We start from the raw sequence: 57,432 nt of genomic DNA, 5'->3' as shown, positions 1-57,432 counted from the left end.
ATAAAAAAAACCACCCTTTAAGGGTGGCTTTGTATTCTTTGATCCATTTCTTACTGGTTTTCGGCCTTGACCACCAAACGGAAACCTTCCCCGTGGATGTTCAAGATCTCGACCATGTCGTCACGTTTGAGATATTTTCTCAACTTGGCAATGTAAACGTCCATGCTCCTCGAGGTGAAGTAGTTGTCGTCCCTCCAGATTTTGGTCAGTGCCAATTCACGGGGCATCAGGTCGTTTTCATGGAGCGCCAACAAACGCAAAAGCTCGTTTTCCTTAGGCGATAATTTGATGGGCTCCTCTTCTTTGTATTTCAGGAAGCGTAGTTTTGAGTTCAGGTGGAAATTCCCAATCTGGAACTCAAATTGCTTACTATCTGCCAAGGTGCTGGATGCTTTTCTTTGAAGTATCGCTTTGAGTTTCATCAACAACACTTCGGAATCAAAGGGCTTGTTCAAATAATCGTCGGCACCTGCCTTATAACCTTTCAGCACATCTTCTTTCATGGTCTTGGCGGTGAGGAAAATGATGGGAACGTTCTCGTTCTTCTCACGGATTTCCCTTGCCAGGGTAAAGCCATCCTTGTAAGGCATCATCACGTCCAAGATACAGACGTCATAATTGTCCTTTTTGAACTTTTCAAAACCTTCCATCCCGTTCTTGGCCAGAACCACATCAAAGTCGTTCATGTTCAAATAATCCTTTAGGACAATTCCAAAATTCGGATCGTCCTCCACCAATAGTATCTTCTTTTTTTCTGTTTCCATAGTTTGTTTTTAGATCAAGGGGAGTTTTATAAAGAACGTGCTTCCTTTGCCTTTTTCGCTCTCCGCATAAACTTCGCCTTGATGATCTTCAATAATTCGTTTTACATAGGCCAATCCCAATCCATGGCCTTTTACATTATGTATGTCACCGGTATGTTCCCGATAGAATTTTTCGAACACTTTTTTCAGTACGGCCTTGCTCATGCCTGCTCCTTGGTCCTGTACTTTTATAATGATGTTGTTCTTCACCACTTCTGTGAACACATCGATTTTTGGGGTCTCGGGTGAGTATTTCACCGCATTGTCCAAAATGTTCACGATCACATTCGTCATGTGCATATCGTTTGCCAACACATCTGACCTTTCAGCATCGAGATGGGCGTTCACGTAGCCTCCTCTATCCTGTACTATCAACTCCACATGGGCAATGGCGTCACCAATGATGTCGTGCATGTCCACCCTATCCTTGTTGATGTCCAATTGGTTCTTCTCCAATTTCGAGATCCTCAATACGTTTTCCACTTGGGCATGCATCCGTTTATTCTCGTCCCTGATCATCCCCAAATACCTCAATACTTTTTCCTTGTCCTCGATGGACTTGGGGTTTCTTATGGCCTCCACGGCCAAATTGATGGTGGCAATGGGAGTCTTGAACTCATGGGTCATATTGTTGATGAAATCCGACTTGATTTCCGATATCCTTTTTTGCTTTATCAATTGATAGATGGCACTGGTATAGGCAATCATGATCACCAAGGTGAAAACCAAGGACAATAGGGCCATTTTCATGATAGAACTGAAAATGAATTTTTTCATGGTGGGAAAGGTCAACAACAAAGAGAAGTTGGTATATCCCTCACTATCCTCAAAAATGGGAGCTTTATATATTTTCGCTCCTGAAAATTTGAACTTTCTGGACCTTATCTTCGTGGGATAACCCTGACTGTACACCCCATATTCGTAATCAATATTGATGTTCCGGTTGTTCAGCTCCTGGCTGAGCAGCAGTTCCAGTTCTGGCTTGGACACCCTCTTGTGAATGGGTCTTGTCTTGGCATACTCCATGAAAACATCTTCCCATGCAGCTCTTTCTATACTGGTGAGACCTCCTATCTTCTCCATTCGTTGGATGGGCGTCAACCGATTGAAGCTTTTGCCATCCAGCCCATATTCTTCCTTGAATACGGCCTTGGTACGCTTGCTCGTATAGTTTTTGAGGGTGGTCGTGTCTTCACCCGTTGTGTTATCAAAGAACGTAGATGATACGTTATAATCTTCTTCCAGAATTCCGTGGGAATAAAAAAGAATCTCATCGGAGTTCAAGTCGCGATCCACAAACAAAAAGTTTCTGTATTGTGTGCTCTTTGGTTCACCAATACTATCCACCATGGAAGCTAGACGATCTGAATATTCTTTCATCTCCATCATCTCTACCCTGTCCGCCACTTTACCCAGTATGTCCGTGACCGTCCTTGAGAACTGTTCTTCTTTGTCGTTAATCGATGTCCGTATCCAATAAACCTGAACAAAAATTATCCCCAAAAGGGATAGGCTCATTAGAATGACCAGAAGAACGAATAGCTTCTTGTTCATTGTGCCAAAATTAAAAATTTAACATTTAGGCCTTTGGCCGTTTAACCTAACCTTAACAAAAATGTTAAAATTACGTCGCCAATGCCATGAGTTTGGTGTGAAGTTCCTCTACTCGCTTCCTTGTGGTTTCCAAATCCATGTTCTCGATACAGAAATGGGCCAAATCCACTTTGTCTCCATCGTCCATTTGATTTTTCATCCGTTCCAATACGGTTTTTGGGCCCACCCCGTCCCTTTCCATCACTCGTTTTAGGCGCACGTCAAGAGGTGCGGTCACCAAAATGATGCGGTCGTAGTGGTCCTGGGCGCCATTTTCGAAGATCAAAGCGGTCTCTTGTACCACATACGGGGCATTCTGATCCTTGGCCCATTCCTTGAAATGCTCCCTCACTGCAGGATGCACAATGGCATTCAGTTTTTGGAGCAATCTTGGATCTTTGAACACCTTTTCTGCCACAAAGGGCCTGTTCAACTCCTTTTTCTGGTATGCCGCTTCGCCCAAAAGATTTATTATGGCATTCCTGACCTTGGAGGACGAAGCCATCAATTGTTTGGCCTCGGAATCGGAATCGTACACTGGCACCCCTAGTTCCCTGAACATTTTGGCCACGGTGCTCTTTCCGCTACCTATTCCTCCCGTTAGTCCGACAATTTTCATAACTGTTTCAATACAAAATTGACCGTATTGTATTCCTGCAACCTTACATCATACACATTTTCGGGGTGCTGGGTTATTTTCAGGAACAGGGTGCTTCCTTCAGAACCGTTCAATTGGGTATAATCCGCCACCACTTCGAAGTCCGCTTTGGAAATTTCCTTCAACCGATCTATCGTTGCCTTGCAGACCACAGTTACCCTGTCCGGAAAAGTCTGCACTTGGTATCCATCGGGAATGTTCAACACCTTCACGGGAACCTCGAATACCTTTTCCGAGAACTTTGCCACCTTTCCTGAAACTATGGCCTTGCCTGAAGAAAATACACTGTTATCCAACCCCTTGGGCAATACCAAGGATACTTCCCTCGAAAAATCACTGGAAACATTGTTCAGCTGTAGCATGGATGTCGAGATCTCATCAATGGTGTCGATTTCCCTGTTGGGCCCTTTGACAACAATATGGTCGGGAGAAATTTGAATTCCTCCTTCCAATAGATAATTTTGTTGGAGCTGAAGTTGGAGGTTCGCTTTGATCGGCACCTCTTTTGAAGCCACCCGGTACATATCCACAATAAGCTCCCTCCTATCCAGATCCATCAACGAGATGCCTTGGGACAATTGTAGGTCCATTTGCTTCCGAAGCTCTTCACCGGCCAATACATATTTGCCGTTTTGGAATGTCGTTTGGGACACATCCACATCAATGCGTTCCTTGAAAAAGTTATGGTATAGAAACTGGAACCCACTCGCCCTGATCTTAGCCTGGATCACATCCTCCGAATCCTTGCCCAACAAAAGCGTGTCCGGCAAGTTCTTGTAGTTGAGGACGAAATCGGTCCGTGATTCGTACGATTCGGACAGGTTGCTGATAAACCAAGACAAAAAAGAGCATAGCAGGAAAAGTGAAAACACTTTCACCTTCTTTTGATTGAGCCCGCTCAGCAACTTCTTGAACACTTTCTACTTTTTCTTGAAAAACAATTTTGGAAATAGTTCCTCTGGTTCCCTGTTACTAAAAGTAAGCAAGATTGTGGACTTGAGAAAACCGACTCCGTACCCATAAAATTGCGTCAATGCTGCATAAAGGGCCAAAAAGGCCACTTTGATATCCCTGTTTTTGATCCATGCATCGAGAAACAAGGTCAAAAAATAAAAAAGATAGAGCATCAAGGGGAGCCACATCCCCAAAAAGGCTAAGATCAAGGACAGACAAAGGCCGGCCATAAACAGCGTGGGGAACCAGTAGGTAGGCCTTGCGGTGCCCGGATGCCACTTATTGAGAACGGGGCGTACCATGCCAAATTTGTTCACTTGGATGTAAAATTTGTCCCAATCGATACGTCTCTTGTGGTAGACAAAAGCATTGGAGAACAATCGCGAATCGAAACCTGCCTTCCAAATGCGAAAAGTGAGGTCGGGGTCCTCTCCGGGATGTATACGCCCAAAACCGCCCACTTTGGCAAAGGCGTCACCGGAAATTCCCATGTTAAAGCTACGGGGCTGGAATTTTCCCACCGATTTTTTCCCTCCACGGATTCCCCCAGTGGTGAAAAACGAGGTCATCACATAGTTGATTGCCTTTTGCACGGTGGTAAACGATTGGTCCGCGGCGTCCGGACCGCCAAAACAGTGCACAAACTCCCTTTTCAGCTCCTTGTCCACTTCGGTGAGGTATTGTTGGGGAAGGATACAGTCCGAATCCAGAATGATGAAATAATTCCCCTTGGCCTTTTGCATGCCGAAGTTCCTGGAATCGCCGGGGCCTGAATTGGGTTTATAGTAGTAGGAAATATGGAGCTTCTCCTGAAAGCCCTCCACCACCCTTTCCGAGCTTTCTGAAGAGCCATCCTCAACGATGACCACTTCAAAATCTTCCTTAAAATCCTGTTTCCGAAGGCTTTCCAACAGCTCCCGGATTTCTTCAGGCCTGTTGTATACAGGCACCACTATGGAGAAAAAGGTGTTCATGTTAAATAGAAAAGCCATCCCTAAAAGGATGGCTCACTGTATTATTTATGTTGTTTATTTGCTAAACTCATCGATTACCTCTTGGCTTACCCCGGTGTTGGAGAACCCACCGTCGTGGAAGAGGTTCTGCATGGTCACTTTCTTGGTGAGGTCCGAGAACAGGCTCACGGTATAGTTGGCGCAGTCATCGGCCGTGGCATTGCCCAAGGGGGACATTTTCTCGGCATAGTTGATGAACCCACCGAAACCTTTCACACCTTGCCCGGCCGTGGTCGGGGTCGGAGATTGGGAAATGGTGTTCACACGCACTTTCTTTTCCTTTCCGAAGAAATAACCAAAACTTCTGGCCACGGATTCCAAATAGGCCTTGTTGTCAGCCATATCGTTGTAATCCGGAAAGGTCCGTTGTGCCGCCATATAGGTCAGGGCCACAATGCTGCCCCACTCGCTCATGGCATCAGCCTTGTATAATGTCTGCAATACCTTGTGGAAGGATAGTGCGGACACATCCCAGCCCTTTGCGGTAAAATCGTAGTTCTCGTCCGTGTAGGCCCTCCCCTTTCTTACGTTGACGGACATTCCTATGGAATGAAGGACAAAATCGAGTTTGCCGCCCAAAACGTCCATGGATTGCTCCACGAGGTTCTTCAGGTCTTCTTCATTGGTGGCATCAGCAGGAATGATCTCTGAATTGGTCTTTGCGGCCAGTTCCTTTATCTGCCCCATACGCATGGCAATGGGTGCGTTGGTGAGTACAAACGTGCCGCCTTCTTCATGGACCCGTTCCGCTGTTTTCCATGCAATGGAATTTTCATCCAATGCTCCAAAAATGATTCCTTTCTTACCTTTTAAAAGATTGTATGCCATATGTTCTTTCAATTGTTGATTGTGGGACAAAGATATTTATTCTGATCCACTATTGCCCAATAAAAGAGCAAAAGACCGCTGCGCTGTTAGAGAATAGAAAAAAGAATGGAGCGAAACGACTCATAACTCTGAACCCATAACCCATAACTATTGCAACAGTTCCCTTGCGTGGGCCAATGCGGACTCGGATATGCTCTTGCCGCCCAACATTTCCGCAAGTTCCCTCACCCGTTCTTCCACGCTCAACTGCTTTATGTGGGTACTTGTCCCCTGTTCGCTCTCTTCCTTATACACCTTGAACTGGTACTGTCCCTTGGAGGCCACTTGGGGCAAATGGGTAATGGAAAACACCTGCATGTTCTGGCTCATTTGCTGCATGATCTCGCCCATTCGGTTGGAGATTTCCCCGGAAACCCCAGTATCGATCTCATCGAACATCAAGGTGGGCAAGTGCTCGTAGGTGGCCAGAATGGATTTAATGGTCAGCATAATGCGGGAAAGTTCCCCACCCGATGCCACTTTCTTCAGCTCTCCGTAACTGGAACCTTTATTGGCTGAAAACAAGAATTCGAGATCATCTTTTCCATTGAATTTGAAGATGTTAGAAGGGTTTATCTCGATCTTAAAAGTAGCTGATGGCATTCCCAAGGAAGCTAGATTTTCCTGAAGTACCTGCTTCAGTTTGGGAACGATGCCCTTTCTGGCTTTGTGTATGTTTTGGGCCCATGCTTCCACTTGTTGGGTGATTCGGTCCACTTCACCTCTCTTATCCGCTATTTTTGATTCGATATTGGCAACGGCTTCCACTTTTTGTGCCAACTCATCACGTATAGCGATCAACTCCGCAACTGTGGCCACATGATGTTTTTTCTGAAGGTCGTACAGTAGCTGCAACTGACCGTTCACGACTTCCAATCGTGCCGGATCGGCTTCTACGGTATCTTTCAGCTGTTCTATTTCCGAGGCAATGTCGTCGGTTTCTATCAAAACGGATTCAATTCGTTCGCCAAGCGATTTGTAAGCAGGGCCAAACTCGGTCAAGGCTTGAAAAGCACGTCTCAAATCGGCCAATCGGCCCAAAATACCCAATTGTTCATCGTTCAGCAATTGATGTCCCGTGGAAAGCTGCTCCATGATCTGCTCCACATTGCTCAATTGCTCATACTCCGTTTCCAACTCCTCCTGCATGCCCTCTTTCAACTTGGCATCTTCCAGTTCCTTCAGCAAAAAACTGTTGTATTCATGCTCCTTATCCGCATTGGACTGGAACGTTTCCAGTTCTTTCAGCTCTTTGGCGGCCTTCTTCAACAGTTGCAAGTGCGCTCCATATTCCTTTAGGTTATCAGCATTTCCGGCCAGGGCATCCACCACTTTCATCTGGAAGTCATTCTCCGTGAGCCTCATGGTCTGGTGCTGGGAATGCACATCCACCAATTGGTCGCCCAAAGCCTTCAACACGTCCAAAGTGACTGGGGTATCATTCACAAAGGCCCTGGATTTTCCACTGGGCAGGATTTCCCTGCGGAGAATGGTCACATCTTCATAATCAAGGTCATTTTCCTTGAAAAACTGTTGGAGTTGGTATTTTGAAAGATCAAACTCAGCCTCAATGACACATTTTTGCTCCTCGTTCTTGAGCGAAGTGAGGTCGGCACGCTTGCCCAGCACCAAGGAAAGGCCTCCCAACAAGATGGACTTTCCTGCCCCGGTTTCCCCTGTAATGGTCGTGAAGCCTTTGGGGAACGCAACGTTCACATCGTCGATCAACGCATAATTTTGGATGGAAAGATTTGTCAGCAATTCTGAAGATTTTATCCGTAAATATAAATCTCTTTATAGAACTGCACTAGTATTTTATCTCATTCCAAGTGTTGGAATAGAATGGCGCCACTTTGTTCAGGGTTTCTTTTAGTTTGACGACATCCACCGTAGGTCCATCGGAAAAGATGTTCTGGATCTCCTCGGACTTGGCATCAAAAAAGGTCTGAATCAAAAAGGCATTGGGTCTGCGTTGCACCAAGGTCTCAAAAAGCCGAAGGCTTCCCGCGACAATCTGCTTGCCGGTGCTGTTGTTGTCCGCCAAAATGTCCAATCCCTTCCTGTGGTAGTTGTACATGGCTATACGGTATTCCCTGAAAGAGTTACTGAGTAGATTGTCCACCAATTCAAACCGGGTACGCTGCCCTGTTTCTTGGCTCCACCCACTATAATTGGAGCTCTGGGCCTGGGTAACGATATTCTGTGCCCTTCGGTAAAAATCATTTCCGCCTTCCAATGAAAAGGTATCGGCATCCAATCCCAAAACCACATAAACGTAGTAGGAAATCACGGCCACTAGGTTGGAATCGAATGAATTGGGATTGTAGACCAAAGGCTGAAACTCCTGATACTGAAAGTTAAAGGCATCGTCCTTATAATTGAACACAGGACTTTCGTAGGAAGTGTTGAACACCGGTCTTGACGATTGTATCTGTATGTTGGCCTCAAAACGGTCCGATTCGTATTGGGTCACCGTGATGAACATGCGTGCATTCACCCGTTCGTTCTCCCGATACACTCTGTTTGTCCATTTGCTTTTATTGACAAAATCGTTCAGAGATCGCTCCAAGGTCTTGAAAATCTGCTGGTTGGTCTGACCCACCTGATCGGAATTGACTGTGACCACGCAATTGAGCTCTTGAGCGGAGATCGACAAAGAAATGAAAAGTAAAAAAATGGACAACAGTGTCTTATGCATGGATCCTGGAGATGATTTCTTTCCAAATGTCCGAGGCCACTTCGGGCTTCGTCTTCAATCCAAACGTTTTTATGTCCAAATTCTTATCAATGAAAGTAATTTTATTGGTCCCTGCACCAAAACCCGCACCATCTTCCTTAAGTGAGTTCAGGACAATACCGTCCAGGTTCTTGCGTTTCAACTTGCCCTTCGCGTTCTCCAGTTCATTTTCAGTCTCCAAGGCGAAACCTACCAAAAACTGATGTGTTTTTTGTTCTCCTAGGGACAGGAGGATGTCTGGATTCCGTTCCAGCTCGATCTGCATGTCACCATCCTTCTTCTTGATCTTCTCCGTTGCCACATGCTTGGGTCGATAATCGGCTACCGCTGCTGCACAGATAGCTACGTCCACCGTCTGGTAGTGCTGGTGGCAGGCATCGTACATTTCCCGTGCCGATGTGACCCTGATCAATTCGACAGAGCCATGATCAATGTTCAAGTAGGTAGGTCCGGAGACCAAAATCACCTTTGCACCAAGGTCTGCGGCCTTTTTGGCCAGTTCAAAGCCCATGGTACCCGATGAGTGGTTGCCCAAAAAACGAACAGGGTCTATGGCCTCATAGGTCGGACCAGCAGTGATCAATACCTTTTTGCCACTCAAAGGCAATCCTTTTGCCAAATCTGCTTCGATAAAGCTGATGATGTTTTCCGGTTCTGCCATGCGTCCCTCTCCGTGCAATCCACTTGCCAATTCCCCTGACTCAGCAGGAATCAGGACATTGCCAAAGGATTCCAACTTTTCAATGGAGGTTTTGGTGGATGGATGTTTGTACATGTCCAAATCCATTGCGGGTGCAAAATACACAGGGCATTTTGCGGAAAGGTAGGTGGCCAAAAGAAGATTGTCGCAAGTGCCGTTGGCCATTTTGGAAAGTGTGTTGGCCGTCGCTGGGGCAATGAGCATGATATCCGCCCAAAGGCCCAACTCCACATGATTGTTCCAAGAAATGCTCCCCTCCTCTTCATGGACAAAATCCAACAATACGGGATTCTTGGACAAAGTGGACAAGGTGAGGGGGGAAACAAAAGAGCTGGCACTCTCGGTCATCACTATTTTGACCTGGGCACCAGCTTTGATGAGTAACCTAACCAGAAATGTGGTCTTGTATGCGGCAATTCCCCCGGAAATACCCAAAAGGATGTTCTTACCGCCAAGCATTTCTTAGGCGTCTTTCTCTGTGTTCCTGTAATAGATTTTGTCTTCCAACCACTCCTGAACGGCCAAAGCATGGGGTTTTGGCAGTTTTTCGTAGAACTTGGAAACCTCGATCTGCTCCTTGTTCTCAAAAACTTCCTCCAAACTATCGCTGTAGGTGGCAAACTCCTCCAGTTTTTCCAACAACTCTTTTTTGATGTCGGAGTTGATCTGGACAGCACGCTTTGAAGCTATGGAAATGGCTTCGTAAATGTTCCCGGTCTTGGAATCGAACTCATTCCTGTTGAGGGTAGCTGTGGAAACTGGAGCTTTGGTATTCTTCAAATCTTGCATAATGTTGCAGCTTTAAACTTTTTATTTTGAAACGGTAGCGGTATAGACGCTCAATTCCTTCTGGATGGCCTTGGCTAGGTCATCTGCCTTGTCCTTGAACTTGGTTTCCGGAAAATAGCGCATTAAATTGTTGTATGATCCAAGAGCATCTTCCAAACGCTCTTTCTTTTTATCCTCGGTACTGTTCATCGCCAAGTTGGTGGTTGCCTCAATACGATAGTAGAGCGCTTCTTCCCTATAGATGGAACCTGGATTGTCCGAGATAAAATTGTCAAGTGCGGTGATGGCTGAGATCAAAATGGGATAGTTGAACTTGCCCAATTTATTGAACTGCTTGGCTATCTCAATCTCTTTTTTCTCCTTTTTGGTGGTCAGCTCCACTGCCATCGCATTGGCCTCTTCAAAAAATTCCGACTCTGGGTATGTGTTGATGAAAATCTGCAACTTGGAGAGTGCCTTGTCCGTATCCGTTTGATCCAGCGAATATCGTGGAGAAAGCTCATAATAGCTCTTGGCCCCATAAAAGCTGGCCTCCTGTATCTTTTCACTCCTGGGATAAGACTTCACAAAACGCTCAAACTGATAGCCGGCCAAGTAATAGTCCTCATTTTTGAAATAACAGTCGGCAAAGAAAAACATCACCCGCTCTCCTTGTGGTTTGCCAACATATTGCGGAGCTATCTGCTCGAAGAGCCTTACCGCTCTCTTGTAATCGCCTTCATTGTACAATTTTTCGGCCATATCATATTTGGCCTTGGCATCCGTGTTCTTGAGTACTTTTTGGTACTCGCTACAGGATGTTAGGAAAGCTATTGCAGAGCAAAGAAGAAGAATTGACCTTATTTTCAAAAACATTTTGCAAAATTAGTGATAATGAACGGATTTAAAAAAAGATTTTACCGCTCAAAAATAAGGGTATAGAGGTCACTCCCCAATAATAGGCACAATATTTAACGAATTTTAAACACGGGCCGCGTCCATCGACTTCAAAAATGTTTGGATCTTGCCCTTCAATGAGGGACTTGCCTCCACCAGTGGCAACTTGACCACCGCATTGGAAAGGCCCAAGTTTTCCAATATGCTTTTGATTCCAGCGGGATTTCCCTCCTCAAAGATAAGTGACATCAATGGCAAAAGTTTGTGGTGAATCCGATAAGCTTCCGTGGCATTCCCCTGAATGCCCAAATTCATCATTTTGGAGAATTGGGAAGGCAATCCTTGTCCCAAGACCGATATCACTCCTGCCCCACCCGCCAAAACGGTCGGAAGTGCCGTGAAATCATCTCCGGAGATGACCAAGAAATCCTTGGGTTTACCTGCAATGATCTTATCGATCTGCACCATATCGCCACAGGCTTCCTTGATGCCAATGATGTTGGAAAAATCGTTTGCGAGGCGCAATGTGGTCTCGGGCAACATATTACTTCCGGTCCTTGAGGGTACGTTGTACAGGATCACTGGCTTAGGGGAAGCTCCGGCAATGGCCTTGAAATGCTGATAGATGCCCTCTTGAGTGGGCTTGTTGTAGTAAGGGGAAACGGAAAGAATGGCGTCGAATTCTGTCAAATCCAACGTATTCAATTCCTCTACAAGAGCTTCTGTATGGTTTCCGCCTACACCCAATACCAAAGGTAATCTTCCGGCATTGGTGCGCACCACCACATCCATGACCAATTGCTTGTCGGCCTTGGAAAGCGTGGCAGATTCGCCAGTAGTGCCCAACACCACCAGATAATCAACACCCCCTTGGATGTTGTGCTCCACAATCTGTTGCAGCGCATTGGCATCCACGGATAAATCTTCCCTGAACGGGGTGACCAAAGCGACTCCTGTTCCGATCAATTGTTCCATCTATATTTCGTTTAAAACCTTTAAATATTTTTTCAGCTCCGTCTTGAACAATTTAAAGTCCTTCAAGGGCGTGTTCAAAATCAGATCATTGATTTTCTGGTCCTGGGGTCCCAACCCGACCTTCAAACGTGCCTGGGTCTTCACGGACAACAGTTTCATCATCAGGTTGTCCTCTTCATAATAATTGATGAGCATGTCATACTCCCTACCCAAAAACTCCAGCACATATCCATTCTCTATCTGGCCCTTCCATCCCAAATCCTTATCCGAAAACATTTGGATGGAATATGGTGAATTTTTATCGTATTCCCTTTTGTACCCAACTATCTTTATGGCGTTGGGGCGCAGCGAAAATTCCTCGATCAATTCATAAAAGAGCTCGGCCTTCTGGAAATTGTCCACATCCACTATGCAGCCAACACTGGTAATTCCCTTTTCCCGGTCTATGGGCAACGAAGGCTTTTCCATTTCCTCCTTCAAATATCTGAGCCCAGATTTAACCTTAAATTTGTCTTGGAGTCCCCTTATGAACATATTTTTGTGCATTTTTACAAAGGTAAATAATCTACCAAGACGACTTAACAAAGATACACACGTGATTGATTTAAAATTTAAACAAATTGTTGCAATTGTAACTTTTTGTTTTTTATTCTCCTGTAAAAATACCACTGGTGAGCTCTCCGAAATTCAAGGAAAACAGATTCCCATTGATGCATCCATTAAAGAGAATGATTCCATTTCCGAATTTATCTCCCCATACAGAAACCGGATAAACGAAGTGCTGGACAGCACACTGGCCTATGCCCCAAAACCATTTTTGCTGGACGATGGCAAACGGAACACCTCCATGGGAAATCTGATGGCGGACATTGTTTTTGAGGAAACGGCTCCTATATTTAAAGGCAGGACAGGAAAAGAACTTGATTTTGTGGTGCTCAATTACGGGGGTGTACGCTCTATCATTTCTGCGGGGAATGTAAGCGCCCGGAATGCCTATGAGGTGATGCCCTTTGAGAATTACATTGTAGTGGTGGAACTCAATGGTTCCGCCGTGAGAAAGCTTATCGATTTTTTGACCAAAGCCACCCGAAAACATCCCATTTCTGGAATTCAGATCGTGGTGGACAAGAGCAGTGGCCTGGAATCTGTGGATATCCAGGGAAGACCATTTGACGAGACCCGCAACTACTATGTCGCCACTTCCGATTATCTGGTACAAGGTGGGCCTAGCATCGGCTTTTTCAACGAAATGATTTCTGTAACCGATACCGATTATCTATTGCGCAATGCCATCATTGACCATTTTAGGAAAGTGGACACCTTGAAGGCCGTGGTGGATGATCGTTTTATACAACTGGACCAATGAAAAGAAGGGATTTTTTAACCAACACCGCCGCAGCCTCTACCCTCATAGGTCTTGGAGGATTGGGCATGAACTCTTGTTCCCATTTGGGCCAAAAGCATATCACCATTTTGCACACCAACGATGTGCACAGCCACATAGACCCATTTCCTGCTTCGCATTCCGAGTTTGCCAATTTGGGCGGAATTGCCAAAAGGGCCACTTTGGTGGAGCGGATACGAAACGAGAATCCGAACACCCTGCTCTTTGATGCCGGGGACATTTTCCAAGGAACCCCTTATTTCAATTTTTATGGCGGTGAACTGGAGTTCAAGTTGATGAGCAAATTAAAGTATGACGCATCGGCCATCGGCAACCATGATTTTGACAATGGAATCGACGGGCTATTGGCCCAGATGCCCCATGCCTCCTTTGAACTCATCTGCGCCAACTACGATTTCACCAATACGGTAATGAACGGGTATGTGAAGCCCTACAAGACCTACCTCGTAGACGGGGTCAAAATCGGGGTATACGGACTTGGCATTGCACTGGATGGCCTAGTGACCAAAAAGTTGTACAAAGAAACCGTATATCTGAATCCATATGAGATCGCTTTGGATATGGAACAAAAATTAAAGGAGGAGGAAAACTGCGATCTGGTCATCTGTCTTTCACATTTGGGATACGACTATGACAATCCTGAAAGGCCTATGGACACCCAATTGGCCCAACGCACCCATTATACCGATCTGATCATTGGTGGACACACCCATACCTTTCTTGAAAAACCGGATGTGCGGACCAACCAAAAAGGGAATAACGTTTTAGTGAACCAAGTGGGCTGTTATGGCATCAATTTGGGACGCATCGATTTCTATTTTGACACCGATAAAAATGCCTCTGCCGAAGGAGTGAGTATTGTGGTTTAATGTACTATGGGAAGTTCCAGGTTCCAGGTTTCAGGTTTCAGGTTTCAGGTTTCAGGTCAAAGTTCAAATTCAAGAGCAAAAGAACCAATAACCAAGCACCAAATCACAAATTACAGTGTGCAGGAAGCAGTTGGCAGTAGCAGAACAACAAAAGTCTATTTTCTATCGTCTATGGTCTTTGGTCTTTTTGACACTAATTTCATAAATGGCACGAAATACTCCCGACGTTTCGACTGCGCTCAACGTGACACTTCTGACCTCAAACACATACTCCTTCCATTTTCCCAAAGAAACAATTGAACTTGAACCTGAAACTTCACGCTTGAACTTCTTAAAAATGGGCCTCAACCAAAACCTTGAGTTCTTCTTCCAGGCCATACTCTGGAAAAGGCCGTCCGGCCTGTCGGTACCAATATCCCGCATTCCACTTGTCACCTTCCCATCGATGTAGATAAGCGTGTATCCAACTGCCCATGGATGTGTGGATATCCTGTGCAATGTCGTGCGAGGCCACCCAATCCTCCTTGGCAGCAAACCAGAGAGCCCGCAAGGAATCTGGCCAATCCTTGGGCGGAGTGGTCAAATCCAGGCTTTCCTGAAAAGCTTCGTAGGTTTTGGGTGTCATGCTTGCAGCTTTTGTAAAAATTCCTGTTCGGATATGATGGGTACCCCCAGACTTTCTGCCTTGGTCTTTTTGCTTGGCCCCATATTGTCCCCTGCTACCACAAAACTGGTTTTGGAAGATATGGAAGAGGCTACTTTACCCCCATTGTCCTCGATCATCTTTTTCAATTCGTCCCTACTGACGGTCTCAAAAACCCCTGACACCACAAAGATCTGTCCTTTCAACTTGTCCGTTTGGTTCTCCAGTTGTTCTTCCGATAAGGAGAATTGCAATCCGTAGGATTTCAAGCGGTCAATGATCACCAAATTGGCAGGTTCGGAGAAAAAGTTGACCACACTTTCCGCAATTCGCTCCCCAATTTCATCGACGGCCACCAATTCTTCTTGGGATGCAGCCATCAAGGCATCGATATTTTTATAGGCCTTGGCCAGTTTTTTGGCCACGGTTTCCCCCACATATCGAATACCTAGGGCAAAAAGTACCCGTTCAAAAGGTATGGCCTTGGAAGCAGCCACCCCGTTCACCAAATTTTCTGCGGATTTATCCGCCATACGTTCCAAGGGTACCACCTGTTCCTTCGTCAAGGTGTACAGGTCTGCGTAGTTGGCAATCAACCCTTGCTTGAAGAGCAGTTCCACCGTTTCGCTCCCCATACCCTCTATATCCATGGCCTTTCGGGAAATAAAATGCTGGATGCGCCCCGTGATCTGGGTTGGACACCCTGTGTCATTCGGACAAAAATGTTGGGCCTCCCCTTCTTTTCTGATCAATTCGGTAGCACATTCAGGACAATGCGTAATATATTCGGTCGGTTTGGAATCAGCAGATCGCTTGCTGAAATCCACCGCAATGATCTTAGGGATGATCTCGCCCCCTTTTTCCACAAAAACGGTATCTCCTACCCGAACATCCAGTTTGGCGATCTGATCGGCATTGTGCAAGGAAGCGCGCTTTACCGTGGTTCCCGCCAACAGAACGGGCTGAAGGTTCGCCACGGGTGTTATGGCACCGGTCCTACCCACTTGATAGGTGATCTCATTGAGCACTGTGGAGGCCTGTTCCGCCTGAAACTTATAGGCCATGGCCCATCGGGGCGACTTGGCGGTATACCCCAGCTCTTCTTGCTGCTGTATACTGTTCACCTTCACAACCACACCATCGGTCTCAAAAGGCATACTGTGCCTATGCGAATCCCAATAATCCGCAAATTGCATTACTTCCTTTGTGGATTTGCAAAGTTTGGCCACCGTCGGGACCTTGAAACCCCATGATCTGGCCTTTTCCAACATTTCAAATTGGGAGGAGATGCCCAAGTTGCTCCCCGCAACACTGTAGAGCAAGCATTCCAAAGGGCGTTGGGCCACAAGGGCACTGTCCTGTAACTTCAGACTGCCAGAAGCCGTATTCCGTGGGTTCATGTATGGATCCTCCCCTGCCTCTATGCGTTCCTGGTTCATTTTGGCAAACCCCTCCAAGGTTAGAATGATCTCTCCTCGGATATCAAATTTAGGGGGATAATCTCCTTTCAATTGCAAGGGGACCGATCGTATCGTCTTGATATTGGTGGTCACATCATCTCCCTGGAAACCATCGCCCCGTGTGACCGCCCTTATCAGTTTGCCTTCTTCATAAGTCAGGCTGATCGAGGCTCCATCATACTTCAGCTCACAGGTAAACTCAACCTCCACATCACCCAGAATGCGCTGGATACGCTTTTCCCAATCCTCAAGGTCCTCTTTGGAATACGAATTGTCCAAGGAATACATCCGATGCTCGTGCGCCACGGTCTCAAAGTTCTTGGTGACCATACCCCCAACCCGAATCGTGGGTGAAGCGGGATCGTAAAATTCAGGATGCTCCGTTTCCAGTTGTTGAAGCTCTTTGAGCTTCATGTCAAATTCATAATCGGAGATGGAGGGTTGGTCCAGCACATAGTATTTGTAATTGTGCTCGTTGAGTTCCTTTCTGAGGGATTCTATTTTTTGTTCTATGCTCATCTGTCTTATTATCCGATTTAAAAACACCCCTAAAGTCCCCTACCTTCGGCAGGCAGGCCTTTGGGAACAATTGCTTTTAGCATTCGATCATTGCCGAAGATGTCCTTTCGCAGTTCAATTTCCGAAAAATTATGGGCTTTCAAAAGCGCCTTTGTTTCCTCACCCAGATATTGGTTGATTTCCAGATAGAGACTTCCCTTTTCTTTCAAATGGCTTCCACAAAACTGGGCAATGGCCCTATAAAAAACAAGTGGGTCCCCATCGGACACAAAAAGCGCCAAAGATGGTTCATGGTCTTTGACATTGTTCTTGATTTCTTCCTTTTCCAACTCCCTGACATAAGGAGGATTGGACACGATAATGTCAAAATCCAGTTCAAGTTCAAGAGCAAGTTCAGGGGCAAGAATGTCATTTTTCAGGAAGGTGATGTCCACTTGGTTCAACCTTGCATTTTCACGGGCCACTTCGAGTGCCTTTTCCGAAACATCGATGGCATATACTTTTGCTTGGGGCAGATGTTTGGCCAGCGCAATGGCGATACAACCACTTCCGGTGCCGATATCCAAAATTTGCAAAGAACAATCATTGGGCGTTGTCGAAATGACGCTTCGACTCCGCTCAGCGTCCAAATCCTTCTTTTTTGTTTGACAATCTTCCAAAATCCACTGCACCAACTCCTCGGTTTCAGGTCTTGGGATCAGTACGGCTTCATTCACTTGAAGTTCCAGGTCCATAAAATGGGCCGTTCCCAAAATATATTGAAGGGGCCGTTCCTGCTTCAATTGTGACAATGCCTCAAACAACGGCTGCTCCTCTTCTTTGGTCAAAGTAAGTTCAGGCTGAATGGCCAAAACAAACCTTTCCAGTCTCAGGTAGTGTTCAATACACCGATAAAAAAAAGAGTCGATTTCTTCCTTGGGGTAGGTCTTCCCCAGTTCTTTATGAAAAATGTTCTTGATCTCCTTGAGCAGCATTACAACTTTTTAAGCATCCAAACGGGACAGGAATAATGCCCCGTGTTCCCCAAAGGCGCATCAATATATTCGAAGCCATTTTTCTTGTACAGTTTTTGGGCCGCCGCCATATAGGGCATGGTTTCCAGATAGCATTCATCAAACCCAAAATCCTTGGCCCTTTGCAAACATACCTGCATCATTTCCGAACCGATGCCCTTGCCCCTGGCCTCTTCCAAAAAATACATCTTTTGGAGCTCGCAAACGTTGCCCGCATAGTTCTGCAATGGGGCAATGCCCGCGCAGCCGATGATCTTTCCATCGTGCTCCACCACAAAATAGGTTGCCCTCGGCACATCATATTCGGCATACATGTCGTCCAGCGCCTTGTCCGCATAGGCTGTGCCCACTTTTGGGACCCCCATATCCTCCAAGACCTTGCGTATTACCTTGGCCACTTGTTCGTTATCTTCGGGGCTAATTTCCCGAATTTTTGCATTTCCCATAATGCCGTTTAATATGCTATTTTTGCTGGGTGAATATACACCAAAAATATATCCTCCGTTGCATGGAACTGGGCAAAAAGGGCCTAGGAACCACTGCCCCCAACCCCATGGTGGGATGCGTGATCGTGCATGATGGAAAAATCATCGGGGAAGGCTTTACCAGTCCTTATGGTGGTCCACATGCAGAGGTCAATGCCATCAACTCCGTGGAGGACAAAAGTGTACTTTCACAAGCTTCGCTCTATGTGACTTTGGAACCCTGTTCGCATTATGGAAAAACACCTCCTTGTGCCGATTTGATCATAAAGCACCACATTCCAGAAGTATTCATTGGGCTGAAGGATCCCCATGACAAGGTGGCCGGAAAGGGCATCCAAAAACTGGAAGAAGCAGGTTGCAAGGTAACCGTCGGCATCTTGGAAAAGGAATGTAGGGAGCATCACAAACGATTTCTGACGTATCAGGAAAAGAAAAGACCATACATCATCCTAAAATGGGCCGAGACCCAAGATGGTTTTATGGCCCCCGACGACACCAAAAGGAAGGACAAGCCTGAACCCTATTGGATCACAAATCCCTATTCCAGACAGTTGGTGCACCAATGGCGGAGCGAGGAACAGGCCATTTTGGTCGGGACCAACACCGTTTTGGAGGACAACCCGAAATTGAACACCCGGGATTGGGCGGGCAAAAACCCGATCCGGATCGTTTTGGACAAAAACCTGAGAATAGACCCCGACTTCCATGTGCTGGACGGGTCCGTGAAGACCATTGTGCTTACCCAACAAACGGATTCTTCAAAATTTATACAAGGAATTGCATATGAAGTATTGGATTTCAACAAGCCTATGGCCCAACAGATTTGCGAAGTGCTCCATAAACAGTCCATCAGCAGCGTTATTGTGGAGGGAGGCGCAAAAACCCTTCAAACTTTTATCGATGAGGGACTTTGGGACGAAGCCCGGATATTCACGGGAGCCATTCGTTTTGGCAATGGGATTGCTGCCCCAAAATTAAATGCCGTGCTTCAGCATAGAGAAACGATCTTGTCCGACATTCTATCCATCTACACCAAATGATCAAAAACATCATCTTCGATTTTGGCGATGTGCTCATCAACCTAGATAAACCGGCAACGGCAATGGCCATGATGAAATATGGGTTTCAAGGCATCACTCCTACCTTGGACACCTTGTTCAAGGACTATGAAAAAGGATTGATAAATTCCTCTAGCTTTCTCAGCGAAGTTTCAGGCCTTTTCCCCAATGCTGACATGGAGCACCTGACCCATGCCTGGAACGCCATTTTATTGGATTTTCCGGAACACCGGTTGGAGTTTTTGGAAAACCTTGCCCAAGAAAATGAATATCGCCTGTTCCTATTGAGCAATACCAACGATTTGCACATGGAATGCGTGAGGGAGCAAATGGGCATGGAGCGGTTCAATAGGTTCAAAAATGCATTCGAGGTGTTTTATCTGTCCTACGAAATGGGCATGCGGAAACCCGATGCCGAAATCTTTGAATTTGTGCTGGAAGAAAACAATCTGACCGCCCCGGAGACCTTTTTTGTGGACGATGTGAAGGAAAATACGGATGCCGCTGCGCTTTTGGGCATCCATGTGTGGAACCTGCAAGTGGGCCAAGAAGACATCACCCAACTAAAATCACACCTATAAATGATAGACCTGGCCCTTAGCGTTCTCAGCTCCACCCTGATCTTCGTCGCCTTCAAGCTATTCGGTGTCTATAAAGTCCAGACCCTGCATGCCATCATCACCAACTATGTGGTGGCGTGCTTGGTTGGTCTGTTTCTATACGAGGGGGATATGGATATTGCACAATTGTCCAGTACTTCGTGGTATTGGGGTCCCATTGCGCTTGGCGTACTGTTTATCACCATTTTCAACTTGATGGCAAAGTCCACACAGGTGTCCGGGGTCTCCGTGACCTCCGTGGCCACAAAAATGTCGTTGGTAATTCCCGTTGTGGTTGGAGTGGTTGTATATAAGGAAGAACTGTCCATCCTTCAAATCGTTGGGATTGTACTCGCCCTGTTGGCTGTTTACCTATCTTCCCAAAAGGAGAAGGGCATCACCATCAACCGAAAGGACCTCTTGCTACCGCTATTGGTGTTTTTGGGTTCAGGTATTATTGACACCAGCATCAAATATTTTGAGGAAAAACACCTGACTGACCAAGAGATTCCCATTTTTTCTTCCATGGTGTTCGGCTGTGCCGCATTGACCGGATTGATTTTCATCGGCATCAAGTCCTTCAAGACACCATTGAGGGTCAACTTCAGAAACATCCTTGGCGGTATTGCGCTTGGGGTGCCCAATTACTTTTCCGTCTTCTTTTTGATACGGGCCCTTCGCTCGGACATGCTCAACAGTGCCGCGGTCTTCACCCTGAACAATGTGGCCATCGTTATGCTTTCCACCATTCTCGGCATCCTTCTGTTCAAGGAAAGGTTGGGTGCAAAAAACTGGGGAGGGGTCGTTTTGGCCATTCTGAGCATAATATTGGTAGCTTTGTTCTGATGGAGAAAGATGATGTCTACAAAACCATTGGAGCACCTTCCCCTGAAATTCTATACAAGGACAAGAAGAGCAAGTTCTTTGCCTCGGCATTCCCCATTACTTCCGAAGATGAGGTGAAACCAATCGTGGAAGAGCTTCGCAAGAAATACCACACGGCCAACCATGTCTGCTACGCATGGCAGTTGGGCGAAAAACAACGTTCCTACCGCGCCAATGATGATGGAGAACCCAACAATTCGGCAGGCATGCCCATTTATGGGCAGATACAGTCCTTTGATGTGACCAACATTCTGGTTACAGTTACCCGAATATTCGGTGGCACCAAATTAGGGGTAGGCGGATTGATACAGGCCTACAAAACCGCGGCGCAAATGGCCCTTGAGAGTACAGAAATTGTAGAACGGGTCATACAGGACCAGCTCCTACTCCGTTTCGGCTACCCGGAAATGGACAAGGTGATGCGGGCCATCAAGCAAAAGAATCTCGACATGGTTTCCCAAAAAATGGATATGGATTGTGAATTGATCCTATCGGTCCGATTAAGTGAAACAGAACAGGTGCTCCAACTTTTCGATGAAATGCAGGGGGTGGATGTGTCTATTATTTAATGGAACCAAGACCGCTTCGCTTTAAGACATAAGAATAAAGACCTTTTGGTTTCGGGTTTAAGGTTGAAGGATATTGAAATCTGTACACTAATAACGGGGGTATTGAAACTTGATTTTTGAAGTCAGCTATCGGGAGTTGAAATTGGTTTCTTGGTTCCTGACTCCCACATCTTCATTTGACACGAATGATACGAATTGACTCGAATCTATTTTGAACTTGGTCTTGAACTTGTCCCTTGTTCCTTGTCTACGGTCTATTAATAAATCAATCCTCCAGTTTTTCAAGGATATAATCGGGGCATTTGATGGGCTTGCCCGTATTCTTGTCCATAAAGGCCAGAACGGTATGGCCAGTGGCCAACAACTCCCCTGCTTCATTGACGACCTTGTACTCAAACGCTATCTTGACCATCGGCCGACTCTTCAGGCGGGTCTCCACAGTGAGCAGGTCGTCGTATAGCGCAGATTTTTTATAATCGATGTGCAAGGATATTACGGGCAGCATCACCCCGCTGTCTTCCATACTTTTATAGGTGATGCCCAAGGCCCTGAGCCACTCCACTCTCCCCATCTCCAAGTATTGTGCATAATTACCATGGTAGACCACGCCCATTTGGTCGGTTTCTGCATAACGGACACGAAAAGAATGTGAATTTAACTGCATAGTTTAACTTAAAAATTATATATTTAAAGTCTTGGTTAAGTTGCAAGCAACATGCGAAAAAAAAACAGAACATTCAATGACAAATTGATTTTTTTTTTAAAAGAATTGTTCACATATTTGTCGCATCCAAAAGCGTCTAAGATACCCATAGATGCTGCATCAAAAGTGTTATAGCTAACCAACAAAAACAAGGAAAAACTTCTATGAGTGTCACTGCTAATTCCGTATGGAACAACTGTTTGGCTTTTATCCAGGATAACATCCAACCGCAGGCATTCAAGACTTGGTTCGAGCCCATCAAGCCTATCAAATTAACAGACAAGGCACTCAGCATTCAAGTTCCCAGCAAGTTTTTTTACGAGTGGTTGGAAGAGCATTATGTGAAGCTTTTGAAGGTGGCCCTGACCCGCGAACTGGGAAGCAGTGCCAAGCTCATTTACATTATAAAAATGGAGAACAAGTACGGAAACAAGGAGCCCTTCACTGAGCAGATTCCGAGTTCCAACCGTACTGCGGTCGCACCCCAAGAATTGGACGTACCGATCACCTCCAAAAGTCCCGAACTCAAGAACCCGTTTGTCATACCCGGCATCCGGAACATCAAGATAGAGTCCCAACTCAATCCCAACTATAATTTCGACAATTTCCTGGAAGGGGATTCCAACCGTTTGGCACGGTCGGCAGGTATGGCGGTGGCCAACAAGCCGGGAGGCACTTCCTTCAATCCATTGCTCGTCTTTGGAGGGGTCGGATTGGGAAAGACGCACTTGGCCCACGCCATTGGTGTGGAGATCAAGGACAAATATCCAGAAAAGACGGTGCTGTATATCTCCGCGGAGAAGTTCACCCAACAATATATTGAATCTGTAAAGAAGAACACCCGGAACGATTTCATCCATTTTTACCAGTTGATCGATGTGCTCATCATTGATGACGTACAGTTCCTTTCGGGCAAATCTGGAACCCAGGACGTGTTCTTTCACATATTCAACCACTTGCACCAAAACGGTAAGCAAGTGATCCTGACCTCGGACAAAGCGCCCGTGGACATGCAGGACATTGAGCAACGGTTATTGTCCCGATTCAAATGGGGACTGTCCGCCGAGCTCCAAAGCCCGGATTACGAAACCAGGGTTTCCATCTTAAAGAACAAGCTGTACAGGGATGGTGTGGAAATGCCCGATGACATCATAGATCATGTGGCCCGTAACATCAAGACCAATATCCGCGAACTGGAAGGTGCCATCATCTCCTTGATTGCCCAATCTTCCTTCAACAAGCGGGAGGTCACTCTGGAACTGGCCCAACAAGTGGTGGAAAAGTTTGTGAAGAACACGAAGCGTGAGGTTTCCATTGATTATATCCAGAAAGTGGTCTCCGATTACTTCGAAATGGATGTGGCCACCCTGCAGTCCAAGACCCGGAAACGACATATCGTACAAGCTCGGCAACTGGCCATGTTCTTTGCCAAGAAATTCACGAAGGCGTCATTGGCCAGTATTGGCTCCCAAATCGGAAAAAGGGACCACGCCACAGTACTCCATGCCTGCAAAACTGTGGACAACCTGGCCGAAACCGACAAACAGTTCCGAAAGTACATCGACGACCTGAACAAAAAGTTCAGCTAGGAACCAATTCCCTTTTTATGAAAACCAAAGTCTTGATGGTCTGCTTGGGCAACATTTGCAGATCACCTTTGGCCGAAGGCATATTGGCATCCAAAGTGGACCCGGAAAATGTCTTTGTGGATTCTGCTGGAACAGCGGGATACCATGTGGGAAATCCGCCTGACCGAAGATCTATTGCCGTGGCTTGGAAACATGGCTTAGACATCGGCCACCAAAGGTGCAGACAATTTTCCAAAGACGATTTTGCGGAGTTTGACCTCATCTATGTCATGGACCGAAGCAATTTTTCCAATGTGGCCAGTTTGGCCTCCACAACTGAAGAGGCCCAAAAGGTAAAACTGTTGCTGGAAGAGGTCTCCCTGGGCATTTCCGAAGTTCCCGATCCCTATTATGGTGGGACTGATGGGTTTGAGGATGTGTATCAAATGATCGATAAGGCTTGCGAGGCTATCGCCAAAAAGTTAAATTGACCCCATGGAAGAGAACAAACCTGGTTTGGTCGTGGGCAAAGTCTATTTGATTCCCACAACACTCGGAGACAACGCACCCTTGGAAGTGATGCCCATCTCCATTAAGGGTACCATTGAACGCATTGACCACTATATCGTGGAAAACGAGAAGACGGCCCGACGTTTCATCAAAAGAGTGAGCCCCAGTAAACCTCAGCCCAGTCTCTTTATCCAAACCTTGAACAAATACACCAACCCGGAAGAAATCCCTTCCTACTTAGATCCATGCATACACGGCCACGACATTGGTCTTTTGTCGGAAGCTGGTTGTCCGGGCATAGCCGACCCCGGTGCCGATGTGGTCAGGGTCGCCCATCAAAAAAGGATACAAGTGGTCCCGCTAGTGGGGCCATCCTCCATTTTGATGGCCATGATGTCCAGCGGCATGAACGGTCAGAATTTCGCCTTCAACGGGTATTTGCCCATAGACAATGCCGAACGCAAGACCATGGTGAAAAACTTGGAAAAACTGTCCCGTGAAAAAGGGCAGTCACAGATTTTCATGGAGACCCCTTATCGAAACAACAAACTATTGAAGGAGCTCCTACGGATCCTCCAAAAAACCACCCGTCTTTGCATTGCAAGTGACATTACGCTGCCCACGGAGTTCATCCAGACCAAAAGTGTGCACGAGTGGGGCGAAATTGAACTGGACCTCGACAAAAGGCCTACCATCTATATCATTCAGGCATAAAAAAACCCGGAGCAGGTCCGGGTCTTTTATTGTTTTCCTTGGTCTTTCTTACACCTTGGCATTTTTTTTCTGCTCAATGTTGGAAATATCATATCCCGCAAATTTTTTCATGTAGTACGAGATACTACTTCCATAAGCGTCCGTCACATCTTCCTGTCCATAGGAACGTAGGTATTTCTTGACGTTTCCTGCCCCGGCCAAATGTGCCGCGGCCAAAATCCCTGATTCTGTCACTTCCACACCGGCTATTTTCTTTCCATTGAATCGTTTGATATCCTTGCGCAAAATCCATTTGTTACGCGCAATATTGGCCTCAAACGCCTTTTCTTGCAGTATGGGGTCGTCCAAAAAGGCATCCATGTCATAAATACCCATAAGGTTGAGGGTACTGCCCCCAAACTGGTACTTACCCAAATAACCCAATGAATTTACTACGTGATATCTGCCCTGGGACTCTTTGAAGGCAAGCGCCTCCTTGAAACCGTTGTAGGCCTTCCCCAAAAAGGGAGGTACAACCCCTGTTTCACCCACGGACGAAATGGAATCCAGCGGTGCAAATTGTTCTAGACCTGTCTCTACCTTCAATGAATCGGGAACCTTATAGTCCACTTTTTTCATCAGGGTATAGGAACCAAAACTTGTCAAAACTACGATCATGGCAAGATGTAGAACGAAACCTATCCATCTTTTCATAATGTTCATATTTGTGATCTCGATACTATATACGTATCAAAAATCAATTTGGCCGGCAAATATAGGGGGAGTTCACTTAACGGGTACCGTAAAGCTCCTAAGATTTTCTTAAATGAAGCCTAAAATCCGTTAAATCGATGAATATCAACGATGAAGAACGCTATCTGAGCACTTTTTGCTCATTTAGCCATCGGGTGTACTGCACCTTATTTCGGTTGTGCTGCGCCAAGGTTTTGGCAAAAATATGGTACCCGAAGTTGGAAACGTCCGCCACAAAATAGAGATAATCGTGCTTTTCAGGGTTCAAAACAGCGTCTATGGACGAGATGTCCGGCATGGTGATAGGCCCTGGTGGAATGCCTGCATACTTATAGGTATTGTAGGGCGAATCCATTTCCAAATCCCGATAGAGCACCCGCTTGATGATGGTGTCGTAATTGCCCGTTTCCTTTTTGATGGCATAGATGACCGTAGGATCGGCCTGTAGGAACATTCCTTTTTTAACACGGTTGATGTAAACCCCCGCCACACGTCTACGTTCATCCACTTTTGCGGTTTCTTTTTGCACTATAGCGGCCAAAGAGGTGACCTGATTCGGGGTCAGCCCCAAGTTTTGCGCCTTTTTTCTGCGCTCTTCGTTCCAAAACCTATCGTATTCCGTCCACATCCGTTCCCGAAAACCTTCCGCACTGGTATTCCAAAAGAATTCATAGGTATTGGGCAGGTACATCCCAAGCTTGCTGTCCTCATCAAAATGGGACGCCTTCAAAAAAGCAGGGTCATTGAACGCTTGAAGGAGCGAAAGACTGTCCGCTTCAATCTGTTCCGATATCCTTCCCGCCAACGCCGGTAAGGACTCCTGATTATTGAAAGAAACCCTCACAGGAATATTGGCACTGCGAAGGGTGTTGATGATCTCGTTGTTGTTCATCCCCTTTTTCAGGGCATATTTTCCAGGCTTCACATTGGTAATGTATCCCTTTCGACGGGCAACGGCCTCAAAACTGGAAAGGTCCTTCAACAAAGGTTCCAACGAGGTCCTTACATCGGTGAAAATTGCTTCGGAAGGAATATACACATAGGCTTCCTGATTGTTGAACTGGGTGTTTGGGCTAAAAATGGCGCTGTAGATCTGGTAAGCAACAAAACCACAGATCAGAAGCCCCAAAATGGCAACTGCCCACAAGATTTTTTTAAGATACATTTGAATTTATCTTTTGAAACATGATTTCATTCTTGAACCCTGAACTGGTCCTTATCCACTCTTTTTTTACTCCGATCGGCACAAAGCCCATTTTCTCAAAAAGATGGATACTGGCTTCGTTGTCCTCCAAAATATTGGCGTACAATTGATGGAGGTCCAAAGTGGAAAAAGCATAATCACACAGTAGGGACAGTGCTTCGGCACCCAGTCCTTTGTTCCGATCATCTGGGTTGGTGATCACAATGCCAATGCCCGCTCTTTGGTGCTTGGGGTCAAAATCGAACAGATCGATCAAACCGACGCATTCCTGGTCTGCCTTGCAAATACAGAGGCGAAGCTGTTTTACTTCGTAGATGTCCCGATGGGCATTCTCCAGGTACAACTGGAGCACTTTTTTGGAATAGGGCTTCAACGTTCCACTGATTTCCCAAATGGCCGTATCATTTTCCAGTTCGTACAGAAAATCCAGATCCGAGGACTCCAACGCCCTGAGTTGAACTTGTTTCCCTTTTAAATTGAGCATTCCACTTCTCCTTTAAACACTTGATCGGCTGGTCCTTTGAGGAATACATTGCTATATTTCCCGCCCTGCTCTTCAAAACCGATGGTCAAATCCCCACCTCGCGTCTTGATATTGACATTCTTTGCCGTAGTTTTTCCTAATCTATGCATGGCCAAGGCCACAGCGGTGACCCCGGTACCACAGGAAAGGGTCTCATCTTCCACTCCCCTTTCATAGGTCCGCACGCGGAAGGTGTCATCATCCAACTGCTCCACAAAATTGATGTTGCTGCCCGATTGTCCATACAATCCGTAGCGAAGTTTTTTTCCTTCCTTATATACATCAAAATGCTCCAGATCTTTTACCAATTGCACATGGTGGGGAGATCCCGTGTTCAGGAAACTGTAATTGCCCTTTTCATGGATCTCGTCGACATCCACCATCTTCAGGTTGACGATATTTCCATCCACATGGGCATGGTGCAGGCCATCCACGGCATTGAAGACCGCTTCTTCCCCAACTACGCCCAAGTGGTTGGCGAAGGCCACCAAACATCTGCCGCCATTGCCACACATGCTGCCCTCCGCCCCATCGGCGTTGAAATAGACCATCCTAAAATCCGACATGTTGTCATTTTCGAGAAGTAGAAGGCCATCTGCCCCAATGCCAAAACGTCTATCGCACAGGTGTGCCACCAAACTGGTATCGTTTTTGGGGAAAATATGCTGACGATTGTCCATCACGACAAAATCGTTTCCCGTTCCTTGATATTTAAAAAACTGCAGTTTCATCATTACTTACAAAGGAACAAATATAGGGTATTATTTAAGGATATTTTTGCAGTTAAAACAGAGTTAAACAGACCAAGCCAAAAATGCAATTCTTTTAAATTTGTTAATGCTAAATGTTAAATACGTATTGAGTTATGAAGAGAATAGCCAATTTATTCGTCGTATCACTTTTTGCAGGTGCCATCACACTAGGTGCGTACAAGTTGTTCTTTGAAAAGGACAATTATAAATGGGTGACCTCAGAGCAGGAAATGCCGTTTGTGGCCACCAGTAACGTGCCTGTCTCCGCCAAAGGGGCCGGTATCAATGAAGTGGATTTTACCCTAGCCGCCGAAAAAACGGTCAATGCGGTGGTACACGTGAAAAACCTTACCATGAGCAAAGGCCCCAGTAGCCTTTCCGACTTTTTCTATGGATTTGAACGCCAACAGACCCCACAAGTGGGAACTGGGTCAGGAGTGATCATCACCCCGGACGGATACATCGTGACCAACAACCACGTGATTGCCAACTCCAGCCAATTGGAAGTGACCCTGAACAACAACAGGACCTACAAGGCTGAGCTCGTCGGTACCGATGCCGATTCCGATATAGCCTTGCTGAAAGTGGATGCCGAAGAGGCATTACCCTATTTGGCTTTCGGGGATTCGGACAATGCCAAGATCGGGGAATGGGTACTCGCCGTAGGGAATCCGTTCAACCTGACCTCTACCGTAACGGCAGGGATCGTCAGTGCCAAGGCCAGGTCATTGTCACCCTTGAAGTCACAATCCTTTATCCAGACCGATGCTGCCGTCAATCCCGGTAACAGTGGCGGAGCCCTTGTGAACACCAACGGCGACCTGATCGGTATCAATACCGCCATCACTTCGCAGACCGGTTCCTACGTGGGATATGCCTTTGCCGTGCCCAGTAACATTGCCAAAAAAGTAGTGGAAGACATCATGGAGTTCGGCAACGTCCAAAAAGGTCTTTTGGGTATTTCTGCGGCAAACATAAACTCTCCAGCTGCAATTGAACAAGGCCTTGACCAATTGGAAGGCGTGTATATCCATAGCGTAGAGGAAGAATCCGGAGCGGATGATGCCGGGCTGTTGGAGGGCGACATCATCAAACAGGTGGACAACATTACTATCCATAAGTTCTCCGAACTCAACGGATATCTTTCTTCCAAAAGACCGGGCGACATCGTGAAGGTAACCGTGGACCGTGATGGAAAAAGTTTTGTCAAAAATGTGACGCTGAAGGAGCAACAATCCGTCACACTTCCTGTGACCAATTTTTTGGTAAAAAACCTTTCCAAAGAGGACAAAAAGAAATTTGGGGTTTCCAAAGGGGTAAAAATAATCGCCGTTCCCGAAGCATTCAGCCAATACCAATTAAAGGATAAGGTCATCATTGAGCTAGATGGGGAGGAAATCAACAATATCGATGATGCCGAAGAACTTTTTGGAAAGATCTCGAGATACGGCAGGACCAGCTTTACCATGGTCACCGAAGAAGGTGAAAAAGTACGTATGATCCTTTGATAAAAGTGCCAACAAAGCACTTAAAAAGCACTCTTTTCAGAGTGCTTTTTATTTTTCAAATTCTTTTACGAAAACGTTTGAAATATTTATTTTAGCCCAAAATTTTTCAACTACAGAACTGCTACCTATCCCATGAACAACATCAAATCTTACGAAAAGGAGCTTGCCTTTCAGGCAGATAGAAGAAAAGCGACCACCGAGTTCATCAAGATCATCAGCGATCTTTGGTATGACAAGGCGATAGAAGTGGTCCTGTTCAAAAACCAGATCATCGACAAGAATGTCAGTGATATCATCAACCTGCACGAATATGCGGGGGAATTTGTCCAGAAACCCATCTCCATTTTTGATTCCGTGGAGATTTTGAGGGCCATCAACGACATCAACCTGCCCCCTGCGAAGCTGGACATTGGAAAATTGACCTATGAATATCATTCGGACGACAACAACCACTTGAATGTCAAGGCTTTTGTGGTCGAAAAATTAAAAGATGCCCAACATACCAAAGAAATCAAACCCAAGGATGTGGTATTGTATGGTTTTGGCAGGATCGGGAGGCTCGTGGCCCGGGAACTCATGGCTAAGACAGGCCGGGGAAGCCAGCTCAGACTCAGAGCCGTTGTGGTGCGGGACGAACTGACTGCTGAAAACCTTGAAAAGAGGGCCGCTCTGCTGAAAACCGATTCGGTGCACGGCCAGTTCATGGGCACTGTGGATGTGGACGCCCAAAATCAAGCATTGGTCATCAACGGGACCACTGTGAAGTTTATCCGTGCCAATAAACCTGAAGATATTGACTACACGGCATACGGAATCTATAATGCCCTCATCATAGACAATACAGGGGCTTTCCGTGATAAGGAAGCCCTTTCCAGACATTTGGAATCCAAAGGGGCCAGTAGGGTACTCCTCACCGCACCGGGCAAGGAAGTGCCAAATATCGTCCATGGTGTGAACCACAAAAATTTTGATCCGGAGAAGACCAAGATTTACTCCGCGGCCTCCTGCACCACCAATGCCATTACCCCAATATTAAAGGTAATGGAAGACTCCCTGGGCATACGGAAAGGACATTTGGAAACCATTCATGCCTACACTAACGACCAGAACTTGGTGGACAACATGCACAGCAAATACCGCAGAGGGCGTGCCGCTGCACTCAATATGGTAATCACGGAAACCGGGGCCGGCTCCGCCGTGGCAAAGGCATTGCCCTCATTGAAGGGAAAATTGACCTCAAATGCCATAAGGGTTCCCGTGCCCAATGGCTCGCTGGCCATTCTCCACTTGGAGGTCAAGAACAAGACCACTGCGGAAAGCATCAATACCATCCTGAAAAAATATGCCCTTGAAGGTGATTTGGTGGAACAGATCAAATATTCCTTGAGCAACGAGCTGGTCTCTTCCGATATTGTGGGAACCTCTGCCCCATCCATCTATGACAGCAAGGCAACCATAGTTTCCGCAGATGGAAAAAGTGTGGTACTTTATGTTTGGTATGACAATGAATATGGTTATTCGCACCAAGTGATACGACTTGCAAAATATATTGCCAAAGTAAGGCGTTATACGTATTATTAACAATTGTACAATAGGGATAGATATCACCGGTAAGCAGGTTTTTCTTTTGATTTTTGGTTTATTGGTGTAATTTCGTCTTACCCTTAATCTAAATTTAATACGAGAACACATTGACCATGAAGCATTTACGAATTTTATTGATTCTAGCCTTACTGATTCCACTTTTTTCAACACAGGCCCAAGAAGAGGAACAAGCCTCTACCGAAGAAGATAGCTCCCTTAAGGGACAATTCGAGGAACTGGAACGAAAATCAGGGAATTACCGGGCCAATGGCATCCAATATGAAGTCATCAAGCTGTCGGACCTTTATAAGGTTAAGAACAATATTTTTGATTCCATCAACACCTCCAGTAAAACCATAAAGGATCTTTCCGCCACCATAACCTCCAATGAGGCCGAAATAGAGAGCCTTAATACCAAATTACGGGACACCACCGAAAAGTTGAATACCATTACAGAAGAAAAGGACAGTATTTCTTTCTTTGGTATCCTGATCGGGAAGGGAACCTATAATTTTATCCTCTGGTCCATCATCTTTGGCCTATTGTTGCTGCTTTTGTTCTTCATCTACCGATTCAGGAACAGCAACTTTTTGACCCAACAGGCCAAATCCGCATTGGCCGATCTGGAAGAAGAGTACGAAAACCACAGAAGAAAGGCGCTGGAGCGCGAGCAAAAAATAAGTAGACAACTACAGGACGAGCTGAACAAACAGAAAAAATGAACCGAAGGCTTCCCAAAAGGAAGCCTTTTCTTTTGCGACCATCCATAAGTTTATAGCAGCTTTCACTACTTTTGGCCAAAAATCCATAACAGACCTTATCCATGCGGATAGACATCATAACAGTACTGCCCGAACTTCTGACAAGCCCCTTTGAAGCTTCCATTTTGAAACGGGCCATTGAGAAAGGATTGGTGGAGATCCACCTTCACAACCTGAGGGACTACGCCACCAACAATTACAAACAGGTGGACGATTACCAGTTTGGCGGCGGTGCAGGTATGGTGATGATGGTGGAACCCATTGACAAATGTATTTCAGGACTAAAGGCCGAGCGCGACTATGATGAGGTCATCTACATGACCCCCGACGGAAAAACCCTGAACCAAAGTATGGCCAATGAGCTATCGCTAAAGGGAAATCTCATTATATTGTGTGGCCACTACAAAGGTGTTGACCAAAGGGTGCGTGACATGCTCGTAACCCGCGAGATCTCCATAGGTGATTATGTGCTTTCCGGGGGCGAGCTGGCCGCTGCCATTGTCTGCGATGCGGTGATCCGGCTTTTACCGGGAGTTTTGAACGATGAGACCTCCGCCCTTACGGATACCTTTCAGGACAATCTGTTGGCACCTCCCGTCTATACGCGGCCTGCCGAGTACAAAGGACTGGAAGTGCCCAAGATACTATTGAGCGGAAACCTGCCCAAAATTGAAAAATGGCGGGAGGAACAGGCCCTGGAACGAACAAAGAAAAGAAGACCTGATTTATTGGAATAAAAAATGGAAAACTTGGAAATCTACTACATGACGGGCAGCGTAATTGGTACTATAGGACAACTCGTGCTCCTCATCGCTTGTGCGGTATTGATCTACAAACAACGGAACATTGCTACGTTGCTGATGCTATTGGGCAGTCTGTTGTCCATAGTTTTTACCGTGGGCCGTGTGGCATGGACCGCCCTTGCGAACATTGAAAAACCAGAATCCTATGCGCAAGCTATGGCGGTCCTGAACATTTTTGTCCAATTCCCATATCTCTTGTTCGTAATAGGACTATTGTTGTTCGCCGCCAAGCATACAGCAGCAAGGAGCAATCAGTCGACTCCTTGAGATAAAAAGCAAAAAACCACTTGCACTTTATAATTATTGCATTATTTTTGCAGTCTCAAAATCAACCTCTGACGAAATACGTGAAAGTTGGTCTTGGTAAACGATAAAAAAAAATACCATGGAATCCTTAGTAAAATTTGTTGAAGACGAATTTGTTCCAAAAAAAGATTTCCCAAAATTTTCTTCCGGTGACACCATCACCGTGTATTATGAAATCAAGGAAGGTGAAAAAACACGTACCCAGTTCTTCAAAGGTGTTGTGATCCAAAGAAGGGGAAGCGGTGCAACCGAAACCTTCACCATCCGTAAAATGTCAGGTACTGTAGGGGTAGAGCGAATTTTCCCCATCAACATGCCCGCATTGCAAAAAATTGAGGTCAACAAAAAAGGTAAAGTACGTAGGTCCAGAATCTTCTACTTTAGAGGTCTTACCGGAAAAAAGGCCCGTATCAAAGAAGTCAGGGGATAATTCTATTTTCCCTTCAAAGAAAGAGCACCCCAAAAGGGTGCTTTTTTTATGAACAATTGTTAATAACTTCGGTTCATACGTTGTTGATTTTTAATCGGTTATAAAATTTGATTATCCCAAAGTTTGTTATACTTTAGTACAAGAGATATGAAAATGATACCATTCAGGATCGTATTTCGATTTTAAAGTTGACGTTCTTTAAAAACCGAAGATTCCCCTTTTAATTGGTAACACTACTGATCACAAAAGGAATTTCAAATTGGGACAGGCTTAGGCAGGTCCGAAAGAGAAATAAAGAATTTTATGTGCGGACGGGAGAGCAATTTCCCCTCTTGATAAAATTTTGGGAACGAGGTACACTTTGCACGATGGAGTTTAGTTGAAAAATTAAAAAACACGTACAGAGGAAACGTTAAAGGGTCTGTGGATGCAATCTAAGATTGCAGGTTTTGCAGCAATGCAGGACAATCCAAGATTCTTTTCTGAAAGCCATATCTATGTTCAGGCACAGATATGGCTTTCGTTTTTTCACGCATCCGCTTCTCCCTGTTAGTTTTATTGGCCGTTCAACGTACATAAAATTGTATATTTGCAACCGCTCAAACATTATACATATAAATGGCTAAAATCTATTACACTAAGACCGATGAGGCACCCGCCTTAGCAACATTATCTTTCCTACCCATTGTAAAATCCTTTACCGAAACTGCCCATATTGCCATAGAGACCAAGGACATATCCTTGGCCGGTAGGATCTGTGCCATGTTTCCTGAGTATTTGGAAAAGGATCAACAGATACCCGATGATCTTGCCATTTTGGGCGAGCTGGCCAAAACGCCCGAGGCCAATATCATCAAACTCCCGAACATCAGTGCCTCCATCCCCCAATTGAAAGAGGCCATTGAAGAGCTACAAAAAAAAGGGTACAATCTCCCCAACTACCCCGACGAGCCAAAAACCGACGAGGAAAAGTCCATCAAGGCCAAATATGACAAAATCAAAGGGAGCGCAGTAAACCCTGTACTTCGGGAAGGGAACTCAGACAGAAGAGCGCCCAAAGCCGTGAAAAACTACGCAAAGAAACACCCCCACACTATGGGCGAGTGGTCATCCGATTCGAAGACCCACGTGGCCAGTATGTCACACGGGGATTTCAAATCCAATGAAAAATCGCTCACCATGTCCAATGCAGATGACATCCGCATTGAACTTGTGGGCAACAATGGAGAAACCATTATCCTAAAGGATAAAATAACCCTTCAGAAAGAGGAAGTCATTGATGCCACGGTCATGAGCAAAAAGGCATTGGTCGATTTCCTTACCAAAGAGATTGCAGATGCCCGCAAGGAAGGACTGCTACTCTCCCTTCACTTTAAAGCGACCATGATGAAGGTCTCCGACCCCATCATATTTGGCCATGCCCTAAAAGTATATTTTGCCGACCTTTTCCAAACTTATGGGGAAACTTTTGAAAAACTGGGCATAGACCCCAATGACGGATTGGAAACCCTATTGGATAAAATTGGAAAGTTGCCGGCCGATCTACATAAAGAGATTGAGCAGGCCATTGAAAAAAATATTGAAAATGGGCCTGACCTGGCCATGGTGAACTCCGAAAAGGGAATCACCAACCTGCATGTGCCCAGTGATGTCATCATCGACGCTTCCATGCCTGCCATGATCCGAAACTCAGGAAAAATGTGGGACAAGAACGGTAAATTGAAAGATACCAAGGCCATTATTCCCGACAGTAGTTACTCGGACATATACCAAGCCACCATCGATTTCTGCAAAGAGCATGGTGCCTTTGACCCCACCACCATGGGAACGGTTCCCAACGTGGGACTCATGGCACAAAAAGCAGAGGAATATGGTTCGCATGACAAAACCTTTGAAATCCCAAAGGCGGGAACTGCAAGGGTGGTGAGCATTTCCACTGGAAAAACCTTGATGGAACACCAAGTTGAACAAGGTGATATATGGAGGATGTGCCAAGTAAAGGATGCTCCCGTCCAAGACTGGGTAAAATTGGCCGTTTCTAGGGCAAGGGCAACCAATATTCCCGCTGTTTTCTGGTTGGATAAGGACAGGGCGCATGATGCGGAATTGATCAAAAAAGTAAACCGATACCTCAAAGACCATGATACGGATGGTCTTGACATAAGAATCCTTTCACCATTGGAAGCCACCAAGTTTACCCTAAAACGTATAAAGGAGGGCAAGGACACCATCTCGGTTTCCGGAAACGTGTTGAGGGATTACCTTACTGACCTCTTCCCTATTCTTGAAGTGGGCACCAGTGCAAAAATGCTGTCCATTGTGCCCCTTATGAACGGTGGTGGATTGTTCGAGACCGGTGCTGGAGGTTCTGCGCCCAAGCATGTGGAACAATTTCTGGAAGAAGGCCACTTGCGATGGGATTCTTTAGGTGAATTCCTGGCATTGGCCGTATCCTTGGAATTCTTTGGAGAAAAGAACAACAACAAAAAGGCCCAAGTGATTGCCGATGCACTGGATAAGGCCACCGAGAAGTTCCTTGAAAATGATAAATCCCCCTCAAGAAAGGTCAACGAATTGGACACAAGGGGCAGCCATTTCTATTTGGCGCTCTATTGGGCCGAACAATTGGCCCTACAAGACCAGGATGGTGACCTAAAAGCCACCTTCAGTAAGGTTTTTGGTGAACTGTCTTCCAATGAGGCTAAAATTGCCCAAGAACTGATAGATGCCCAAGGTTCACCCGTGAACATCGGAGGCTACTACCTTCCCGATGCGGAGATGGCATCAAATGCGATGAGACCCAGTGAAACATTGAACAAAATACTAAGTTCTATTTCGTAATAGGTAACAATCAATAGTTTAAAGTAAAAAGCACAATCCTGCAAATTTGCAGGATTGTGCTTTTTTATTCAAAATTGACAAGTAGTATGTATTTTTAGAGAAAAACATCTTTTCAATGTCCAAAAGACTACTGGCCATTTATGCCATCTTACTCCTTCAATGTTCATGGATCCAAGCACAACAAAAATTTACCCTGAGCGGCACGGTTTCTGAAGCCAGTAGTAACGAGACCCTGATCGGTGTCACCATCGCCGTTCCGGAATTGGGGACAGGGACCACGACCAACGAGTATGGCTTTTATTCCATCACCCTTCCAAAAGGCGAGTACAGGGTCATGGTAAGCTATTTGGGGTTCCAGGACGTGATGGAAAACGTGGCCCTGGACCGAAACATCAAGAAAGACTTTTATTTGGCCGAAGAGGCCGAGGAACTGGATGAAGTGGTGGTCACCGATGATGTGGAACGATTGGACATCCAGAAGCCCCAAATGAGCGTGAACACATTGACCGCACAGACCATCAAACAGATTCCCGTGGTTCTCGGGGAAGCCGATGTCATCAAATCCCTTCTGTTGTTGCCCGGGGTTTCCAATGCAGGTGAGGCATCATCGGGATTCAACGTCAGGGGCGGGGCCGTTGACCAAAACTTGATTCTTTTGGACGAAGCCACAGTGTTCAATTCCTCACATTTGTTCGGTTTCTTCTCCGTTTTCAACCCTGATGCCATAAAAGACGTGAAACTCTTCAAAGGAGGTATCCCTGCCAGATACGGCGGAAGGGTGTCCTCTGTTCTGGAGATTTTCCAAAAAGAAGGGAACAGCAAGGATTTCAAAGTCAATGGTGGGATTGGTGCCGTGGCCAGCAGATTACTCTTGGAAGGACCCATCATCAAGGATAGGACCGCTTTTCTGATTGGAGGAAGGGCTTCCTATGCACATCTGTTCCTTCCACTTTTTGATGTGGACAACAAGGCCTATTTCTACGATCTGAACACCAAGATCAACCATAAGATCAATGACAGCAACAACATCTACCTTTCCGGTTACTTCGGCAGGGACCTGTTCAGTATCGGAGATCGTTTTGTCAACACTTATGGCAATGCCGTAGGAAACTTTAGATGGAACCATTTATTTTCGGAAAAGCTCTTTTCCAACCTATCGTTGATCTATTCGGACTATTACTACGGACTGGAGCTTGATTTTGTGGGATTTGAGTGGAATTCTGGCATCCAGAACTTCAACCTCAAATACGACCTGAAACACTACCTCAGTGATAAGGTCCAGATGAACTACGGCCTCCAGAACATTTATTATGTGTTCAATCCGGGGGAAATAACCCCAAATCGCCCAGACTCTGGTATCGTCGAGGAGCAATTGACCAAAAAATATGCCAACGAAACTGCCCTTTATATTGATGTGGAACACGATGTGACCGAAAACCTGAGCATCGAATACGGCCTTAGGGCAAGCCAATTCAACCGATTGGGCCAAGATGAGTTCTATGTGTACCAGAACAACAACCCCGTAATCTTTGATCCTTTCACCCTGGTCTACCGCGAAGCGGAACCCATCGACTCCATCAACCCTGGAAGGTCTGGCACCTTGAAAAAATTCTTCAACTTGGAACCCAGAGTGTCCCTGTCCTACAATTTCAATGAAAAAAACGCTGTAAAGGCAAGCTACACGCGCTTGTCCCAATACCTACACCTTCTGTCCAACACCAGCTCCCCTACTCCTTTGGATGTCTGGACGCCGAGTGGTCCTTTTGTAAAACCCCAATTGCTGGACCAATATGCCATTGGTTATTTCAGGAATATCAAGGGCGGGGAATACACGTTCGAAACAGAGGCCTTTTTCAAGGATATCCAGAATAGGATCGACTATATAGACGGGGCCAATCTCATCGCCAACAATGCCATCGAACAGGTCATCCTCAACGGACAGGCCCGGGCCTATGGTCTGGAAGTACTTTTTAGGAAAAATGAGGGGAGGTTCACGGGCTGGTTGGCCTACACCCTCTCCAAATCGGAACAACGGACCCCGGGAAGGAATTTGGATTTTGACACGGGCCGATCCAATCTTGAAACGGGCATCAATCTTGGGCAATGGTACAACACCCCATATGACAAAACCCACGACCTTTCCCTCTTTGGCAGCTTTGACCTTAACGACAAATGGAACTTCAATGCCAATTTCATCTATCAAACCGGCCAGCCCACCAACTATCCCATTGGCCAATTTGAATTTGAAGGAATCACCGTGCCCTATTATGGCTTACGAAATAAGGAAAGGCTCCCCGACTATCATCGACTGGACCTTTCGGCCATACTGACCCCTAGGAAGAACAGGTCTCGGAAAGTTCAGGCTGAATGGGTCTTTAGCATCTACAACCTGTACAGCCGAAAGAATGCGGCCTCCATCAACTTTAGGGAGAATGAGGACACTGGGCGGAACGAGGCACTGCGCACTTCCATATTCGGCATCATCCCATCTGTGACCTACAACTTTAAATTTTAGCACCATGAAAAAAGGAATCATATATAGCATCGGACTTATGTTACTCTTCGCTTGCGAAGATGTTGTGGATGTCGATTTGCCCGAAGTGGAACCCAAACTCATTGTCGATGGCCTCTTACGGGTGGACAAAAGTCAGGAGTTTGTGAACGTGGAGATCCGTATGAAGGAAACCACCAATTATTTTGATGAGAACCTGCCCACCCAAGTGGAAAATGCCGTCATCACCTACGGCAAGCCCCTGAACGGCGATATTTTTGAAAGTTTGGCTTTCTGTTCCCTGGCTGAAAAAGAGCCGGGAAGTGGCATTTATATCCCGGACCCCAATTTTTCCTCGGATCAACGCATCCGGACCTCCGTTGTGGAACCCGGAATGGTCTTTATCCTCGAGTTGACCCACAAGGGCAAAACCTACTATGCTCAGACTGAGTATGTCCCCACAGTACCCATAGATAATTTGGAGCAAGGAGATGACACCCTTTTTGACGAAGAGGAGACCGAAGTGGTCGTAACTTTTATGGACGACCCTGAGCGTGATGATTTCTATGTATTTGATTTCGGGTTTGGAGAGTTCCTGACCGTGGAAGACCAATTTTTCCAGGGACAAGAGTTCCAGTTCTCCTATTTCTATGATGATAGCCTAAATACAGGACAGGATATTACAGTCAGTATTCTGGGAGCCACCCAAGATTTTTACAACTATATGGACTTGGTCATCGAACAGACCACTAACAACGGGGGAGTTTTTCAGACCCCTGTGGCAACTGCTAGGGGCAATGTGTTTGATATCACAGGTTTGGACAATATTGACATTTTTGACAATGTGGAGCGCCCCAATGACTTTGCATTAGGCTATTTTGCAGTGGTACAGGCCTATTCCAGTACCCTCACTATCGAATAGGTCACAGTATGAGATATAGGAGCAGGACCATCAAAATGCCCGTGATACCTTGTAGCAGGGTCCCCACGGTATGGCCCCGCAGAGCGGTCTTTACATTGATGTTGGAAAACTGGGACACCACCCAAAAATAACTGTCGTTGATATGGGACACCGTCATGGCCCCGGCACCTACGGCCAATACGGCTAAAGCCTTATCCGTTAGGGACAACAACCCAAAAGTCTCCAATAAGGGGGCTATGATGGCCGAAGTGGTGATGATGGCCACCGTGGAAGAACCTTGTGCCGTCTTGAGAACGGCCGCAATCGCAAAGGCGATCAACAACCCTCCTACCCCGGTGCTGGACTCCAAATTGATGATGGAAGCAATGTCAACAGTTCTCAATATGGCACCAAAAGCACCTCCCGCACCCGTGATCAAAACGATGGCCCCGGCCTGTCTAAAGGCCTCGGACACCCACTCCCCTCTCTCCTTTGCTGGTTCTTTTCTCCCCAAGGAAAAAGCAAAGAACACACCAATGAGCAGGGCAATCACAGGGCTGCCCAAAAAATCGAGCATCCCAAAAACCCACCCCTTACCCAAAGGGTAAGAAGGATAATTGGCCACGGACTTCAATGCGATCAAGATAATCGGAACCAACAACGGCAAAAATGCCTGAAGGGGTTTTACGGTTGATAGCATTTCTTTTTTTGCTTCCGTTTTTCCTGCGGTATCCTCTTCTTTGAGGGATCTGCCAATAAACATGGCCCAAAAATAACCCGTCAAGGAGACCGGTAAGGAGACCAAAAGCCCCAATACCAACACCAATCCCAAATCGGCCTCCAAAATGGCCGCAGCGGCCAAAGGTCCAGGGGTTGGGGGCACAAAAACATGGGCGGCATACAATCCCGTTGCCAATGCTATGGCAAAAACCAATACAGGGATGCCCGTGCGCTTGCTGATGGCCTTGTTCAGGGATGAGAGGATAATGAACCCCGAATCGCAAAAGACGGGTATGGAAATGACATATCCTGCCAAGTTGATGGCCAATGGGGACCGCTTCAACCCTATCAACCCCAAGATACTGTTGGCCAATACCTGGGTGGCCCCGGTCTTTTCCAGATAAATGCCGATGACCGTCCCAAAGGCAATGACCAACCCAATCCCGGAGAGTGTTTTGCCAAATCCCTCCCCGATAGTTTCCATGATTTGTTGCGGGGACAACCCCAAAAGAAAACCTGAGATTACCGCCACTAGGGTAAGGGAAAAAATGGGATGCATCTTGAATTTTACCGTGGCGATGATGATAAAGAGCACCACAGCTCCCAGAACAAGTATTTCCATGGTTAATTTTTGTGCATTACCCTCTAAATATAAGCTAATATTGCTACTTTGGTCCTATGAGGCACACCGACAAGGAACTTTTGGTAAAAGGATTGAAATCGTTTGGTTATACGGTTCTGGCCATGTTCGCAGGACCGTTTCTGATCTATCAGGCCTTTAAAAATCAGGACCACCCATTTTATTTGCCCGTGTTGATCGTAGGGATAATTTGTGCAGGAACGGCCATCTATTTAGGATTCCGTTCCGTCAACATCGTTATGGATGCGGTTTTTGGGAAAAAGACCAAAGATTAGTCCTTAGGTTCGGGAGAACGGTTTTTCCATTTATTGGTCAACTGGGCATAATCGTAGTCCAAAACCGATTTTTGCCGTTCCAACTGATTGGCCACAAAGGCACGCTGCAAAATATCTTCAATGAGATAGTCCTCATGCACCAACTCCGGATGGAATTCTTCTTTGAGACTGATCTTGAACATACTCGCCGTGGTATTGTACCAAAAGGCACGCCATCCACTGCGGAGCTCTTTGACCAAGTCAAAAGCTGTTGTCCCCGTTTGACGGTGGATCAACTTGACCAAAATCTGCCCCTCGGTACGGGTAAGTTTCTTGAGCTCCTCTGAAAATTCCCCTTCGATGTATTTCTGCACCTTTTTGGTGTACTTTTTTTGATGTCGTTTCTTCTTGATATGTTGTAGACTATCGTTCAGCTCCACCAAACGTTCTGCAGCCAATTTAGCATAGGGATAGACCTTCAATGTCTTTCTGCGCAGGATCAAATAGCGCAATCGTTCCTTCCGATCGGCAAAGTCGAGCTCCCCAAAAATATAGACCTCGTCCAGTTCAATGGAACTGAGCAGGACGGAATCGCCTTCAAACCGAACGTAATAATCCTCAATGGAATCCTTCGGATACAACAAAGAATCCTTTTCGGATTCCTGGGAAAATCCAAGGGCACTCAGCACTAGAAAAACAACAAGGGAACAGTTGCGCAACATTTGGTCAAATTCTCAAAAGTCCTACCAAAATTAAGGATAAAGGTATGATTTGCTATTAAATAAAAGTGAATATTCTTAAGTTTGTGGACTAAACGAAATACATGGCTTCAGCGAAAATCATCAATAAAAAGTCCCTTGAATTTTTAGAAAAATACCTGAACAATCCTTCGCCCACGGGCTACGAATGGGAAGGCCAGAAAATCTGGATGGACTACCTCAAACCCTATGTGGACGAGTTTATCACGGACACCTACGGAACGGCAGTGGCCGTCATCAACCCAAAGGCAAAATACCGGGTGGTGATCGAGGGACATTCGGATGAAATTTCTTGGTACGTCAACTACATTACCGACAACGGATTGCTGTATGTGATCCGAAACGGGGGCAGCGACCACCAAATCGCACCATCAAAGTGGGTGGACATCCACACCAAGAACGGTGTGGTAAAAGGGGTTTTCGGCTGGCCGGCCATCCACACCCGCGATCGCGGAAAGGAAGAACCACCAAAATTGGAGAACATTTTCATCGACATCGGTGCCAAGGACAAGGCCGAGGTGGAGAAAATGGGGGTGCACGTAGGCTGCGTGATCACCTATCCCGACCAGTTCCACATTCTAAACAAGGACAAGTTCGTGTGCCGTGCGCTGGACAACCGTGTAGGTGGGTTCATGATTGCCGAAGTGGCGCGTCTGTTGCACGAGAACAAGAAAAAATTACCGTTTGGACTCTATGTGACCAATTCGGTGCAGGAAGAGATTGGTCTGCGCGGAGCTGAAATGATCACCCAGACCATAAAGCCCAACGTGGCCATTGTCACCGATGTGTGCCATGACACTACTACGCCCATGATCGACAAGAAGAAGGAAGGTGAGATCTTGATAGGTTCCGGACCCGTGGTTTCCTATGCCCCAGCGGTGCAGAACAAGCTTAGGGAACGTATCATCGAAACGGCCGAAGGCAAAAAAATACCGTTCCAACGATTGGCTTCCTCAAGATACACCGGAACGGATACGGACGCCTTTGCCTATAGCAACGGTGGCGTGGCCTCTGCCCTGATATCGCTCCCATTGCGCTACATGCACACTACGGTGGAGACCGTGCACAAGGACGATGTGGAAAACGTGATCCGATTAATCTACGAAACCTTGTTGACCATCAAAGAGGGCGAGACATTTAGCTATTTTGACTAATTCATAGACTATGGTCATGCTGAACTTGTTTCAGCATCGCATACCGTTTGACATGAGACCCTGAACCAAGTTCAGGGTGACGTAGTCATGTAGTTCTGAGATTTTAACGACTGGTTCAAATGGCCTGAAAATCTTCGGGAAGAACTATTGCTTTCTATCCGTGGTCGAGGGAACAATTTCCTATCTTTATGGATCTATGGAAGAGCTGGTAGACATTCTGGATGAACAGGGCAACCCGACCGGACAATCTTGTTTGAAGTCGGAAGCGCACCGAAAAGGGCTATTGCACCCTACTATCCATGTTTGGCTCTATACTCAGGAAGGAAAGGTACTGATCCAACAACGCGGGAAACACAAGGACACCCATCCCCTACTTTGGGACGTATCGGTGGCCGGCCATGTAGCCTCTGGAGAAAACATTCCGCTTGCCGCGGTCCGGGAAGTACAGGAGGAAGTGGGACTCACCATTTCCGAAGCGGACTTGGAGCCCATCGGTACTTTTAAGGCCATTCATAAAATTTCCGAAGATTTCATCGATGCAGAGTTCCATCACATTTTTCTATGCGAATTGAAGGTTCCTCTGACCACATTGACCAAGCAAGACAGTGAAGTGGATGATCTAGCCCTGATTCCCTTGTTCAAATTTGCCGAGGAAACCTGGGGATTGGCCAATGCGGCCAAATATGTGCCCCACGGCCCCACCTATTACAAAACCATCGTTAAGGAGATTAAAAGTCGGATTTGACGGCTTCTGCAAATTGTGCAAAAGCATCCAGACCATAAGCTTTCTGGTCGCCTGTTTTCATGTTCTTCGCTACAAAATTGCCTTCGGCAAGTTCCTGCTCGCCCAAAAGGACCACATAGGGAACTCCCCGCTTATCGGCATACTTGAACTGCTTTTGCATTTTGGCATCCATGGGGTACAAATCGGCCCTTAAGCCCAGTTTGCGCAAAGAGGACACCAATTTGAGGGCAGCCAAACCTTCCTGTTTTCCAAAGTTGAGGCAGAGCACATCCAACGAAGTGTCCAGACTGTCCGGAAATAGGCCCAATTCTTCCAAAACGAGATAGATGCGGTCCAATCCAAAGGAAATGCCCACACCACTAACGTCCTTCAAACCAAAGATTCCGGTAAGGTCATCGTAGCGGCCTCCCCCTCCAATGGAACCCATGCTCACACCTTCGGGAGCGGCCACTTCAAAAATGGCCCCCGTATAGTAGTTGAGCCCACGTGCCAAGGTCACGTCCAATTGCAATTGGGCAGACTGTAGCCCGATCATCCCAACGGTAGAAATGATCTCTTCCAGTTCCGTAACCCCGAGCATGCCCACTTCAGAGTTGGCAAGCAGGGTTTTTAGTTGCTCCAGTTGTTCCGAAGCAGAGCCTGTCATCTCGAACAAGGGCTGTGCTTTGGCTATGGCATTCTCGGAAATGCCCTTTTCCATCATTTCGGCCTTCACCTTCTCCTCTCCTATCTTGTCCAATTTATCAAGGGCCACCGTAAAATCGACCAACAAATGCTTGGCCCCGATCACTTCGGCAATGCCAGACAGGATTTTGCGGTTGTTGATCTTGATGGTGGTGCCCTTCAAGCCCAAATCGGTGAAAACGGCATCGTAGAGTTGCACAAATTCCGCTTCCTGCAACAGGGAATTGGCCCCTACCACATCGGCATCACACTGGTAAAACTCACGGAAACGGCCTTTTTGGGGCCTATCGGCACGCCAAACGGGTTGAATCTGGTATCTTTTAAAAGGGAAATCTATTTCGTTCTGGTGCATCACCACATAGCGGGCAAAGGGCACGGTAAGGTCATAACGAAGGGCCTTTTCCGATATTTTTGGCGTAAGGGATGCCGAATTCTTGGAGCTATAGGTGACATCATCCACTTTGGAAATAAAATCCCCAGAATTCAAAATCTTAAAAATCAAGCGGTCGCCTTCTTCCCCATATTTGCCCATCAAGGTGTCCGAATTTTCAAAAGATGGGGTCTCTATCGGCATGAAACCAAAGGTTTCAAAATGTTTTTTGATGTTTTGGATGATATAGTTGCGCTTAGCGACCTCTGCAGGTGAAAAATCGCGGGTCCCTTTGGGTATGGATGGTTTCTGTGCCATGTGGTTTTTAAAATTCTGGTGCAAATATACGGTTTTGGTGAATGGATCAAAGGCGTAGAGATGAAAGGTATAGGGTTAAGGGATTCTTCGGTCGCTTTTCTTCCTCAAAATGACATTTTACGCAACCTTTTACCCTTTACCAATGGCCCTTTACTTAAAACCTGAATCACTCCATAATCTGCTCAAACCATTGGTAGAGCTCACCTTTGGTGATGACGGCCCCTTGCTTCAAAAGTTCAAACTTGTCCACGTTCTTGTCCTCGCCATAGGCCTTGGATGCGGTAAGGTATTCCACGAAATCGGACTGGAAATTGCGCTTGAACCACCCAAACCCTTCATTGGTCCGCAGGTCAATCTCAGGATTCAGGACTTTTACGGAAAGGAGCTTCATTTCCTTCTCCGTGAGGTGGAACAGGTGCATGTGCTGTTCGGAAATGTTCTCCAGGTATTCCACTTTGGACAACACCCCTTCCCAGATCAGGTCGCTGAACACATCGATTTCCTCTTCGGCAACCTCGGGCTTATCCGCTTTAAGGGTTGCCCATTCTTCGGCGGTGATGGATTGTGTGGCCAAAAAATTGATGAACTCCGGATGCAGTTCCTCCAATTGTTCCTTGGTCAATCGTTTGTACTTCATGGTGCAAAAATAGTAAGAGTGGTTTTTGATGCACAAAAACGGAAACAAAAAAAGGGCCATGCAAGCACGGCCCTCTAAAATCATATCACATTTGATCGTTAGTTCGCCTCGGCGATCACTTCAAAAGGGAATTCCAATACAACTTCCCTGTGAAGTCTGATAACAGCCTCATAAGGACCTACCCTTTTGATAGCTCCACCTTTGATATTGATGAATTTTCTATCGATCTGGTGTCCTTCCTTGTCCAAAGCGGCAGCAAGGTCAATATTGGTCACCGACCCGAACAATTTGTCTCCGGCACCTGCCTTGGCAGCGATGCGGATCTGTAATTGTTTTAGGGCTTCGGCAATCTTGGTAGCCTCATCAACGATTTTCTTCTCTTTGTGGGCTCTTTGCTTAAGGTTCTCGGCCAAAACTTTTTTGGCAGATGGCGTGGCCAATGTGGCCAAACCTTGTGGGATAAGGTAGTTTCTGCCGTAACCGTTCTTTACGGAAACGATATCATCCTTAAATCCCAAATCCTGTACATCTTCTCTTAGAATAAGTTCCATTCTCCGGTATTTTTTATTTCAACATATCGCCAACGTACGGCATTAACGCAATGTGACGGGCACGCTTAACGGCCTGGGCCACTTTTCTCTGGTATTTCAAGGAAGTACCTGTAAGTCTTCTAGGCAACAATTTTCCTTGCTCGTTCACCAATTTCATCAAGAAATCCGGGTCTTTGTAATCAATGTATTTGATACCTGATTTCTTGAACCTGCAATATTTCTTTTGCTTGTTGGTCTCAATATTGAGAGGGGTCAAATATCTGATTTCCCCGTCCTTTTTTGCTTTTGCTTGTTGTTCTATGGATGCCATGTCCCTATGCGTTTGCTTTTAATTTGGTTCTTCTTTTCTCTGCCCAAGCAATTGCATGCTTGTCCAGTTTAACGGTCAAGAAACGCATGATGCGCTCATCTCTCCTGAATTCCAACTCGTAGGGGCCAATGGCCTCACCGGGAGCGGTGAATTCGAACAAGTGGTAAAAACCACTTTTTTTGTGCTGAATGGGATAGGCCAATTTTTTAAGTCCCCAATCTTCCTTGGAGACCATTTTGGCACCATTCGTAATCAAGAAATCCTCGAATTTCTTGACTGTTTCCTCTATCTGGGTCTCAGATAGAACGGGATTCAAAATGAAAACAGTTTCGTAATGGTTCATATTATATATTTTTAAAGGAGCGCAAAAGTAATAATTATTCCATCCCCTTGCAAGAAAACCGATAAAACTTCGTTTAAAGTACAAGAGTTATCAACACCGATGAACCCAATAAACCTAAATAACGTAAATGGTAATATACACAACAAAATAGACCATGTTTACATCTTTTGTTGCTCCTAAGCGTCTTTTTTATGTAATTTGCCGATGATTTAAAACCCTACAAATCACCCCATTCTATGAAATTAAAAAGTATAATTGTAGACGATTCTTCCATGCAGCGGATGGCCGTTGCAAAATTGGTCAACAATCATCCACATCTTGCTTTGGTTGCCGAGTACAGCAACGCCATTGAAGCCAAAAATGGCCTGAAAAACCACGACATCGACCTTATCTTCTTGGATGTTGAAATGCCGATCATCAGTGGTTTTGACCTTCTAGAGGCCCTAGAGAACCCACCACAAGTCATTTTGATCACAGGAAAACCTGACTATGCCCTCAAGGCATTTGATTATGACGTGACCGATTACCTTCACAAACCCATCACCTTGGCCCGTTTTGAGGCTTCCGTAAAAAGAGCTGTTGCCAAATTTGAGCAATTGAACCGGGTAGATGAGGACGAAGAGCACATTTTTGTAAAGAGCAACCTTAAGAAACGTAAGGTTATCCTAAACGACATTAAATGGATCGAGGCACTCGGGGATTACATTAAATTGGTGACCGATGAAGCCAATATCGTGATCTTGTCCACCATGAAATCTTTTGAACAGCAGTTGCCTGCCGAAAAATTTCTGCGTATCCATAAATCGTACATCGTGAATCTGGAAAAAATCGAGAAATTCAACAGTAAAAATGTTGAGGTCGGTGGCAGACAGATTCCATTGAGCAGAAACAAAAAGACGGAGCTGGCAGAAGCGCTCGCCAACGTATAGTCAAAAGCTATATGTGGTCCACATTGTAGACCAGTCTTACACTTTTATACTTTGAAATAGCATTGAAGGATTTTTCAATTCTTTTAATGCTATTTTTTGTTTGTGCCAACGACTGTTTTTTTGGGATCTTGATCAAGATGTTTTTCAGGTAATCCCGCCGTATCCTACCCACAGGAGGGTATTCCGGCCCCAAAATTTGATGTCCGAGCACATTGCGGAGCGACTCGGCCAACCATTGGGCAGCCTCGTTCAGTTTGTTGAAGTCCCTGTCCTTAAGCGTAATCTTGATGATCCGCACCAAAGGTGGGTATTTGAACTGTTCGCGCTCGTACAACTGTTCCGCGAACATTTTATCATAATCATTGGTAGTGACCTGCTGCAGGATCTGATGGTAGGGATTGTATGTCTGTATCAGCACCTTTCCCCTTTTCCGGGTCCGTCCTGCCCTACCCGCTACCTGGGTGAGCATTTGAAAACTCCGCTCGTGGGCACGGTAATCGGGAAAATTGAGCATGGTATCCGCATTCATGATGCCCACTAAGCTTACATTCCTGAAATCCAGTCCCTTGGTCACCATTTGGGTACCCACCAGAATATCCATCTCTTGGTTCTCAAAGGCGGAAATGATTTTCTCATAGGCATACTTTCCCCGTGTCGTGTCCAAATCCATTCGTCCCACATTGATTTCGGGGAACAATTGACCCAATTCTTCCTGGACCTGTTCCGTTCCAAATCCTTTCTTGTCCAAAGTGGGGCTCCCGCAGGCCAGGCAGGCCTGTTGCAACGCCATATGGTAACCGCAATAGTGGCACCGAAGCTGATTGATGCGCTGGTGATAGGTCAAGCTCACATCGCAGTTGGGGCATTGGGCCACGTGCCCGCAGGTAGTGCACTCCACCAATGGGGCAAACCCCCTTCGGTTCTGAAAAAGGATGACCTGCTCCCCTGCTTCCAACGTTTCGGAAATGGCATTGATCAGGGTTTCGGAAAAATGACCCTTCATCCGTTTCTTTCGGGTGGCCTCCTTAATATCCACCAAGTTGATGTCGGGCATCAGTACATTTCCATATCTCTGATCAATGGAAGCATAACCATACTTCCCCTTTCTGGCGTTGTGCATGCTCTCTATGCTGGGTGTGGCCGACCCTAAAACGGTATGGGCCTTGTGCAGTGAGGCCAGCACAATAGCTGCATCACGGGCATGGTATCTCGGCGCGGGATCAAATTGCTTGAAGGAGCTTTCATGCTCCTCATCCACCACGATGAGCCCCAAGTTGGAAAAAGGCAAAAACAGGGAGGAACGCGCACCAATGACAATCTGTGCCTTCTCGGCGTTTTTCAGCACATTGTTCCAGACCTCGACCCGTTCGTGGATGCTATACTTGGAATGATAAACGGACACTTTGTGTCCAAAATAGTCCCTCAACCTATTGATCAACTGGGAGGTAAGCGCAATTTCAGGCAAGAGATAGAGTGCCTGTCGGCCACCGTCCAGACATTGCTGGATCAATTTCACATACACCTCAGTTTTTCCTGATGAAGTGACCCCATGCAGCAAAACTGGTCTGTCCTCCGCAAAACCTTTGTTGATATCCTCCAGTGCCTTGCTTTGGTGTTCGTTCAGGGCAATGTTCCGAGCCTCCTCGGATTCCTCATCGTACACCACCCGATCCTGCCTGATCTGATATTCTTTTAGAATATCTTTATCGATGAGGGCCTTGATCACGGCCTTGGAGCTGCCACTTTGCTTTTCCAGATCGGTGATGGGAATGGGCTTGTTGTTCCCGCTCCGCAGCTGAAAAAGGGACAGTACGACATGGCTCTGTTTGGGGGCCCTGGAAAGTTCGTTCAGCAGTTCTTCCAATTGTTGGTCATCGTCATATTTTTCGGAAAGTTTCACATAACGGACCAATTTGGGCTTGTACTGCTCATAGAGTTCTTCCTTTTGTTGGACCACCCCCTTTTGCACCAATCCATTGATCAGGGAAAGTACATTTTTCTTGTCCACGATATCGCTTATTTCCTGAACCTTCAGCGCAGATTGGTGCTGCAATGCTTCATAGATCAGAAACTCATCGTCACTGAGTTCCATTTCATCCACAACAGTCTCCTTGTTAGGGAGTATCAAGGTCTCACTTTCCAATAAAAAGGCACTAGGCAAGGCACTACGGATCACTTCCCCCAAGGTACACATGTAATATTTGGCCAACCATTCCCAATGTTGCAGCTGAAATGGACCTACGAGGGGAACATCATCCAGAATTTGGTAGATTTCCTTGGCTTCGTATGCGGTCGGGGCATTTTGGTGCACCCGATAGGCCAGGGCCGTGTATATCTTTGACTTCCCAAAGGGAACGGCAACGCGCATTCCCGATTGGATAAAGTCCGCCTCCCGTTGGGTTATGCTATAGGTAAAAAGTTTTTCTAATGGGATGGGAAGAACAACTTCCAAAAAATATTCCATACGCTATTCCTCAATCACCCTGTGCCAAGTCTGCGTTCTGTGCAAAAAGGCCAGGTATCCTCTCACTTTCAGGCGGTTTTCATTTTCCTCGTCCAACCAGACCTTGCCCCTAAAGGTCATTCCCTGTTCGGGATCGAACAACTTATCGCCTTTGTATTCCCCTCTTCCATTTTCCTCAAAATTGTCCATGATCTTCATGCCCAGCACCGGTTTGTCCTTGAGCTCACCATCACATTTGGTGCAGAGGGCATCCTGCTTCCCATCCTCCAATATTTTGACCACCTTGGCATGCATCAGGCCATCTTCCTTATATATTTCGATAATCGCCTTTGCAACGCCGTTACGGTCATCAATGGTTTTCCATTTCCCAAAAACGGTCTGTGACCATGTCTCTTGAAAACATAGAAAGCCCAGTAGGAAAATGTATTTATGGATTGTTCTGTTGCCTTTCATGTCTTTTTTTTAGTGAGTTGAGGGTAGCATTGAGTTCAAAACCCAATAGTAATATATTGGAATTTAGCCAAATGAACACCATCAAGATCAATAATCCTCCCAATGCCCCATAGAGTTCGTTGTAGCGGGCAAATTTTTCCACATATATCCCAAATAGATACGATGTCAAAAGGAACAACAACGTGGTCATCAGTGCCCCTGCCGAAAAAAACCTCGCGTTCCTCCCCTCCGCGGTCCCAAAATAATAGAGGATGGACGTGGTAAGATAGGAAAGGCTCAGGAAAAAGAGGATTTTGGCCGCCTGTATCCCTATGCCATCCCCCTTTTCAACATCATAGCCCAAGGTCTTTCCCAGATATTCGCTGGTGTACTCCACAATATAAAACTCAAAATACACAAAGGCCACGGCTCCAATGATCAGCAAAATGGAAAGAATGAGCCCCACCACCAATGCATAGGCATACTGTCTGAAAAAATTGCGGGTAAGCTCCACATGGTACGAATTTTCGAACCCACCAAAAATGGCGTTCACCCCATTGGCTACCAAAAAGATGGACACCAAGAATGCCGATGACAGGAGGCCGCCCTGCTTCTGGTCCTTAATCTGCTGATAGATGTCGCCAAAATAGTCACTGGTGGCCGACGGTAGGAAAGATTCCAAAAAATCAAGGAACTGCGCATCGAAATTTTCATTGCCCACACTCACGAAGGGAATAATAAAGGGAATGAGCGTCACCAAAAAGATGAGCAACGGGAACAGGGCCATAAAAAGGCTGAAGGCAATGGAACTGGCACGGGAGGACAACGTCCCCTTGACGATGCCCACCAAATACATCTCGATCAGATCATAGAAGGAAAGGCCCTCAAAGGCCTTTAGTTTGATGCGCTTCAACAAACGCACCAACCAATTGACCACGGGTATTTTTTCCAATTGCTCTTCTATGGCCACTGACATCTACACCGCTTTTAAACTAAGGTCCATATTGTAGACCGAATGGGTCAACGCACCAGAGGAAATATAATCCACCCCACACTCGGCATAGTTCCGGATGGTCTCTTCGTTGATCCCTCCCGAGGATTCGGTCTGGCATTTTCCGTTTATCCGTTTTACGGCTTCACGGGTCTGTTCATAATCAAAATTGTCCAACAGAATGCGGTGCACCCCATCGGATTGCAGAATTTCATCGACCTCGTCCAAATCCCTGGCCTCCACAATGATCTTTAGGTCTTTTCCCTTGTCCTTGAGGTACTCTTGGGTCTTTTGGATGGCCTTGGTGATGCCTCCTGCAAAATCGATATGGTTGTCCTTCAGCATCACCATATCGTACAGGGCGAACCTATGGTTCTCGCCACCGCCTATCTTCACGGCCCATTTTTCCAGCGCCCGGATGCCCGGGGTGGTCTTGCGGGTGTCCAAGATCTTGGTGTCTGTGCCATCCAGAAGGGACACAAAATCCTGGGTCTTGGTGGCAATGGCACTCATACGTTGCATGGCGTTGAGCACCAGCCGCTCCGCCTTTAGGATGTTTTGGGAGCTTCCCTGCACATAAAAAACGACATCTCCATATTTTACAGGACTTCCATCTTCCATCAGGACTTCCATTTGCAATTTGGGGTCGATATAACGGAACACCAGCTTGGCAAACTCCACACCGGCAATGATGCCCTCGTCCTTCACCAAAAGTTTGGCTTTTCCTGTGGCCGATGAAGGAATGCAGGCCAACGAGCTGTGGTCACCATCCCCGACATCTTCACGCACCGCATTGGAAATGATCAGGTCCAGTTCTTTTTGAAATTGTTCTTCAGAAATCATGCATTTGGGTTTCCACGAAAATACTAAAAACATTGGTGTTGTTTTGTTATTTGGTTATTGGGTTTTTCAGTTATTTGGTGTTCAGTGTCCAAAGTCGGAGGACTTATACCCAAAGGTCAATTCGCGGCATTGGTGAAATTCGTGTCTTATCAGATGCAAGAGAATAGACCATAGAAAATATATTGTTTACGGCAACCTGCCTACTGATTCCAGCCCACTATTAAACTTGAAACCTCTCCTTCACAACTTTCACCCTTTACCCTTTCACCTTCAACCCAAAATCAGCTCCCCTGCAACCTTGCCCATCAACCCAAAGCCGTCATCCGTTAATCCAACCTCGGCATCCGTCAGATCGTACCCAAAACATTTCCAAGAACGCCCCAACTTGCTATGATTTTTAACCTTAAAAAAACAAATCGTTATGAAAAATAGTATGAAGAAATTAAGTATCGTCATCCTCGCCATGGCCCTGCTATGGTCCTGCGGCAAGGACGACAGCCCAACACCGCCCAAGAACAGTGCACCTGTGATCAAAGCACAGGAATTCAGCGCGGCAGAGAATATTACTGATGCCCAGACCATCGGCACCGTTGTGGCCACTGATGCCGACAAGGACGCTCTTACCTTCACCATCAAGACCAACGACAATGCCCTTTTTGAAATCACGGCCACAGGGGCCTTGAGCCTCGCACCGGGCAAGACGCTGAACTTTGCCACCAAGGCACAACACACCATCACCGTGGAGGTGAGCGATGGGGATGACAGTGCCACAGCCACCATCACCATTAAGGTAACCCAAACAGACCCACAGAACACTGCTCCCGTGATTGCAGCCCAAGAATTCACTGCTTTCGAGGGCATATCCGACACTAGGGCCATTGGTACTGTTGTGGCCAGTGATGCAGATAACGATGCGCTTACGTTTAGCATCAAGACCAACGACAATGACCTCTTCGAAATCACTACTGCGGGGGAACTTTCCCTCGCGGCCGGCAAACAACTGAACATCACTATCAAGGAACAGCATACCATCACCGTGGAGGTGAGTGATGGTTCGGCAACGGCAGAGGCCATCATTACCATAAAGGTAAGCCAGACAAGTCCGCAGAACAACGCTCCTGAGTTTACCAAAGATGGTGAGTTCATAGAGTTCACCGTTCAAGAGAACATCTCGGATACGGATGTTATTGGCACTGTCCTAGCTACGGATGCAGATGGCGATGTGCTTACATTTAGCATCAAAACCAACGACAATGACCTTTTTGAAATCACTGTCACAGGGGAACTCTCTTTGGCTACTGGCAAGCAACTGGACTTTGAAACTGCAACTGCGTACAACATTACCGTGCAGGTAAGCGACGGGCTGGCCACAACCGAAGACAATGTGGTCATTCTTGTGGAGGATGTGGAAGAGGTCACAGACCCTGCCAACGACCCCAACGCCTTCATCACCATTTGGAAAACGGATGCCAATAACGAGGAAATTGTCATAGGAACCTATAACGCCTATACCTACAACTATACAATCCATTGGGGCGACGGTTCTTCAGAACAGATTACCTCTAGTGAACCCGTTAGCCATGTCTATGCTATGGCTGGCAACCACACCGTAGTCATACAAGGGGAATTCCCTGCAATTCGATACATTGATGGAGTGACCACATCATCCAAACTGTTGTCCATAGAACAATGGGGCGCCATAACGTGGAAGAGCATGAATCGTGCTTTTGCCTATTGCACCAACATGACCTATAATGCCACGGACATTCCAAATCTCTCCCAAGTATCCAATATGGCCTACGCGTTCTATAGGACTGATGCTTTTAATGGAGCTATAGGAGATTGGGATACCTCCCATGTAACCGATATGTCCTATATGTTTCAAGAAGCCGCTGCTTTTGACCAAAACCTAGGTGGGTGGAGTATATCCAATGTGACCAATATGTCCAATATGTTCAACAATTCTGGTATGAGCACCTTGAACTATAGTGAGACCTTGTTGGGTTGGTCCAATCAGGATGTTGTGCCCGCGAATATTACCCTAGGCGCAACGGGCCTATCCATTGATTGTGAAAATGCCACCTATTGGACAGCTTTTCAATATCTCTTGGCTAAGCCTTGGACCATTAATGACAATAGTCCTTGTCACTAAACACATTACAAGGCATGTCAGAAGTCAAAAACCGGGAGAGCCATAGTGTTCTTCCGGTTTTTTATTTTATTGCAAATTGGATTTTTGGATGCTTCGATTATTGGGGTTTGGATTTTTTATTGGCGTTGCTTGTCATTCTGAAAACGCGGAGTGTTTGAAGAATCTTTGGCTCCAGTAGGAGATTCTTCGCTTTGCTCAGAATGAAAATGATTAAGGTATTCCCTTGTTGAATTATTGTTCATTGCAAATTGGATTCTTGGATGCTTCGATTATTGGAATTTGAACTTTCACCCCCTGTTCCCTTCACCTTAAACCTGTAACCCAGTCCCATCAACCCAAAGACCCCATCCGTCAATCCAGCCTCGGCATCCGTCAGATCCTGCCCGAAACATTCCTGCAAACGCCCCATCTTGCCAAGATTAACTGTAAAAAACAAAAAACTGTTATGAAAAACACCATGAAAAAATTAGGTATTGCACTGATGGCCTCGGCCCTCGTATGGGCTTGCGGCAAGGACGACGGCCCTGCACCGGTAAAAAACAGTGCACCCGTGATCAAGGCACAGGAATTCACCGCCTTTGAGGGCATTACCGACACCCAGACCATCGGCACCGTGGTGGCCACCGATGCCGACAAGGACGCCCTTACCTTCAGCATCAAGACCAATGACAACGAGTTCTTCGAGATCACGGCCACAGGGGCCCTAAGCCTGGCACCGGGCAAGACACTGGACTTCGCCACCAAGGCACAGCACACCATCACCGTGGAGGTCAGTGACGGTGATGACAGTGCAACGGCCACCATTACCATCAAGGTGAGCCTGACCGACCCACAGAACAACGCGCCCGTGATGGCCGACCAAGGGTTCTCCGTTGCGGAGAATATTGCCGATAATGAGGTGATCGGTACCGTTGTGGCCACCGATGCCGACAGCGATGCGCTCACCTTTGACATTTTCACCAACGACAACGATCTCTTCGAGATCAGTACTGCCGGGGAGCTCTCCCTCGCGGCGGGCAAGCAACTGGATTTTGAGACTGCCACACAGCACAACATCACCGTACAGGTAAGCGATGGTACAGCGACCGCACAGGCCACCGTGACCATCACTGTTGAGGACGTGTACGAATCCCTGGCAAGCGATCCAAACGCCTTTGTCACCACTTGGAAGACCACTGTGGCCAATGAGGAGATCGTAATTGGCGTTAGGGACAACCTTACCTATGATTATACCATTGACTGGGGCGATGGCACGGTGGAGGAGATCAGCACCAGCGAAAATCCCTCTCATGTCTATGTCTCGGCCGGCGACCACACTGTGGCCATTTTGGGCCAGTTTCCTGCTATTGCAATGGATGGGGATTTGGGAACTACACCAAGTAACTTGTTCTCTTTGGACCAATGGGGCAACATCCAATGGGAGACAATGGTAGCGGCCTTTGGCTATTGTTCAAATATGACATATAAAGCCACCGATGTGCCAAACCTTTCCCAAGTGACCAACATGAATCGTATGTTCTATTATGCTACTGCTTTTAATGGAGATATCGGTGGCTGGGACACTTCCAACGTGACCGACATGACTTCTATGTTCTATGGGGCCACTGCCTTCAATGGGGATATCGGTGGCTGGGACACTTCCCATGTGACCAATATGTCCTTTATGTTCGTCTATGCCGCTCTCTTTAACCAAGACATCAGTGGTTGGGACACTTCGAGTGTGACCAATATGCAGAGTATGTTCGAATTGGCCACTTCGTTCAACCAGGACATCAATGATTGGGACACCTCGAGTGTGACCAACATGGGCAGTATGTTTAATGGTGCTGTTGAATTCAATGGTGCCATCTTAGATTGGGACACGGGCGAGGTAACCAATATGGCCAATATGTTCAAAGGGGCCACCTCCTTTAACGGTATCTTGGATACCTGGGACGTTTCCAATGTGACCAATATGGAAAACATGTTGGACAACTCGGGGATGAGTGCCTTGAGCTATGGTAGTACCTTAGTAGGCTGGTCCCAGCTTCCCAATCTTCCCTCAAACATTGTTTTGGGTGCTGTTGGCCTGTCCATAGATTGTAGCCATGCCCCGAGTGTTAACGCCTATACCTTTCTCCGTGCAAACAAGAGCTGGGATATCAATGACGATAGTGGCCATTGCTTCTAAGTACCTCGTGAGAAGATTATTTTTTTAAGACCAAGACCGGGAGGACCAAGTGTCCTTCCGGTTTTTTATTTTATTGCAAATTGGATTGTTGGATGTTTCGATTGTTGGGGTTTGGATTTTTTATTGGCGTTGCTTGTCATTCTGAAAACGCGGAGTGTTTGAAGAA

At 46.4% G+C, this 57,432-nt stretch carries 58 protein-coding genes; 24 read left to right on the top strand and 34 right to left on the bottom strand.

What is annotated here, in order from left to right:
- Positions 1-50: 50 nt before the first annotated feature.
- From D2V93_RS13750 to D2V93_RS13690, 13 genes are all read right to left on the bottom strand, one after another.
- Complete coding sequence (locus D2V93_RS13750; protein ID WP_072882624.1) at positions 51-764, bottom strand: response regulator transcription factor; 714 nt, start codon at positions 762-764, stop codon at positions 51-53.
- A 9-nt stretch (positions 765-773) separates the two neighbouring features.
- The gene (locus D2V93_RS13745) at positions 774-2,357 is read right to left on the bottom strand and encodes a sensor histidine kinase (protein WP_119619795.1); all 1,584 of its coding nucleotides are present in this window, start codon (positions 2,355-2,357) and stop codon (positions 774-776) included.
- Between the two features lie 70 nt (positions 2,358-2,427).
- Entirely contained in the window at positions 2,428-3,015 is a 588-nt protein-coding gene (coaE, locus tag D2V93_RS13740) for a dephospho-CoA kinase (RefSeq protein ID WP_119619794.1), read from the bottom strand.
- On the bottom strand, positions 3,012-3,971 hold the full coding sequence (locus D2V93_RS13735; RefSeq protein ID WP_072882619.1) for a CdaR family protein: 960 nt from the start codon (positions 3,969-3,971) through the stop codon (positions 3,012-3,014). Before D2V93_RS13735 ends, coaE begins: the two co-directional genes overlap by 4 nt.
- A gap of 3 nt (positions 3,972-3,974) precedes the next feature.
- Complete coding sequence (locus tag D2V93_RS13730) at positions 3,975-4,982, bottom strand: glycosyltransferase family 2 protein (protein ID WP_119619793.1); 1,008 nt, start codon at positions 4,980-4,982, stop codon at positions 3,975-3,977.
- Between the two features lie 54 nt (positions 4,983-5,036).
- Positions 5,037-5,849, bottom strand: a complete 813-nt coding sequence (locus D2V93_RS13725) for an enoyl-ACP reductase FabI (RefSeq protein WP_119619792.1) — start codon at positions 5,847-5,849, stop codon at positions 5,037-5,039.
- 147 nt (positions 5,850-5,996) lie between these two features.
- Complete coding sequence (gene recN, locus D2V93_RS13720; RefSeq protein WP_119619791.1) at positions 5,997-7,649, bottom strand: DNA repair protein RecN; 1,653 nt, start codon at positions 7,647-7,649, stop codon at positions 5,997-5,999.
- Between the two features lie 46 nt (positions 7,650-7,695).
- Positions 7,696-8,586 (bottom strand): type IX secretion system protein PorD, encoded by an 891-nt coding sequence (gene porD, locus D2V93_RS13715; RefSeq protein WP_072882614.1) that lies wholly within the window; start codon positions 8,584-8,586, stop codon positions 7,696-7,698.
- Positions 8,579-9,784, bottom strand: coding sequence for a bifunctional phosphopantothenoylcysteine decarboxylase/phosphopantothenate--cysteine ligase CoaBC (gene coaBC, locus D2V93_RS13710; protein ID WP_119619790.1), 1,206 nt, complete (start codon positions 9,782-9,784; stop codon positions 8,579-8,581). The genes porD and coaBC overlap by 8 nt, the downstream gene beginning before the upstream one ends.
- 3 nt (positions 9,785-9,787) lie before the next feature.
- Positions 9,788-10,114, bottom strand: a complete 327-nt coding sequence (locus D2V93_RS13705; protein WP_072882610.1) for a DNA-directed RNA polymerase subunit omega — start codon at positions 10,112-10,114, stop codon at positions 9,788-9,790.
- Positions 10,115-10,135: 21 nt separating this feature from the next.
- Positions 10,136-10,969 carry an outer membrane protein assembly factor BamD gene (locus D2V93_RS13700; protein ID WP_119619789.1) on the bottom strand — a complete coding sequence of 278 codons (834 nt, stop codon included), beginning with the start codon at positions 10,967-10,969 and terminating at the stop codon, positions 10,136-10,138.
- 105 nt (positions 10,970-11,074) lie between these two features.
- Positions 11,075-11,965 carry a 4-hydroxy-tetrahydrodipicolinate synthase gene (dapA, locus tag D2V93_RS13695; RefSeq protein WP_119619788.1) on the bottom strand — a complete coding sequence of 297 codons (891 nt, stop codon included), beginning with the start codon at positions 11,963-11,965 and terminating at the stop codon, positions 11,075-11,077.
- Positions 11,966-12,499 carry a DUF6913 domain-containing protein gene (locus D2V93_RS13690; protein ID WP_072882605.1) on the bottom strand — a complete coding sequence of 178 codons (534 nt, stop codon included), beginning with the start codon at positions 12,497-12,499 and terminating at the stop codon, positions 11,966-11,968. It lies immediately after the preceding gene.
- Positions 12,500-12,560: 61 nt separating this feature from the next.
- On the opposite strand from D2V93_RS13690, the gene D2V93_RS13685 reads away from it, so the two are divergent.
- On the top strand, positions 12,561-13,331 hold the full coding sequence (locus D2V93_RS13685) for a 5'-nucleotidase C-terminal domain-containing protein (RefSeq protein WP_245978238.1): 771 nt from the start codon (positions 12,561-12,563) through the stop codon (positions 13,329-13,331).
- Positions 13,328-14,239, top strand: coding sequence for a metallophosphatase (locus D2V93_RS13680; protein WP_119619786.1), 912 nt, complete (start codon positions 13,328-13,330; stop codon positions 14,237-14,239). Before D2V93_RS13685 ends, D2V93_RS13680 begins: the two co-directional genes overlap by 4 nt.
- A 331-nt stretch (positions 14,240-14,570) precedes the next feature.
- On the opposite strand, the gene D2V93_RS13675 is transcribed toward D2V93_RS13680, so the two are convergent.
- The 4 genes from D2V93_RS13675 to D2V93_RS13660 are packed head-to-tail and all read right to left on the bottom strand — an operon-like array spanning position 14,571 to position 18,320.
- Positions 14,571-14,864 carry a hypothetical protein gene (locus tag D2V93_RS13675; RefSeq protein ID WP_119619785.1) on the bottom strand — a complete coding sequence of 98 codons (294 nt, stop codon included), beginning with the start codon at positions 14,862-14,864 and terminating at the stop codon, positions 14,571-14,573.
- Entirely contained in the window at positions 14,861-16,861 is a 2,001-nt protein-coding gene (ligA, locus tag D2V93_RS13670) for an NAD-dependent DNA ligase LigA (RefSeq protein WP_119619784.1), read from the bottom strand. The genes D2V93_RS13675 and ligA overlap by 4 nt, the downstream gene beginning before the upstream one ends.
- A gap of 29 nt (positions 16,862-16,890) precedes the next feature.
- Entirely contained in the window at positions 16,891-17,835 is a 945-nt protein-coding gene (prmC, locus tag D2V93_RS13665; protein ID WP_119619783.1) for a peptide chain release factor N(5)-glutamine methyltransferase, read from the bottom strand.
- Complete coding sequence (locus D2V93_RS13660) at positions 17,835-18,320, bottom strand: GNAT family N-acetyltransferase (RefSeq protein WP_119619782.1); 486 nt, start codon at positions 18,318-18,320, stop codon at positions 17,835-17,837. The genes prmC and D2V93_RS13660 overlap by 1 nt, the downstream gene beginning before the upstream one ends.
- 62 nt (positions 18,321-18,382) lie before the next feature.
- Here D2V93_RS13660 and ribD point away from each other — a divergent pair, with 62 nt between their 5' ends.
- Genes ribD through D2V93_RS13640 form a run of 4 tightly spaced genes read left to right on the top strand, consistent with a single transcriptional unit; the run spans position 18,383 to position 21,470 of the window.
- Positions 18,383-19,399 carry a bifunctional diaminohydroxyphosphoribosylaminopyrimidine deaminase/5-amino-6-(5-phosphoribosylamino)uracil reductase RibD gene (ribD, locus tag D2V93_RS13655; protein WP_245978236.1) on the top strand — a complete coding sequence of 339 codons (1,017 nt, stop codon included), beginning with the start codon at positions 18,383-18,385 and terminating at the stop codon, positions 19,397-19,399.
- Positions 19,396-19,998, top strand: coding sequence for an HAD family hydrolase (locus D2V93_RS13650; protein WP_119619780.1), 603 nt, complete (start codon positions 19,396-19,398; stop codon positions 19,996-19,998). Before ribD ends, D2V93_RS13650 begins: the two co-directional genes overlap by 4 nt.
- Positions 19,999-20,862 (top strand): EamA family transporter, encoded by an 864-nt coding sequence (locus D2V93_RS13645; protein ID WP_119619779.1) that lies wholly within the window; start codon positions 19,999-20,001, stop codon positions 20,860-20,862.
- Positions 20,862-21,470, top strand: coding sequence for an IMPACT family protein (locus D2V93_RS13640; RefSeq protein ID WP_072882588.1), 609 nt, complete (start codon positions 20,862-20,864; stop codon positions 21,468-21,470). Before D2V93_RS13645 ends, D2V93_RS13640 begins: the two co-directional genes overlap by 1 nt.
- Positions 21,471-21,735: 265 nt before the next feature.
- Here D2V93_RS13640 and D2V93_RS13635 read toward each other — a convergent pair whose 3' ends face one another.
- Positions 21,736-22,134 (bottom strand): acyl-CoA thioesterase, encoded by a 399-nt coding sequence (locus D2V93_RS13635; RefSeq protein WP_072882586.1) that lies wholly within the window; start codon positions 22,132-22,134, stop codon positions 21,736-21,738.
- A 203-nt stretch (positions 22,135-22,337) separates the two neighbouring features.
- On the opposite strand from D2V93_RS13635, the gene dnaA reads away from it, so the two are divergent.
- From dnaA to D2V93_RS13620, 3 genes are read left to right on the top strand one after another with little or no spacing between them, the layout of a single operon-like run.
- Entirely contained in the window at positions 22,338-23,762 is a 1,425-nt protein-coding gene (dnaA, locus tag D2V93_RS13630; RefSeq protein ID WP_072882584.1) for a chromosomal replication initiator protein DnaA, read from the top strand.
- 17 nt (positions 23,763-23,779) lie between these two features.
- On the top strand, positions 23,780-24,232 hold the full coding sequence (locus D2V93_RS13625) for a low molecular weight protein-tyrosine-phosphatase (RefSeq protein WP_119619778.1): 453 nt from the start codon (positions 23,780-23,782) through the stop codon (positions 24,230-24,232).
- 4 nt (positions 24,233-24,236) lie between these two features.
- Positions 24,237-24,965 (top strand): SAM-dependent methyltransferase, encoded by a 729-nt coding sequence (locus D2V93_RS13620; RefSeq protein WP_072882581.1) that lies wholly within the window; start codon positions 24,237-24,239, stop codon positions 24,963-24,965.
- Between the two features lie 48 nt (positions 24,966-25,013).
- On the opposite strand, the gene D2V93_RS13615 is transcribed toward D2V93_RS13620, so the two are convergent.
- The 4 genes from D2V93_RS13615 to dapF form a co-directional block, all read right to left on the bottom strand.
- Positions 25,014-25,658, bottom strand: a complete 645-nt coding sequence (locus D2V93_RS13615) for a lysozyme family protein (RefSeq protein WP_119619832.1) — start codon at positions 25,656-25,658, stop codon at positions 25,014-25,016.
- 160 nt (positions 25,659-25,818) lie between these two features.
- Positions 25,819-26,862, bottom strand: a complete 1,044-nt coding sequence (mltG, locus tag D2V93_RS13610) for an endolytic transglycosylase MltG (protein ID WP_119619777.1) — start codon at positions 26,860-26,862, stop codon at positions 25,819-25,821.
- Complete coding sequence (locus D2V93_RS13605; protein WP_119619776.1) at positions 26,852-27,385, bottom strand: GNAT family N-acetyltransferase; 534 nt, start codon at positions 27,383-27,385, stop codon at positions 26,852-26,854. The genes mltG and D2V93_RS13605 overlap by 11 nt, the downstream gene beginning before the upstream one ends.
- The gene (dapF, locus tag D2V93_RS13600; protein WP_119619775.1) at positions 27,373-28,155 is read right to left on the bottom strand and encodes a diaminopimelate epimerase; all 783 of its coding nucleotides are present in this window, start codon (positions 28,153-28,155) and stop codon (positions 27,373-27,375) included. Before dapF ends, D2V93_RS13605 begins: the two co-directional genes overlap by 13 nt.
- 134 nt (positions 28,156-28,289) lie before the next feature.
- Between dapF and D2V93_RS13595 the strand changes: the two genes are divergently transcribed.
- From D2V93_RS13595 to D2V93_RS13555, 9 genes are all read left to right on the top strand, one after another.
- The gene (locus D2V93_RS13595) at positions 28,290-29,684 is read left to right on the top strand and encodes a S1C family serine protease (RefSeq protein WP_119619774.1); all 1,395 of its coding nucleotides are present in this window, start codon (positions 28,290-28,292) and stop codon (positions 29,682-29,684) included.
- Positions 29,685-29,816: 132 nt separating this feature from the next.
- Entirely contained in the window at positions 29,817-31,265 is a 1,449-nt protein-coding gene (locus D2V93_RS13590) for a glyceraldehyde-3-phosphate dehydrogenase (protein WP_119619773.1), read from the top strand.
- Between the two features lie 116 nt (positions 31,266-31,381).
- Positions 31,382-31,990 carry a tRNA (guanine-N1)-methyltransferase gene (locus D2V93_RS13585; RefSeq protein WP_072882572.1) on the top strand — a complete coding sequence of 203 codons (609 nt, stop codon included), beginning with the start codon at positions 31,382-31,384 and terminating at the stop codon, positions 31,988-31,990.
- Between the two features lie 101 nt (positions 31,991-32,091).
- Positions 32,092-32,766: a tRNA (guanosine(37)-N1)-methyltransferase TrmD gene (gene trmD, locus D2V93_RS13580; protein WP_119619772.1), complete on the top strand. Its 675-nt coding sequence runs from the start codon at positions 32,092-32,094 to the stop codon at positions 32,764-32,766.
- Positions 32,767-32,769: 3 nt separating this feature from the next.
- Positions 32,770-33,099 carry a hypothetical protein gene (locus D2V93_RS13575; RefSeq protein WP_119619771.1) on the top strand — a complete coding sequence of 110 codons (330 nt, stop codon included), beginning with the start codon at positions 32,770-32,772 and terminating at the stop codon, positions 33,097-33,099.
- A gap of 118 nt (positions 33,100-33,217) precedes the next feature.
- The gene (gene rplS / locus D2V93_RS13570) at positions 33,218-33,568 is read left to right on the top strand and encodes a 50S ribosomal protein L19 (RefSeq protein ID WP_072882739.1); all 351 of its coding nucleotides are present in this window, start codon (positions 33,218-33,220) and stop codon (positions 33,566-33,568) included.
- A gap of 618 nt (positions 33,569-34,186) precedes the next feature.
- Positions 34,187-36,409: an NADP-dependent isocitrate dehydrogenase gene (locus tag D2V93_RS13565; RefSeq protein WP_119619770.1), complete on the top strand. Its 2,223-nt coding sequence runs from the start codon at positions 34,187-34,189 to the stop codon at positions 36,407-36,409.
- 115 nt (positions 36,410-36,524) lie between these two features.
- Positions 36,525-38,924, top strand: coding sequence for a TonB-dependent receptor (locus D2V93_RS13560; protein WP_119619769.1), 2,400 nt, complete (start codon positions 36,525-36,527; stop codon positions 38,922-38,924).
- A gap of 4 nt (positions 38,925-38,928) precedes the next feature.
- On the top strand, positions 38,929-39,822 hold the full coding sequence (locus D2V93_RS13555) for a DUF4249 family protein (RefSeq protein WP_119619768.1): 894 nt from the start codon (positions 38,929-38,931) through the stop codon (positions 39,820-39,822).
- Position 39,823: 1 nt separating this feature from the next.
- Here D2V93_RS13555 and D2V93_RS13550 read toward each other — a convergent pair whose 3' ends face one another.
- Positions 39,824-41,143 carry a GntP family permease gene (locus D2V93_RS13550; protein ID WP_119619767.1) on the bottom strand — a complete coding sequence of 440 codons (1,320 nt, stop codon included), beginning with the start codon at positions 41,141-41,143 and terminating at the stop codon, positions 39,824-39,826.
- Between the two features lie 56 nt (positions 41,144-41,199).
- Here D2V93_RS13550 and D2V93_RS13545 point away from each other — a divergent pair, with 56 nt between their 5' ends.
- Complete coding sequence (locus tag D2V93_RS13545) at positions 41,200-41,436, top strand: DUF6095 family protein (protein ID WP_072882561.1); 237 nt, start codon at positions 41,200-41,202, stop codon at positions 41,434-41,436.
- Here D2V93_RS13545 and D2V93_RS13540 read toward each other — a convergent pair.
- The gene (locus D2V93_RS13540; protein WP_119619766.1) at positions 41,433-42,137 is read right to left on the bottom strand and encodes a DUF4294 domain-containing protein; all 705 of its coding nucleotides are present in this window, start codon (positions 42,135-42,137) and stop codon (positions 41,433-41,435) included. The genes D2V93_RS13545 and D2V93_RS13540 overlap by 4 nt on opposite strands.
- Positions 42,138-42,238: 101 nt before the next feature.
- Between D2V93_RS13540 and D2V93_RS13535 the strand changes: the two genes are divergently transcribed.
- Both D2V93_RS13535 and D2V93_RS13530 read left to right on the top strand, forming a co-directional pair.
- A complete protein-coding gene (locus D2V93_RS13535; RefSeq protein WP_072882558.1) occupies positions 42,239-43,327 on the top strand; it encodes a M42 family metallopeptidase in 1,089 nt (362 codons plus the stop codon).
- 196 nt (positions 43,328-43,523) lie between these two features.
- A complete protein-coding gene (locus D2V93_RS13530; protein WP_119619765.1) occupies positions 43,524-44,072 on the top strand; it encodes an NUDIX hydrolase in 549 nt (182 codons plus the stop codon).
- Here the strand turns inward: D2V93_RS13530 and hisS are convergent.
- The 5 genes from hisS to rpsF all read right to left on the bottom strand — a co-directional run bounded on the left by hisS (position 44,056) and on the right by rpsF (position 47,285).
- Positions 44,056-45,444, bottom strand: a complete 1,389-nt coding sequence (gene hisS / locus D2V93_RS13525; RefSeq protein WP_119619764.1) for a histidine--tRNA ligase — start codon at positions 45,442-45,444, stop codon at positions 44,056-44,058. The genes D2V93_RS13530 and hisS overlap by 17 nt on opposite strands.
- 166 nt (positions 45,445-45,610) lie before the next feature.
- On the bottom strand, positions 45,611-46,081 hold the full coding sequence (locus D2V93_RS13520; RefSeq protein WP_119619831.1) for a DUF6495 family protein: 471 nt from the start codon (positions 46,079-46,081) through the stop codon (positions 45,611-45,613).
- Positions 46,082-46,179: 98 nt separating this feature from the next.
- Positions 46,180-46,632, bottom strand: a complete 453-nt coding sequence (rplI, locus tag D2V93_RS13515; RefSeq protein ID WP_072882553.1) for a 50S ribosomal protein L9 — start codon at positions 46,630-46,632, stop codon at positions 46,180-46,182.
- A gap of 13 nt (positions 46,633-46,645) precedes the next feature.
- Entirely contained in the window at positions 46,646-46,942 is a 297-nt protein-coding gene (rpsR, locus tag D2V93_RS13510; protein WP_072882551.1) for a 30S ribosomal protein S18, read from the bottom strand.
- Between the two features lie 4 nt (positions 46,943-46,946).
- On the bottom strand, positions 46,947-47,285 hold the full coding sequence (gene rpsF / locus D2V93_RS13505; RefSeq protein ID WP_072882550.1) for a 30S ribosomal protein S6: 339 nt from the start codon (positions 47,283-47,285) through the stop codon (positions 46,947-46,949).
- 236 nt (positions 47,286-47,521) lie between these two features.
- On the opposite strand from rpsF, the gene D2V93_RS13500 reads away from it, so the two are divergent.
- Positions 47,522-48,214 carry a LytR/AlgR family response regulator transcription factor gene (locus D2V93_RS13500; RefSeq protein ID WP_072882548.1) on the top strand — a complete coding sequence of 231 codons (693 nt, stop codon included), beginning with the start codon at positions 47,522-47,524 and terminating at the stop codon, positions 48,212-48,214.
- A gap of 7 nt (positions 48,215-48,221) precedes the next feature.
- Here D2V93_RS13500 and priA read toward each other — a convergent pair whose 3' ends face one another.
- Genes priA through nadC form a run of 4 tightly spaced genes read right to left on the bottom strand, consistent with a single transcriptional unit; the run spans position 48,222 to position 52,944 of the window.
- Positions 48,222-50,678, bottom strand: coding sequence for a replication restart helicase PriA (gene priA, locus D2V93_RS13495; RefSeq protein WP_119619763.1), 2,457 nt, complete (start codon positions 50,676-50,678; stop codon positions 48,222-48,224).
- Positions 50,679-50,681: 3 nt separating this feature from the next.
- Entirely contained in the window at positions 50,682-51,131 is a 450-nt protein-coding gene (locus D2V93_RS13490) for a DUF2147 domain-containing protein (protein ID WP_119619762.1), read from the bottom strand.
- Complete coding sequence (locus D2V93_RS13485) at positions 51,106-52,086, bottom strand: YihY/virulence factor BrkB family protein (protein ID WP_119619761.1); 981 nt, start codon at positions 52,084-52,086, stop codon at positions 51,106-51,108. Before D2V93_RS13485 ends, D2V93_RS13490 begins: the two co-directional genes overlap by 26 nt.
- On the bottom strand, positions 52,087-52,944 hold the full coding sequence (gene nadC, locus D2V93_RS13480) for a carboxylating nicotinate-nucleotide diphosphorylase (protein WP_119619760.1): 858 nt from the start codon (positions 52,942-52,944) through the stop codon (positions 52,087-52,089).
- Between the two features lie 433 nt (positions 52,945-53,377).
- Here nadC and D2V93_RS13475 point away from each other — a divergent pair, with 433 nt between their 5' ends.
- On the top strand, positions 53,378-55,096 hold the full coding sequence (locus D2V93_RS13475; protein WP_220473640.1) for a BspA family leucine-rich repeat surface protein: 1,719 nt from the start codon (positions 53,378-53,380) through the stop codon (positions 55,094-55,096).
- A gap of 238 nt (positions 55,097-55,334) precedes the next feature.
- Here D2V93_RS13475 and D2V93_RS18685 read toward each other — a convergent pair whose 3' ends face one another.
- Positions 55,335-55,505, bottom strand: a complete 171-nt coding sequence (locus D2V93_RS18685) for a hypothetical protein (protein ID WP_182849992.1) — start codon at positions 55,503-55,505, stop codon at positions 55,335-55,337.
- Between the two features lie 36 nt (positions 55,506-55,541).
- Between D2V93_RS18685 and D2V93_RS13470 the strand changes: the two genes are divergently transcribed.
- Positions 55,542-57,266: a BspA family leucine-rich repeat surface protein gene (locus tag D2V93_RS13470; protein ID WP_119619758.1), complete on the top strand. Its 1,725-nt coding sequence runs from the start codon at positions 55,542-55,544 to the stop codon at positions 57,264-57,266.
- The last annotated feature ends 166 nt before the right edge of the window (positions 57,267-57,432 follow it).

It is taken from the genome of Flagellimonas taeanensis (assembly GCF_003584105.1).
GTDB lineage: Bacteria > Bacteroidota > Bacteroidia > Flavobacteriales > Flavobacteriaceae > Flagellimonas > Flagellimonas taeanensis.
Note: the sequence above shows the minus strand (reverse complement) of the source record. Positions and strands in the feature narration are given on the sequence as shown.

Coding starts and splice junctions, on each gene's coding strand:
- rplS (WP_072882739.1), top strand. CDS start 33,218: ATGGAATCCTTAGTAAAATTTGTTGAAGACGAATTTGTTCCAAAAAAA.
- D2V93_RS13680 (WP_119619786.1), top strand. CDS start 13,328: ATGAAAAGAAGGGATTTTTTAACCAACACCGCCGCAGCCTCTACCCTC.
- D2V93_RS13635 (WP_072882586.1), bottom strand. CDS start 22,134: ATGCAGTTAAATTCACATTCTTTTCGTGTCCGTTATGCAGAAACCGAC.
- D2V93_RS13590 (WP_119619773.1), top strand. CDS start 29,817: ATGAACAACATCAAATCTTACGAAAAGGAGCTTGCCTTTCAGGCAGAT.
- D2V93_RS13725 (WP_119619792.1), bottom strand. CDS start 5,849: ATGGCATACAATCTTTTAAAAGGTAAGAAAGGAATCATTTTTGGAGCA.
- D2V93_RS13545 (WP_072882561.1), top strand. CDS start 41,200: ATGAGGCACACCGACAAGGAACTTTTGGTAAAAGGATTGAAATCGTTT.
- rplI (WP_072882553.1), bottom strand. CDS start 46,632: ATGGAACTTATTCTAAGAGAAGATGTACAGGATTTGGGATTTAAGGAT.
- D2V93_RS13645 (WP_119619779.1), top strand. CDS start 19,999: ATGATAGACCTGGCCCTTAGCGTTCTCAGCTCCACCCTGATCTTCGTC.
- D2V93_RS13585 (WP_072882572.1), top strand. CDS start 31,382: ATGAAGCATTTACGAATTTTATTGATTCTAGCCTTACTGATTCCACTT.
- D2V93_RS13660 (WP_119619782.1), bottom strand. CDS start 18,320: ATGGGAAATGCAAAAATTCGGGAAATTAGCCCCGAAGATAACGAACAA.
- hisS (WP_119619764.1), bottom strand. CDS start 45,444: ATGGCACAGAAACCATCCATACCCAAAGGGACCCGCGATTTTTCACCT.
- D2V93_RS13675 (WP_119619785.1), bottom strand. CDS start 14,864: ATGACACCCAAAACCTACGAAGCTTTTCAGGAAAGCCTGGATTTGACC.
- trmD (WP_119619772.1), top strand. CDS start 32,092: ATGCGGATAGACATCATAACAGTACTGCCCGAACTTCTGACAAGCCCC.
- D2V93_RS13500 (WP_072882548.1), top strand. CDS start 47,522: ATGAAATTAAAAAGTATAATTGTAGACGATTCTTCCATGCAGCGGATG.
- D2V93_RS13595 (WP_119619774.1), top strand. CDS start 28,290: ATGAAGAGAATAGCCAATTTATTCGTCGTATCACTTTTTGCAGGTGCC.
- D2V93_RS13640 (WP_072882588.1), top strand. CDS start 20,862: ATGGAGAAAGATGATGTCTACAAAACCATTGGAGCACCTTCCCCTGAA.
- D2V93_RS13625 (WP_119619778.1), top strand. CDS start 23,780: ATGAAAACCAAAGTCTTGATGGTCTGCTTGGGCAACATTTGCAGATCA.
- D2V93_RS13490 (WP_119619762.1), bottom strand. CDS start 51,131: ATGAAAGGCAACAGAACAATCCATAAATACATTTTCCTACTGGGCTTT.
- ribD (WP_245978236.1), top strand. CDS start 18,383: ATGGAACTGGGCAAAAAGGGCCTAGGAACCACTGCCCCCAACCCCATG.
- coaE (WP_119619794.1), bottom strand. CDS start 3,015: ATGAAAATTGTCGGACTAACGGGAGGAATAGGTAGCGGAAAGAGCACC.
- D2V93_RS13550 (WP_119619767.1), bottom strand. CDS start 41,143: ATGGAAATACTTGTTCTGGGAGCTGTGGTGCTCTTTATCATCATCGCC.
- dapA (WP_119619788.1), bottom strand. CDS start 11,965: ATGGAACAATTGATCGGAACAGGAGTCGCTTTGGTCACCCCGTTCAGG.
- D2V93_RS13730 (WP_119619793.1), bottom strand. CDS start 4,982: ATGAACACCTTTTTCTCCATAGTGGTGCCTGTATACAACAGGCCTGAA.
- D2V93_RS13485 (WP_119619761.1), bottom strand. CDS start 52,086: ATGTCAGTGGCCATAGAAGAGCAATTGGAAAAAATACCCGTGGTCAAT.
- prmC (WP_119619783.1), bottom strand. CDS start 17,835: ATGCTGCTCAAGGAGATCAAGAACATTTTTCATAAAGAACTGGGGAAG.
- D2V93_RS13530 (WP_119619765.1), top strand. CDS start 43,524: ATGGAAGAGCTGGTAGACATTCTGGATGAACAGGGCAACCCGACCGGA.
- D2V93_RS13615 (WP_119619832.1), bottom strand. CDS start 25,658: ATGAAAAGATGGATAGGTTTCGTTCTACATCTTGCCATGATCGTAGTT.
- D2V93_RS13700 (WP_119619789.1), bottom strand. CDS start 10,969: ATGTTTTTGAAAATAAGGTCAATTCTTCTTCTTTGCTCTGCAATAGCT.
- D2V93_RS13540 (WP_119619766.1), bottom strand. CDS start 42,137: ATGTTGCGCAACTGTTCCCTTGTTGTTTTTCTAGTGCTGAGTGCCCTT.
- priA (WP_119619763.1), bottom strand. CDS start 50,678: ATGGAATATTTTTTGGAAGTTGTTCTTCCCATCCCATTAGAAAAACTT.
- ligA (WP_119619784.1), bottom strand. CDS start 16,861: ATGAGCATAGAACAAAAAATAGAATCCCTCAGAAAGGAACTCAACGAG.
- D2V93_RS13565 (WP_119619770.1), top strand. CDS start 34,187: ATGGCTAAAATCTATTACACTAAGACCGATGAGGCACCCGCCTTAGCA.
- dapF (WP_119619775.1), bottom strand. CDS start 28,155: ATGAAACTGCAGTTTTTTAAATATCAAGGAACGGGAAACGATTTTGTC.
- D2V93_RS13690 (WP_072882605.1), bottom strand. CDS start 12,499: ATGTTCATAAGGGGACTCCAAGACAAATTTAAGGTTAAATCTGGGCTC.
- D2V93_RS13705 (WP_072882610.1), bottom strand. CDS start 10,114: ATGCAAGATTTGAAGAATACCAAAGCTCCAGTTTCCACAGCTACCCTC.
- D2V93_RS13745 (WP_119619795.1), bottom strand. CDS start 2,357: ATGAACAAGAAGCTATTCGTTCTTCTGGTCATTCTAATGAGCCTATCC.
- D2V93_RS18685 (WP_182849992.1), bottom strand. CDS start 55,505: ATGGGGCGTTTGCAGGAATGTTTCGGGCAGGATCTGACGGATGCCGAG.
- D2V93_RS13520 (WP_119619831.1), bottom strand. CDS start 46,081: ATGAAGTACAAACGATTGACCAAGGAACAATTGGAGGAACTGCATCCG.
- D2V93_RS13620 (WP_072882581.1), top strand. CDS start 24,237: ATGGAAGAGAACAAACCTGGTTTGGTCGTGGGCAAAGTCTATTTGATT.
- nadC (WP_119619760.1), bottom strand. CDS start 52,944: ATGATTTCTGAAGAACAATTTCAAAAAGAACTGGACCTGATCATTTCC.
- porD (WP_072882614.1), bottom strand. CDS start 8,586: ATGCATAAGACACTGTTGTCCATTTTTTTACTTTTCATTTCTTTGTCG.
- D2V93_RS13750 (WP_072882624.1), bottom strand. CDS start 764: ATGGAAACAGAAAAAAAGAAGATACTATTGGTGGAGGACGATCCGAAT.
- D2V93_RS13650 (WP_119619780.1), top strand. CDS start 19,396: ATGATCAAAAACATCATCTTCGATTTTGGCGATGTGCTCATCAACCTA.
- D2V93_RS13575 (WP_119619771.1), top strand. CDS start 32,770: ATGGAAAACTTGGAAATCTACTACATGACGGGCAGCGTAATTGGTACT.
- D2V93_RS13560 (WP_119619769.1), top strand. CDS start 36,525: ATGTCCAAAAGACTACTGGCCATTTATGCCATCTTACTCCTTCAATGT.
- D2V93_RS13470 (WP_119619758.1), top strand. CDS start 55,542: ATGAAAAACACCATGAAAAAATTAGGTATTGCACTGATGGCCTCGGCC.
- D2V93_RS13535 (WP_072882558.1), top strand. CDS start 42,239: ATGGCTTCAGCGAAAATCATCAATAAAAAGTCCCTTGAATTTTTAGAA.
- rpsF (WP_072882550.1), bottom strand. CDS start 47,285: ATGAACCATTACGAAACTGTTTTCATTTTGAATCCCGTTCTATCTGAG.
- D2V93_RS13605 (WP_119619776.1), bottom strand. CDS start 27,385: ATGCTCAATTTAAAAGGGAAACAAGTTCAACTCAGGGCGTTGGAGTCC.
- rpsR (WP_072882551.1), bottom strand. CDS start 46,942: ATGGCATCCATAGAACAACAAGCAAAAGCAAAAAAGGACGGGGAAATC.
- D2V93_RS13475 (WP_220473640.1), top strand. CDS start 53,378: ATGAAGAAATTAAGTATCGTCATCCTCGCCATGGCCCTGCTATGGTCC.
- coaBC (WP_119619790.1), bottom strand. CDS start 9,784: ATGCTTGGCGGTAAGAACATCCTTTTGGGTATTTCCGGGGGAATTGCC.
- mltG (WP_119619777.1), bottom strand. CDS start 26,862: ATGTATCTTAAAAAAATCTTGTGGGCAGTTGCCATTTTGGGGCTTCTG.
- D2V93_RS13555 (WP_119619768.1), top strand. CDS start 38,929: ATGAAAAAAGGAATCATATATAGCATCGGACTTATGTTACTCTTCGCT.
- dnaA (WP_072882584.1), top strand. CDS start 22,338: ATGAGTGTCACTGCTAATTCCGTATGGAACAACTGTTTGGCTTTTATC.